The sequence below is a fragment of the Aminobacter aganoensis genome (genome assembly GCF_014206975.1).
Classification (GTDB): Bacteria; Pseudomonadota; Alphaproteobacteria; order Rhizobiales; family Rhizobiaceae; genus Aminobacter; species Aminobacter aganoensis.
The window spans coordinates 221709-277441 of record NZ_JACHOU010000004.1; the positions used below are offsets into that span (position 1 = coordinate 221709).

The window sequence follows — 55733 nt, forward strand, 5'->3', positions numbered from 1 at the left end:
TTTCCGTAAAAGTGTGTTTGCTGTAGCCTTGGTATCCGCAACGGCCCTGTCGCCGTTGTCTGCCTCCGCCGAAACGATCCTCGGAGCTTTGGCAAAGGCCTATCAGAACAACTCCCAGCTCAATTCGGCCCGCGCCGGCGTGCGCGTCACCGATGAAAACGTCGCGATCGCCAAGTCAGGCTGGCGGCCGACCATCAATGGTTCCGCCAGCATCGACTATTCGACGACGCGGCGGAATTCCTCGACCAGCCATCTCACGACCGGCTCGTTCGGGGTCGAGATTCGCCAGTCGCTGTTCGACGGCTTCCAGACCAAGAACAACGTCGCCGCCGCGGAAGCACGTGTGCGCGCCTCCAACGAGAGCCTGCGCAACACCGAGCAGAACATCCTGTTCAATGCCGCAAGCGCCTACATGGACGTGATCCGCGACCGCCAGGTGGCGGCGCTGACCGAGCGCAACCTGCAGTTCCTGAGCGAGCAGGTGCGGGCCGCGCGTTCGCGCTTCGACGTCGGCGAGGGCACTCGCACAGACGTCGCCCAGGCCGACGCATCGCGCTCGGCGGCACTCGCCCAGCTCAGCGCTGCCCGTGCCCAGGCGCTGTCGAGCGCTGCCATCTATCGTCAGATCGTCGGCGACGAGCCGAAGAACCTGAAGGCGGCATCGCCGCTCGCCAAGCTTCTGCCCAGGAGCCTGGACGGCGCGGCCTCCATCGCCGCCGATCAGCACCCGGCGATCCTTGCCACCGAACATCTTGTCGATGCCGCGGGCTTCTCGGTGAAGTCGGCGGAAGGCGCATTGCTGCCGCAACTGTCGGCCTCGGCCGGTGTTTCCCAGATTCATCGCGACAATGCACCGGCCAGCACGACGTCTCCCGATGGCTGGTCGACGTCGGCCAATATCGGCGCGACGCTGACCGTGCCGATCTACCAGGGTGGCCGGGCCTCGGCGACCGTGCGCCAGTCCAAGGAATCGCTTGGCCAGGCCCGCATCGAAGTCGATGTCAGCCGTGACCAGGTGCGTGCGGCGGTGACCTCCGCCTGGACGCAGTACACTGCGGCCCGCGAAGCCGTTGCAGCCAATCGCGAAGTGATCTCGGCTGCACAGCTCGCGCTCAGCGGCGTTGTCGAGGAACGCAACGTCGGCCAGCGCACCACGCTCGACGTGCTGAACGCCCAGAAGGATGTCATCGACGCCCAAATCAACCTGGCGACCGCCGAGCGCGATGTGGTGGTTGCGAGCTATGCCATCCTGTCGGCCGCGGGCAACCTGTCGGTCGAGCGTCTCGGGCTGAATGTCACCAAGTACCGGCCGGAAGAGCACTTCAACGCCGTCAAGGACAAGTGGATCGGACTGCGGACGCCGGACGGCCGCTGACCTCCAGCGCACCGGGTGCGGAAATTGAAACGGGCGTCTGCTTTAGCGAGCGGACGCCCTTTCTCGTTGGCGGCCACGGATTGCGCGGTAATCTGTTGAAATCGCCGGGGCTGTCCGATTGGGGATTCTCGAAGGGGAATCAGTCGGCTACGCTAAGGTCCTGATTCGAAGCCCGTTTCGACGGGCGGGTTTTGTAACCTGTCACAAAGGCGGCGGATGTGACGATGGCCCAGGCTAGCAGCGCTCAGCGCGAACCCTCGATGGAAGAGATACTCGCTTCCATTCGCAGGATCATCGAGGACAACGACACCGGACGACGTCCGGCAGTCGACTTTGAGCAGATGCGCCCGGAGCCGGAAGACGATCGCGGCGACCGCAACATCATCGAGGTCGAGGCGTTCAGGGCCGAGCTGCAGGCCAAGCCGGCGACGGTTCGCCCCGCTGAACCCGCGCAGGCCCCGACGGTGGCCGAAACCAAGGCACCCGAGCCCAGCGCCGTGACGTGGCCGTCGGCCGAGCAGAAGCCGGCCATCGCCGAAACGAATGTCGAAAATGCCCCTGCGTTGCCTCGGACCACGGCGAGCTGGGCACCAAAGTCCACCCTTGCGGTAGAGCAGATGGAGCGCCTGGCCGGCCCGGCGCGGGAGCCCGAGGTCGAGGCTCCGGCGGCGGCGACGGTCGAGCCTGTTGCCTCGCCGATCGAACAGGCAGCTGCCGAGGAGCCGTTTGCGGTGAAGCCCGCGATCATTTCCGAACAGGCCGGCCGCCAGGTGTCGGCCGCCTTCGGCGAGCTCAACGACGCCTACGCGGCGCGCAGCCGCAAGTCGTTCGACGACATTGCTGCCGAAATGATGCGGCCGATGCTGCAGGATTGGCTCGACAACAACCTGCCGACGCTGGTCGAGCGGCTGGTACGCGAAGAGATCGAGCGCGTGGCCCGCGGCGTTTAGCGATTTCGGCCTTGCCGACATGAAAGCGCCGCCTTCGGGCGGCGTTTTCGTTCCCGGTTGCGGCAGGCCGTGCTGTTGACTTGCCCGCACCCATCCGATTTACACCGGACCAGCAAAATCCGGACCAAACGGAACCAATTCCGATGCTTGAGAAGACCTACGACGCCAAGACCGTCGAACCCAAGATTGCCAAGGCCTGGGAAGACGCCGATGCCTTCAAGGCCGGCGCGGGGGCTGCCGAGGGCGCGGAGCCGTTCACCATCGTGATCCCGCCGCCCAACGTCACCGGCTCGCTGCATATGGGCCACGCGCTGAACAACACGCTGCAGGACATCCTCGTCCGCTTCGAGCGCATGCGCGGCAAGAACGTGCTCTGGCAGCCGGGCATGGACCATGCCGGCATCGCCACCCAGATGGTGGTCGAGCGCAAGCTGATGGAAAAGCAGATCCATCGCCGCGACCTGACCCGCGAGCAGTTCGTCGACAAGGTCTGGGAGTGGAAGGACGAATCCGGCGGCATGATCTTCAACCAGCTGAAGCGGCTGGGTGCCTCCTGCGACTGGTCGCGCGAGCGGTTCACCATGGACGAGGGCCTGTCGAAGGCGGTCATCGAGGTCTTCGTCACGCTGCACAAGCAGGGCCTGATCTACAAGGACAAGCGCCTTGTGAATTGGGACCCCAAATTGCTGACGGCGATCTCCGATCTCGAGGTCGAGCAGCATGAGGTCAACGGCAGCCTCTGGCACTTCCGCTATCCGGTCGAGGGCGAGGTCTACGATCCCGAAAACCCTGCGACCTATATAAGCGTCGCCACGACCCGGCCCGAGACGATGCTGGGCGACACCGCGGTTGCCGTGCACCCCGACGACAAGCGGTATGCGGCGCTCGTCGGCAGGAACGTCGTGCTGCCGATCGTCGGCCGCAAGATTCCCGTCGTCGCCGATGAATATTCCGACCCGGAAAAGGGGTCGGGCGCGGTCAAGATCACGCCGGCGCACGACTTCAACGACTTCGAGGTTGGCAAGCGCCACAATCTGCCGGCGATCAACATCCTCACCGTCGAGGCAAACATCAACATCGCCGACAACGAGGAATTCCTCGAAGGTGTCGAGCGCAGCGACATGCGCGACGGTGTCTGGGCGCAGCTTCACGGCCTCGACCGCTTCGCCGCGCGCAAACTGGTCGTCCAGATCATGGAAGAGGGCGGTTTCCTCGACAAGATCGAGCCGCATAAGCACATGGTGCCGCATGGCGATCGTGGCGGCGTGCCGATCGAGCCATATCTGACCGACCAGTGGTGGGTCAATGCCGCCGAAATGGCCAAGCCCGCCATCCGCAGCGTGCGCGAGGGCCGCACCAACTTCGTGCCCAAGAACTGGGAAAAGACCTATTTCGACTGGATGGAGAACATCCAGCCCTGGTGCGTGTCGCGCCAGCTGTGGTGGGGTCACCAGATCCCGGCCTGGTACGGTCCGGACGGCCACGTCTTCGTCGAACGCACCGAGGAAGAGGCCCTCGACGCGGCCATCCAGCATTATCTCGCCCTCGACGGGCCGTGGAAGGCCTGGGTCGAGGAGCAGCTCGAGAATTTCGAGCCCGGCAAGATCCTGACCCGCGACGAGGACGTGCTCGACACCTGGTTCTCGTCGGCGTTGTGGCCGTTTTCGACGCTCGGCTGGCCCGACAAGACGCCCGAACTCGACACCTACTACCAGACCGACGTTCTGGTGACCGGCTTCGACATCATCTTCTTCTGGGTCGCCCGGATGATGATGATGGGCCTGCATTTCATGGACGAAGAGCCGTTCCACACGGTCTATGTCCATGCGCTGGTCCGCGACAAGAGCGGCCAGAAGATGTCGAAGTCGAAGGGCAACGTCATCGATCCAATCGAACTGGTCGACGAATACGGCGCCGATGCCTTGCGCTTCACATTGGCGATCATGGCAGCCCAGGGCCGCGACGTGAAGCTCGACCCGGCGCGCATCGCCGGCTATCGCAACTTCGGCACCAAGCTCTGGAACGCCACGCGCTTTGCCGAGATGAACGGCGTGGCGCGCAACGACGAGTTCTGGCTCAACGATGCCAAGCTCACCGTCAACCGCTGGATCCTGACCGAACTCACCCGCGCCACGCGCGAGGTGACGGCTTCGATCACCAGCTACCGCTTCAACGAGGCGGCCGGTGCTGCCTACCGCTTCGTCTGGAACACCTTCTGCGACTGGTACCTGGAACTGCTGAAGCCGATCTTCATGGGCGAGGACGAGGCAGCCAAGGCCGAAAGCCAGGCCGTCGCGGCGTTCGTGCTCGACGAGATCTACAAGCTGCTGCATCCGATGATGCCGTTCATGACCGAGGAGTTGTGGGCGCATACCGCGGGCGAGGGCAAGGAGCGCTCGTCGCTGCTCTGCCATGCGGCCTGGCCGGCGCCCGACTTCGAGGATGCGGCGGCCGCAGCCGAGATCAACTGGCTGGTCGACCTGGTCAGCGGAATCCGCTCGGTGCGTTCGGAGATGAACGTGCCGCCGGCGGCAATCGCGCCCCTGGTCTTCGTCGGCGCCAATGACGAGACGCTGGAGCGCCTCAAGCGCCACCAGTCGGCGATCGCGCGCCTGGCCCGTGTCGGCGAGATCACGCACGAGGCGGCAGCGCCCAAGGGCGCCGCTCAGATCGTCGCCGGTGAGGCGACAGCATGCCTGCCGCTCGGCAGCCTGATCGACCTGACGGCCGAAGCCGCGCGCCTGCAGAAGGAGTTGGCTAAGACGACGGAGGAGATCGCCCGGCTGCACAAGAAGCTGTCGAACGAAAAATTCGTCGCTTCCGCGCCCGAGGAGATTGTCGCCGCCGAGCGCGAAAAGCTCGACGACTATCGCCAGACGCAGGAAAAACTCGACACCGCGCTGTCGCGGGTTCGCGACGCCGGCTGACGATTCGAGGTCGAAATCCTGCCGCGGAATGACGCTGCGGCAGGACCGTCTTTTGCTACCGGAATGGCCATGCCGCAGCGTAAATTGTGGTCAATGTAACCATTTCGCGCCTGATTGTTGCCATAATGTAACAAGGCGCTGATATACCCCCAAAAATGCCGATTTCCGGGCAAGCTTCTCCGGAATTTCCTGGAAATCTTTCCGTCGGCATAGCGAATCCACCAAAATTGACGTTTGCGTAAGAGGAAGGTTGGCGGCGACGGCCGAGCCTGGCTCCGGCGCTGCGGCGTTTGCAAAAAATCAATGTTGCGTGATCAGAATGAAATCGGTCAATTCTCATCGCGAGCATTCGGGAGAGGACACAAAATGAACATTTCGCGTCTTAAAGCGCTGCTGGGGGCAACTGCGCTGACGATCATTGCGGCAGGCGCAGCCCAGGCTGGCGGCTTCAGCCGTGGCACGGCCGATACGGATATTCTGTACGAGCAGGGCAATTTCAACCTGCGCACCAGCATGACGGTGGTTAGTCCGGACCGTAAGTTTACAGTGAATACCTCCCCGGATGGGACGGGTTATGATTACTCCGACACCTATGTTGTTCCTTCAGCAGCGGTGAAGTTCAAGATATTCGACGAGCTTTCATGCGCGGGCACTGTGAGTATGCCCTATGGCGGCGGTGTTACGTATGGCCCCGGAGGTAATGGAACGCTGTTCAAGCGTGACGAAGACTTCACCGTTATGGAATACGGGGCAACCTGTGCATTCCAGTATGAGCTTGGCAAGGGACGCATTTCGGTGCTGGGCGGCGCTTTCATTGAAAGCGTCGACTACAATCTCGTCGGTCAGAACGGGTTGGTAACGGTCGACTTGCAGGATCAGGATTTTGGTTGGCGTGCAGGAATTGCGTACGAAATTCCTGAAATCGCGCTTCGTGCCCAGTTGATGTATCGCTCTAGCACGAATGTCGCGGCTGAAGGTACCACAAATGGAGCTCCGGTTGCGCAGGGCTTTGCTGAACTCCCCCAGAGCGTTGAACTTAAGGTTCAGAGCGGCATAGCACCGGGTTGGCTTGCCTACGGCAGTATCAAGTGGACGGACTGGTCGGTCAACGAACGATTGGTCCTTGTTTTGAACAAGTTTGCTCCCCCCGGTGCGGCAACCAGAGTTGATACCTACAACTGGCAAGACGGGTGGACTGTCACCGGCGGCATTGGTCACTCATTTAGTGACTCTATAGCCGGTACCGTCTTTGCGACCTGGGATCGCGGAGTCAGCACTGGCTGGGATCTGCATACCGATACCTACACCATCGGCACCGGCATATCTCTCAAGGACAAGATTGGCGGCGAGTTGCGCGCAGGTGCTGGCGTGAGCTACCTCACGGCGGGCGAAGAGACGCAGTATGGTGGCGCCAACCGTGCTGTTGGCAATGACTGGGCATTTGCCTTGTCGGGTGGCTATTCGGTCAAATGGTGACCACCTCCTCCTAACCCCTTCAAAAGCCGGGCCCTGCGCCCGGCTTTTTTGTTGCCGGCGTCCGTTTGCGTTTCGGAAACCATGGCGCGGCAAGTCGGCAACAGTTGTGACGATTCAGCAACACTTTTGCCTCAAGCTTTCGGCTAAGAAACCAAGCGGGGCAATTGCCTATTTCCCGCCATAAACCCGGCGCACCCCGGATAGGTCTTCGGACCCGGGATGCCCGCGACGGGACATCGGACGATACGTGCAAGGGGCCGCAATGCTGCGGCAGGAACAGGAATGAACGCCAAGGCGATCTTCAGGGCCAAGCTGCCGAGCCGTCATACGACGGCAGCCTCGGCGCATGCGCCTGCCTGTTCTTTGCCCGTGAGGTTTCGCGCCGCGCGCGGAAGTAGTCTTGATGTCGTCGGCGCCCGGTCGATGCCTTTGCGCGACCGCGGTTGCTTGCCTGAAGTTGGCCGTACTTTGGTCGAAAACAGCGCGCATCTTGACGCCATAGATGTTCAGGACATGGCGCGTCCGGCCGAGCGGATCGGCATGGCGCAGCCTGGTGTCGAACTCGCGGAGAGGGCGAAAGAGTGGAAGCCGTGCCTGACCGGACATCGGTCGGGGACGATCTGGAATTGTGCCGGAACCGCCCCGTCAGGCGGCGACGGCACGGTCACCCACCGAGGTGGGCGGAAGAAACACACTGCTATGCGCATATCTGAGTTGGTAAGAGCATCAGCCTATTCGGCGCTTGTCGCGGCCTCCCTGCTGGGCGCCGCCGGCGAGGCGCGGGCGTTCGACGACAAGGTCTTCGACGACAAGACCGGCGTGAAGCCGGAGTCGAGCCCGTGGGCGGTGTTCCAGTTCGGTTTCTCCGCCTACAAGAGCGGCCACAAGGACCAGGCTGTCGAAGCCTATCGCTACGCTGCCGAAAACGGCCAGATCGGCGCCACCTGGAAGCTCGCCCGCATGTATGCCGAAGGCGATGGCGTGGCCCAGAACGACTACGAAGCCTTCAAGTTCTTCTCAGAGATCGCCGAGCAGGACGTCGAGCCCGGTTCGCCCGAGGAGAGTTATGTTTCCGACGCTCTGGTGGCGCTCGGCGGCTACATGAAGCATGGCATCCCTGGCAGCCCGGTCTCGGCCAATCCGGTCGCGGCGCAGGAATACTACATGCGCGCCGCCGCCAACTACCGCAACCCCAATGCCCAGTTCGAAATGGGCAAGATGTTCCTCAAGGGCGATGGCGGCGTGAAGGCCAGCGTCAGGCAGGCCGGCCGCTGGCTGCAGCTTGCCGCCGAAAAGGGCCATGCCGGCGCCCAGGCGACCCTTGGCAATTTGCTGTTCGAGAGCGGCAAGGTGGTTCGCGGCCTCGCCATGATGACCGCGGCCCTCGAACGCGCCCAGCCGGCTGACCAGCCCTGGATCCGGGGAATGCAGGAAGAGGCGTTCGCGCTCGCCGACGAATCCGACCGCCGCACCGCGATTTCGCTGGCCGAAGACATCCTGACCAAGGGCAACCAGTAGGCTTCGGCCGGGCAGCGAGCGCCGGGAAGGCCACGCGCTCGTCTTTTGGCGCTGAACTGCCTCCCGCCGCCAATACCCCGCCAGCTCTGGCGGCTTGCCTCAGGCGGCTGCGAGAGCGAGGTCTATCGCCACCGGCACGTGGTCTGACGGCTTTTCCCACGCCCGCACATGCTTTTCGATCGACGCCGAAGTGAAGCGGTTGGCTGCTTCCGGCGACAACAGCAGGTGGTCGATGCGGATGCCGTTGTTTTTCTGCCAGGCGCCGGCCTGGTAATCCCAGAATGTATAGACGTCGCGCTGGTCGGTGACCGAGCGTACCGCCTCGGTGAAGCCGAGGTTTTCGAGCCGCCGGAAGGCCTGTCTGGTCTCCGGCTGGAACAGCGCGTCGCCAAGCCACAGCTCGATGTTGCGGGCGTCGATCGCCTCGGGAATGACGTTGTAGTCGCCGGCAAGCACCAGCGCTTCTTCGAGCGCCAGCCGCTCGGCGGCCCAGCGTTCCAGCCTGGCCATCCATGACAGCTTGTAGGGGAATTTCTCGGTGCCGACCGGGTTGCCGTTGGGCAGGTAGAGCGAAACCACGCGCAAGACGCCGTTGTCGGTCGAGAACACGCCCTCGATGAAGCGTGCCTGCTCGTCGGAATCATCGCCGGGCAGGCCGCGATTGACCTCGTCGAACGGCAGTTTCGAAAGTATAGCGACGCCGTTGAAGCCTTTTTGGCCGTGCGTTTCGACGTTGTAGCCAAGCGCCTCGATCTCGAAACGGGGAAATCCTTCGTCGACAGTCTTTATTTCCTGAAGGCAAACAATGTCGGGCGCGCTTTCCTTGAGCCAGTGCATCAGGTTGTCGATGCGGGCTCTGACGCCGTTGATATTCCAGGTCACGATCTTCATGAATTTCACGCGATTATTTCAAATAATTCTTGATAGCCTGAAAGGCCGTTCCAGACGATCCTGCACCATCCCTAGGGAGAAGGGAACCGGTCCTCTTCGGCATTCTTCGGACCGGCTGGCAAAAGGGGAACAAATGCCATGTCCAATAGTACTCATCCTGTGGACGAGGTGCTACCGGCGCCTCGTCTGGCCGCGCTCGGCATCCAGCACGTGCTGGTCATGTATGCCGGCGCGATCGCCGTGCCGCTCATCATCGGACGCGCGCTCAAGCTCGACCCGGAACAGGTCGCTTTCCTGATCTCGGCCGATCTGTTCGTCTGCGGCGTCGTCACCATCATCCAGTCGTTCGGCGCCACCCAGTGGTTCGGCATCAAGCTGCCGGTCATGATGGGCGTCACCTTCGCCGCCGTCGGCCCGATGGTCGCCATGGCCAACGCCAACCAGGGGCCGGATGGCGCACGCATGATCTTTGGCGCGATCATCGGCGCCGGCATCGTGGCGCTGCTGATCGCGCCGCTTGTCAGCCGCATGCTGCGGTTCTTTCCGCCCGTCGTCACCGGCACCATCATCGTGGTCATCGGCGCCTCGCTGATGCGCATCGGCATCAACTGGATCTTCGGCAATCCGTTCGGTCCAACCGCGCCGAAGCTGGTTTCGCCCGAACACGCCGAATGGCTGAAGACGGTGACCGAGATGGCCGCCGCCACCGGCTCGACAATCCCGCCGCTGCCTGAAAAGCTGGGGCTTGCAGCGTCTGTGTCCAACCCAGCTTATGCGCCGCTGACCAATATCGGCATCTCGGCGGTGGTGCTGGTGTCGATCCTGGCGATCGCTAGGTTCGGCAAGGGCTTCGTGGCCAACATCGCCGTGCTGCTCGGCATCGTCATCGGCGGTGTGCTTACCGCCTCGCTCGGCATGATGCATTTCGACAAGGTGGCGTCCGCCGGCTGGTTCGAACTGGTCACGCCGCTGCGCTTCGGCATGCCGATCTTCGAGCCGATCCTGATCATCACGATGGTTCTGGTGATGATCGTGGTGATGATCGAATCGACCGGCATGTTCCTGGCGCTTGGCGACATGACCGGCAAGAAGGTGACCCAGCCGATGCTTTCGGCCGGCCTGCGCACCGACGGTCTCGGCACCATCATCGGCGGCCTGTTCAACACCTTCCCCTACACCAGCTTCTCGCAGAATGTCGGTCTCGTTGGCGTCACCGGCGTCAAGAGCCGCTTCGTCTGCGTAGCCGGCGGCGTGATCCTGATCATCCTCGGCCTGGTGCCCAAGATGGGCGCGCTGGTCGAGGCGCTGCCGACCTTCGTGCTCGGCGGTGCAGGGCTGGTGATGTTCGGCATGGTGGCGGCGACAGGTATCCGCATTCTCGCCAATGTCGACTTCAAGACCAACCGCAACAACCTGTTCGTGGTTGCGGTGTCGATCGGCTTCGGCATGATCCCGCTGGTGGCGCCCGACTTCAAGATGTGGATGCCGCACAACCTTCACCCGCTGATCGAATCGGGCATCCTGCTCGCCTCGGTTTCGGCGGTGGTGCTGAACGCCTTCTTCAACGGCACCAAGGAAAATGAAGCCGAGGTACGCGAGGCTGCCATGGCCTCGGAAGCCTGATGCTTCGGATGACGACAACAGGCGAGGGCCCCGCAAGGGGCCCTTTGCTTTTTGACAGGTTTCGGAATCTTATTTGCGCTCGACGAGGCCGATCGTGTTGCCGGCCGGATCCTTGAGGAACGCCATCCACTCGCTTTCGCCGGCCGGGCCGAACTCGCCCTCGGCGTCGCGATGGACCAGCGTCGGCGCCGTGGTGAAGGCGACGCCCTTGTCGGATGCGATCTCGTAGAAGGAATCGAGGTCGGCGATGTCGAGATAGACGGTCGCCTGCGGCACGCCACCGGTGAAGAACAGCCTGACGTTGCCGGCGATGATGAAGGCGATGCCGGGCGGGTCGTAGCGGGCGTGCACCGGCAGGCCGAGCACGTCGAGCCAGAAGCCCAGCGTGTCATCGATGTCGCGACCGGCGGAGAGCGCAACCTGGCGGAGCGCTCCGACCCGGCGCATGGCTAGATGGAGAAGCTGGTGCCGCAGCCGCAGCCGGCGACTGCGTTGGGGTTCTTGATCTGGAACGACTGGCCCATGAGGTCGTCGACGAAATCGACCACCGAACCGCCCATGTAGACCAGCGACAGGTCGTCCACGAGCAGCGTCGCGCCGTCACGTTCGATGGCGACGTCGTCGTCGTTGCGGCCATCGACCAGGTCGAACTTGTAGGAAAAACCGGAGCAGCCCCCGCCTTCGACCGAGATGCGCAAGGCAATCTTGCCCGGATCGCCGGCGACGATCTTTGCAATCCGCCTGGCAGCGGCTTCGGTCATGTCGACCTTCATGGCAGTCTTGGCATCAGCGCCCATCGGCGTCACCTTGCTTTCGGTTTCTTATGATAGGTATGAAGCCACCTGGGGCAAGTCAACAGGTGGGGAGTATGGCAGGCGAGCGGCAACTTGGCGATATCGGCTTCGGCTACCGGCCGCGCGCGGCCTATGCCTGCGATCCCGCGGCTTCGCGCGGCCGTCTGTTCGACGAGGTCGAGAGCCCGACGCGCACGCCGTTCCAGCGCGACCGCGACCGCATCATCCACTCGACCGCCTTTCGCCGCCTGAAGCACAAGACCCAGGTGTTCGTTGCCCATGAGGGCGATCACTTCCGCACCCGGCTGACGCACACCATCGAAGTGGCGCAGATCGCCCGCGCGCTTGCCCGCGCCTTGCGCTGCGACGAGGATCTCGCCGAGGCGATCGCCCTTGTCCACGATTTCGGCCATACGCCCTTCGGGCATACCGGCGAGGACGCGCTGAACGAGAAGATGGCGGCCTGGGGCGGCTTCGACCACAACGCCCAGTCGCTGCGCGTGGTGACAAGGCTGGAGAGCCGTTATGCCGAATTCGACGGGCTCAACCTGACCTGGGAAGCGCTCGAAGGGCTGGTCAAGCACAATGGTCCGCTGACCGACACCTCAGGTAAGGGCCTGAATGGGCCCGTGCCGCAGGCGATCCGCGACTATTCCGAATTGCACGACCTCGAGCTTGACCGCTTTGCCAGCCTGGAAGCGCAATGCGCGGCCATCGCCGACGACATCGCCTACAACACCCATGACATTGACGACGGGCTCAGGGCCGGCCTGCTGACGCTCGACATGCTCGATGGCGTGGGCCTGCCTGCCTCGATCCTGCGCGGCGTGCGCGAGCGCTATCCGGCCCTCGATGCCGTGCGCACCGGCCACGAGTTGATGCGGCGCCAGATCACCATCTTCGTCGAGGACGTCATTGCGACCGCAACCGCCCGGATAGCGCGCCTGGCGCCTGGAAGTGCCGACGAGGTCAGGTCGGCCGGCGAAGCGATGGTGACCTTTTCCGACGAGATGGCGGCGTCCGAGAAGGAGCTCAAGGCCTTTCTCTACCGCAACATGTACCGGCATTCGGAGGTGATGCGGGTGCGGGCCAATGCCGACCGCATCGTGCGCGAGCTGTTCGATGTCTATTATGCCGATCCCCGTGCCATGCCAGAGGGGTGGCGCGAGGGGCTGGACCGGGCCGAGGACCGCATCAAGGCGCGTGCCGTCGCCGATTTCCTGGCCGGCATGACCGACACCTACGCCATCAAGGAACACCGGCGCTTGTTTGACCATACGCCCGATTTGGTTTAGGCCGGGAAAATCAACATTCAGTGGAATGTCACGTCAAAAGTGGCGTCGAAGCGTCCTACGAAAGCCTAGAAATGAACATTTTCGCCGATTTCAGCGAGCGGATCACCAAAGCCGTCGAAGCCCTTGAATTGACTCCGAAAGACGGCGGTGTGCTTGACCTGACGCGCATTGCAGTCGAGCCGCCGCGCGACGCCACCCATGGTGACCTGGCAACCAATGCGGCGATGGTGCTGGCCAAGCCGACCGGGCAGAACCCGCGCGCGCTGGCCGAACGCCTGGTCGCGGAACTCGCCAAGGACGCCGATGTGGTCAAGGCCGAGGTCGCCGGCCCGGGTTTCGTCAACCTCAAGCTCAAGGACGCGTTCTGGCAGAAGCATCTGTCCGATCTCCTGTCGCGTGGCGCCGACTATGGCCGCTCGGGCTTTGGCAAGAAGAAGCGCGTCAACGTCGAATACGTTTCGGCCAACCCGACCGGGCCGATGCATGTCGGCCACTGCCGCGGAGCGGTTGTCGGCGATGCGCTCGCCAACATCCTCGGCTTCGCCGGTTATGACGTCACCAAGGAATATTACATCAACGACGCCGGTGTGCAGATCGACGTGCTCGGCCGCTCGGTGATGCTGCGCTATCGCGAAGCGCTCGGCGACGCCATAGGCGAGATCCCGGCAGGTCTCTATCCCGGCGATTATCTCGTACCGGTCGGTCAGGCGCTGGCCAAGGAGTTTGGCCGCGACCTGCTGCAGAAGCCCGAGGACGAAGCGCTTGGCATCATCAAGGACCGCACCATCGATGCGATGATGGAGATGATCCGCGAAGACCTGGCGCTGCTCAACGTCCGCCACGAGGTCTTTTTCTCCGAGCGCACGCTCCATGCCGACAACGCCAGGGCGATCCGCTCGGCGATCAGCGACCTGACGCTGAAGGGTCACATCTACAAGGGCAAGCTGCCCCCGCCCAAGGGCGAGAAGCCGGACGACTGGGAAGACCGCGAGCAGACGCTGTTCCGCTCGACCGAGGTCGGCGACGACATGGACCGCCCGCTGGTTAAGTCGGACGGCGCTTTCACCTATTTTGCCGCCGACGTCGCCTATCTCAAGGACAAGGTTGATCGCGGCTTCGAGGAGCTGGTCTTCGTGCTCGGCGCCGACCATGGCGGCTACGTCAAGCGCATGGAAGCGCTGGCGCGCGCGGTCACCGACGGCGCCGTGAAGCTCGACGTGCTGCTGTGCCAACTGGTCAAGCTGTTCCGCGACGGCGAGCCGGTGCGCATGTCCAAGCGGGCAGGGGAGTTCATCACCCTGCGCGAGGTGGTCGAGGAAGTCGGCCGCGACGCGATCCGCTTCATGATGCTCTACCGCAAGAGCGATGCGCCCCTGGACTTCGATTTCGCCAAGGTCACCGAGCAGTCCAAGGACAACCCGGTCTTCTACGTGCAGTACGCCTCGGCCCGTACCCATTCGGTGTTCCGGCAGGCCAGGGAGCAGCTGGGCGAGGTCGGATTCGAGCGTTCGAAGCTCAGTGCAGCTGTCGAGCGGCTGACCGACGAAGGCGAAATCGCGCTTGTCAAGAAGCTCGCCGAGTATCCGCGCCTGATCGAGTCCGCTGCTCAGTCGATGGAGCCGCACAGGCTGGCTTTCTACCTTTACGATCTCGCCAGCAGCTTCCACGGACACTGGAATCGCGGCACGGACAACCCCGACTTACGGTTTGTTAAGGTTAACGATCCAGAATTGACCCATGCCAGACTCGGGCTGGTGCAGGCTGTTTCGGACGTCTTGACGTCGGGCCTGGCGTTGATCGGAGCGGATGCGCCCACCGAAATGCGCTAGGTTAACAGAGGCTTTCTGTCACCTTTTGCCCACATTGCGCTGGTAAGGGCCAACCTTACGCGACGTTCATGGCGTCCGAAAAAAGTGCGAGAGTTCGGGAAAAAGAATGGCAGACAGACCCCAGCTGAAGATCGCCGATAAGAACGATTTCGCCGATGAAGATCCGTTCGCCGAGCTGACGAGGATCATGGGCTTCGATCCGCGCCAGCCTGTGGTGCGCCAGGATGTTGGCGTGCCCGCGGCCCGGGTCGAGCCGGCGATGGACGACGATTTCGGCATCGACCTGGAAAAGGAGCTGCTCGGCGAGCTGGCCGGCGACGACCTGTTGGCCGCACCGGAGCGTGATGCGCCCGCCGGCTATGTCCAGGCTGATGCGCCGACGGCCTATGCGCCAGCCGAGGCTCGTTTCGAAGAGACTGGTTATGGTCGCGCGCAAGAGCCGGAATTTGCTTCCGATCCCTCGTTCGATGATGCCGTCGCCGCATCCTTCGAGCAGGAGTTTTCGCTGGAGGACGAACTGCTCAGGCCTGAAGAGCAGGCTTATGCGGTCGAGCCAGCCTTTTCGGCGGAGCCGGCTTATGCCGTGGAACCGACCTTCGCCGTCGAGCCTGCCTATGCGGCTGCGCCCGAAGCCGTGGCCGACGCGGCGTTCGACGATGCCGTCGCTGCTTCCTTCGACGAACACTTCACGCTCGAAGACGAACTGCTGCCGGTCGAGGAGACCGCTGCGCAGGTCGAGGGGCCCGTGGCCTATCAGGCGCCCCTCGAAACCGATCTCGATGCTGACTTCGATGTCGCGCTTGCCGATGTCGACATGGATTTTGCAGCCCATGACGGTGCGGATTACGCTGTCGAAAGCGATGGCGGCGATCAGCTGACGCTCGGCGAATATCAGCCGGCCGAGGCTGAAATTGCCTTCACCCATGAGGACTTGGCCGAAGAGCCGCAGGTGCAGGCAGCTCCTGCCGCCCAGGCCCAGGCCCAGGATTACGACGAGTTCGAGCGCCGCCTGCAGGATGCCCTGCGCGACGAGGAGCCTGCTTACGAGCCTGCCGCTGCCCACGCGCCGGCCTTCGAGCCCGAGGTCGCCACGGCAGCCGCGCCTGCGGCCGCTGTCGCGGCTGACACCAGCCTCGAGGACGAGCTCAACGCGCTGCTCGGCACCATGAGCAATCAGGCCAAGGCGCTTTCCGAGCCTGCACCGCTGCGCGTCGAGGCGCCGGAGCCAACGTTCACCAACTCGTTCTGGGCGCCTGAGCAGCCCGCCGAAACCGAGCCGCAGGCGGTTGAAGACGCCGACTATGCGGCGTCCTACGCCGATGAGACGCATCAGGTCGAGGATTTCGCGGCCGCCGACGAAGCGACGGTTGTCGCTTCCGATGCAGGCTACACCGAGCCCAGCTACGACCAGCAGGCCGACGTCGATGTCAATTTCGACGACGACGCCTTCGACATGGCTTTCGAGCGCAGTGCGGAAGCGGCCGTGACTGAAACTGTCGCGCCCGCCGCAATCGCGCCTGCAGCCGTGGCCGCCGCTGACCGGCCGCTGGCAGCATCGCGCTATGAACAGGCCCGCAGTTGGGGCCTGGGGACGCCCGTCGCCCCGCGCGCAACGGCGCCTGTCGCCGAGACGCAGCCGAGCTACCGGCCCGAGACCTATGCTGCGCCTGCACCAACCTACGTGCCGCAGGCAGAGCCCGAAGCTTACGTGCCGCAGCCCGAGCCGGAATCCTATGTGAACCAGCCCGAGCCCGAAACCTACGGGCAGCAGGCCGAGCCCGCCGTCGATGTAGCCGACGATCTCGAAGCTGAACTGTTCGCCGCCGTTTCGTCCTTTGACGATGCACCCGACGTCGAGACGGTGGACGTGCCGGAGAAGGCCGTCGCCCTGGCCGACGATCTCGACATTCCCGAGTTGTCCTTCGAGGACGATACGCCCCCGGCACCGGCCTTCGACGATCTCGATAGCGAATTCTCGAACCTCATGAACGAGATGAACGCCCCCGAGGCAAGCAAGCCGTCAGCTTCGTCGAGCTATGAACCCAATCCCTATGCCAGCGGCTTTGACCGAAAGACGCTGCGTGACGGCGATGCATCGCAGCCGATCGAGTTTGCCGCAGCCGCAGCAGCGGCGGGCGCGGCCGGCATGTACGCCGGTCGCCAGTCACAGGCTCAGGCAGACGATCGCCTGATCGGCTTTGACCTTGGTGGCATGCAGCAGGGCCGCGGTTCGGCGCCGCGTGAGCAGGCACCGGTCGACGACTTCGACTACGATCCGGATTTCGACGAAGCCATGGAAGCGCTGCCCGGTTCGTCGGCTGCGGCACGCCCGGCCCGTCGCGGCCTCATGATCGCCGCTATCGTCGGCGCGGTCGCCGTTGTCGGCGGCATCGGCGCCTGGGGGCTCTCCTTCGGTGGCGGCGATGACGCCGGTGCGCCTGTCATCGTCAAGGCTGACGAGACCCCTATCAAGGTCAAGCCGGAAAATCCGGGTGGCATGACCGTGCCGAACCAGGACAACAAAGTCTATGACCGTGTCGCAGGCGGTGCCGCCAACGGCGCGCCGGCGCAGGAAAAGCTCGTCACCAACACCGAAGAGCCCATCGATGTGGTGGCTCAGGACGCCGAGGCACGCGCCAACGACACGCTGCCGCTGGATGCGGATGAGACCGCCGATGCGCCGCTGCCGAAGGCCGAGGATCGCGTCGCGCAGGCCGCTCAGGCAGACCAACCCGACGCCAGCACCGAGACGGCCGCAGTTGCCCCGCGCAAGGTCCGCACCATGGTCGTGCGGCCCGATGGCACGCTGGTGCCGCGCGAAGATCCGGCACCTGCCGCGGTGGCTGCCGCCGAGCCTAACGATCCGGCGCCGCAGCGCGTCGCCAGCGAGGCTACCGGCACCGTGCCTGCGCAACCCGCCCTTGCGCCGGTTGCCAACACCCCGGCGCCTGCCCAGTCGGCAAATACGCCCGCTTCGGCTCCGATCGCTCCGCAGCGCCCTTCCGAACAGCCAGTCGACGTGGTCGGCGAGGTCAAGCCGGACCAGGTTGCGGCCCTCGCGCCATCGGCCCCGACCGCAGCAGCTTCGGGTGCCTGGGCGATGCAGATCGCCTCGCAGCCGAGCGAAGCCGCCGCCAAGTCGACCTATGCCGATCTGGCCCGCCGCTATGGCAGCGTGCTCAACGGTCGCGAGGTCAGCATCGTCAAGGCCGAGATCGCCGGCAAGGGCACCTTCTGGCGCGTCCGCGTGCCGGCCGGCACCCGCAACGACGCGGTCAGCCTGTGCGAGAGCTACAAGGCAGCCGGCGGCAACTGCTTCGTCTCGAAGTAGGTTCGCAGCCAACAAATCGGCAAACGGCGCGGCACCTGCTGCGCCGTTTTTCGTTTCCGGTCCGCCCGCGCGGATTGCAGCCGATTCTCTCTCACCCAAAAAGGCGCTAAGCTTCCCGTCATGACCGAATCAAAGTCCATCATCCTCGGCTGCGCAGGCCTGTCGCTCATCGCTGAAGAGATTGCCTTCTACCGTCGCGAGCGGCCGTGGGGCTTCATCCTCTTTGCCCGAAACGTCAAGGAGCCGGAGCAGATCCGCGACCTCGTCGCCCAGATGCGTGACAGCGTCGGACGGCCGGATGCACCCGTTTTCATCGATCAGGAAGGTGGGCGCGTGCAGCGCCTGCGCCCGCCGCTGGCGCCGAACTACCCCGCCGGCGGTGCGCTGGGCGCGCTCTATCGCAATGACCGCGAGGCGGGCCTGCGGGCGACATGGCTGCTCGCGCGCCTGCATGCCTTCGATCTCGCCCGCTACGGCATCACCGCCGACTGCCTGCCGGTGCTGGATGTTCCGGTCGAGGGGGCGAGCGACGTCATCGGGGCGCGTGCCTATGGCAAGGATCCGGAGAGCGTTGCCGCACTCGGCCTCGCTGCGGCTGAAGGGCTGCTGGCAGGCGGCGTCCTGCCGGTCATGAAGCACATTCCCGGCCATGGCCGGGCCGTTTCGGACACCCATTTCGAATTGCCGACGGTCCATGAAACGCTCGATGAGTTGCGCGCCCACGACTTCGCGCCGTTCAAGGCGCTGAACCATCTGCCGATCGCCATGACCGCGCATGTCATCTTCAGCGCGGTCGATCCCACGGCCCCGGCGACGACGTCTCGCAAGGTCATCGAGGAAATCGTGCGCGGCGAGATCGGGTTCGACGGCCTTCTGGTCAGCGACGACACCTCGATGAAGGCACTTTCTGGGGATTTCCCGTCAAAGTCGGCGGCAATCCTTGCGGCGGGCGTCGATCTTGTCCTTCACTGCAACGGGGTGATGGAGGAGATGGAGGGCATCGCCTCGCGGGCCACGGCACTTTCCGGCAAGTCGCTCGAGCGCGCCGAAAAGGCCCTTGCCATGGTCAAGGCGGGCGATGGCCATGATGAAGCATCGCTTCGGGCGGAATTCGGACAATATTTCGAGGCAGTTGCATAGCCTCTCAACGAGAAGGCAGGGATTTGGCGGAAGCATTGGAAAGCAAGGCGCAGAAGCCGGCACCGATGGACCGCCTGTGGGCGGAGAACGCCGACCAGCGCACGACCGACGATCCGTCGCTGGTTGTCGACGTTGCCGGCTTCGAAGGCCCGCTCGACCTCCTGCTGCATCTGGCGCGCAGCCAGCGCGTCGACCTGTCCCGCATTTCGATCCTGGCGCTGGTCGAGCAGTACCTCACCTTCGTTTCGCAGGCGCGGGCGCTGCGGCTGGAACTCGCAGCCGACTATCTGGTCATGGCGGCCTGGCTCGCCTTCCTGAAGTCCAAGCTGCTGATCCCCAAGCTACCGGGCGACGAGGGCGAAAGCGGCGAAGAACTGGCAGCAGTGTTGCAGTTCCGGCTCAAGCGGCTCGAAGCCATGCGCGATGCCGCCTCGCGGCTGGTCAACCGCAACCGGCTCGGTCGCGACGTCTTCCAGCGCGGCGCGCCCGAACTGGTCATCGTCGACAAGCGCAACGAATATTCGGCCTCGCTCTACGATCTGTTGAGTGCCTATGCCGGCCAGCGGCAGCGCCAGGCCATCACCAGCGTGCAGATTGCCAAGCGCGGTGTCTGGTCGCTCAAGCAGGCACGCGACATCCTGACCCGCATGGTCGGGGAGTTGAAGGACTGGACCGCGCTCGACCATTTTCTCATCCGCTACATGACCAGCCCAGAAGAGCGCGCAACCGCGATTGCCAGTTCTTTCGCCGCGAGCCTGGAAATGGTTCGGGAGGGTAGCGTCGAAATCCGTCAACACGAACCGTTCGCGCCGATCTATCTGCGTGAGCGCCAATCCGCCCCACGGCAGACCGAAGGTGCTGCATGAGCGAAGGATCGAACGTCGTTCCGTTTTCCGTCGATGACGAGGATGGCGATGCCGTCGAGATCAATCCGGCGGCGCGGCTGCATCTGGCGGAGGCCGTGCGCATGGCCGAAGCGATCGTCTTCGCCAGCGCCGAGCCGGTGAGCGAACGGCAGCTCGTTTCGCGCCTGCCCGAAGGTGTCGACGTGCCAGCGGCTATGGCCGAACTGCAGCGCATCTACGAGCGCCGCGGCGTCAACCTGGTCAAGGTCGCGGATTCATGGGCCTTTCGCACGGCGGGCGATCTGGCTTTCCTGATGAGCCGTGACACGGTGCAGCAGAAGAAGCTGTCGCGCGCCGCACTGGAAGTGCTTTCGGTGATCGCCTACCACCAGCCGGTGACCCGTGCCGAGATCGAGGACATCCGCGGCGTCGAAACCTCCAAGGGCACGCTCGATACGCTGATGGAAACCGAGTGGGTGCGCATGCGCGGCCGCCGCAAGACGCCGGGGCGGCCGGTCACCTACGGCACCACCGACAAGTTCCTCGATCATTTCGGCCTGGAGGAAATCCGCGACCTGCCCGGCATGGAAGAGCTGAAGGGAGCAGGGCTGCTGTCGTCGCGCATGCCGCCCGGCTTCTCGGTGCCGTTGCCGCCGTCCGACCCGGACCTGCTGTCCGACGACGAGGATCCGTTGACGGACATCGATCTCGAGGAGCTTGGCCTGTTGACACCCCGCGTCACAGATGATTGACCGGCGCCGGTGTGGAACCGGCCCCGGGAGGTCCATTCTGTGACGACCAGCCAAGCCCAGGCGGCATCCCGCGTCACTGCGGGCGTGACCTTCGCCGCGCGCCTGTCCTTCGAAAACATCCGCCATTCCTTTGGCAATGGCTCGGAGACGCTGCGTGACGTCAGCCTTGCCGCCGAGCCGGGTGAGGTTCTGTGCCTGCTCGGCCCCTCCGGCTCGGGCAAGACGACGCTGCTCAGGATCGCCGCCGGCATCGAGGCGCAGACATCCGGCCAGGTCATGCTCAACGGCAAGGAAATCGCCGGTCCTTCGGTCTTCCTGCCGCCGGAACAGCGCTCAATCGGCCTGGTTTTCCAGGATTTCGCCCTGTTTCCGCACCTGACCATCCTCGACAATGTGCGGTTCGGCCTGACTGCCCTGTCGCGCGAGGAGGGCAGGCGCGAGGCTTTGATCGCGCTCAACCGCGTCGGTCTCGAGCATTATGCCGACAATTATCCGCACGCGCTGTCCGGCGGCGAGCAGCAGCGCGTCGCCCTTGCCCGTGCCCTCGCGCCGCGTCCGGCGGTGCTGCTGATGGACGAGCCGTTTTCGGGTCTCGATTCGCGGCTCAAGGATTCGGTGCGCGCCGAAACGCTGGCAATCCTGCGCGAAAGCCGCGCCACCGCGATCGTCGTCACCCACGACGCCGAGGAGGCGATGCGCATGGGCGACCGTATCGCGCTGCTGAAGGATGGCAAGCTGGTGCAGACGGGCAGGGCGGATGATTTGTACCTCAGGCCGGCAAACCTGTTCGCCGCCGGTTTCTTCTCCGAGCTGAACGTCTTTTCGGCCAGGGTTGTCGACGGTTACGCCGACACACCTGTCGGCGAGGTTGAAACATCGGTCGCCGACGGTACCCAGGTATCGGTGGCCGTGCGCCTGACCGGCATCGACGTCAGCGAAGACACCGGCGAAACCCAGGCGCGCGTCATCTCGCGGCGTTATCTCGGCGTCGTCGAATTGCTGGAACTTGCGGTGCCGGGAGCGGAAACGCCGGTCAGGGCGCGTGTGCGATGCGGCGCTTTGTCCGCAAAAGCTCGGGATATATGGCTGTCGCTTCGGAAAGCGGATGTTCTAGTGTTTGAATCTGGAAGCGAAAGAGCCTAGATCAATCGCAGGGAAACTGTTCAAGAGAGAGTTCAATGGGTTCGTTTTCAATCTGGCACTGGCTGATCGTTCTGGTCGTCGTGCTGCTGCTGTTCGGCCGTGGCAAGATCCCCGAACTGATGGGCGACATGGCCAAGGGCATCAAGAGCTTCAAGAAGGGCATGTCGGACGATGAAGCCGAAGATGCCAAGACGGTCGAGCATCGCAACGACGAGGCTGTAAACTCGACCAAGGAAAAGGCCAGCAAGAGCTGACCATAGTCTCTTGCTAGCCGGATCGCACCGACATGTTTGAAATCGGCTGGACCGAAATGCTGGTGATCGCGGTCGTCATGATCGTGGTCGTCGGCCCCAAGGATTTGCCCAAGATGCTCCGCACCATTGGGCGGATGACGGCCAAGGCCCGTTCCATGGCGGGCGATTTTCAGCGCCAGTTCAACGAGGCGCTGAAAGAAGCCGAACTCGATGACGTCAAGAAGTCGCTCGACGATCTCAAGGGCCTCAATCCGGCCAATGAGATCAGGAAGCAGCTCAATCCGTTCGAAAAGGCGGCGGCCGACGTGCGCGCCGGGCTCGATACCGCGATGAAGCCGTCGCAGCCGGCGGCGCCGGCCGACCCGGCGTCGAGCGCCGTGCATCCGGCGGAGCCGCTGAAGAACGGCGCAACCGTCATGCCGGGCGTCGCGGCTCCCGAGGCAACGCCGGTCGTCCCGGCCGCCGAGGTCAAGGCGACGCCCGTGCCCGCTGTCGAAGTGGCTGCCAAGGCTGGCAAGGCGGAAACAAAGCCGAAGGCGGCCGCCAAGCCCAAGGTCGTGGTGCAGGCCAAGGCCAAGGCTGGTCCCGCCAAGCCGGTTGCCGCCAAGGTCGCGCCGGCAAAGGCGGCTGCGCCCAAGAAGACGGTCGCCAAGACGACGACAAAAGCAGGAAAAGCCTCGTGAGCGCCGAAGACGACGAGATCGACAAGTCCTCGGCTCCGCTGATGGAACATCTGATTGAGCTGCGCACCCGCCTGATGTGGTCCATCGGCGGCTTCTTCGTCGCTTTCCTGGTCTGCTTCTTCTTTGCCAAGCAGCTGTTCAACCTGCTGGTGATCCCGTTCAAATGGGCAACCAGCTGGGCCGGTCTCGACCCGGAAAAGGTCGAGCTCATCTACACTGCGCCGCAGGAATTTTTCTTCACCCAGATCAAGCTCGCCATGTTCGGCGGCCTTGTGATCGCGTTTCCGATCATCGCTTCGCAGATCTACAAGTTCGTCGCCCCCGGCCTCTACAAGAACGAGCGCGCAGCGTTCCTGCCGTTCCTGGTCGCGTCGCCGATCCTGTTCCTGATGGGGGCGTCGCTGGTCTACTTCTTCTTCACGCCGATGGTGATGTGGTTTTTCCTCGCCATGCAGCAGTCCGGAGGCGAAGGCGAGGTGCAGATTTCGCTGCTGCCCAAGGTCTCGGAATATCTCAGCCTCATCATGACGCTGATCTTCTCCTTTGGCCTGGTGTTCCAACTGCCTGTCGTGACGACGCTTATGGCGCGCGTCGGCATGGTCAGTTCCCAGGGATTGGCCGACAAGCGCAAATGGGCGATCGTCATCGCCTTCGTGGTTGCCGCCATACTGACGCCACCCGATCCGGTCAGCCAGATCGGCCTTGCCCTTCCCACGATCCTTCTTTACGAGATTTCCATCTGGACCGCCCGGATGATCGAAAAGAAGCGCGAGCAAGAGCGCGTGGCGAGCGAAACTGAGAAAGCGGGCGACAACCCCGCCGAGCAGACGCAAGCAGCACCGACCTCGCTCGAAGGCACAGGCAGCGGCACGAACGCCGGCTGACAGCCCGATCCGCCGTCGCGGTCGTTTCGACAACCGCCGCGACCGGAAACTTTTTAAATGCTTGATATCAAATGGATTCGCGAGAACCCTGAAGCTCTAGTCGAAGCGCTGACCAAGCGCGGGCAGCCGGCTTCGGTGGCGAGCTCGACGGTTGATGACCTGATCGCCAAGGACGAGGCGCGGCGCGCCCATGTTTCGAAGCTGCAGGAGGCGCAGGAGCGCCGCAATGCCGCGTCGAAGGAAATCGGCAACGCCATGCGCAATGGTGATTCCGCCCTGGCTGAGAAGCTGAAAGCCGAAGTCGCCGACATCAAGGGCTTCATCCAGGACGGCGAGGGCCTCGAGCGCGAGCTCGACAAGGCGCTCGACGGTGCTCTCGCGGTCATCCCCAATATTCCGCTCGCTGACGTGCCCGTCGGCAAGGACGAGAACGACAACGTCGAATTGCGCAAGGTCGGCAAGGTCATGCCGCGCCCGAACTGGGTGAGGGAGCATTTCGAGATCGGAGAGGCGCTCGGCCTGATGGATTTCGAGCGTGCCGCGAAGCTTTCGGGTGCGCGTTTCACCGTGCTGAAGGGCCAGCTTGCCCGCCTCGAACGCGCGCTCGGCCAATTCATGCTCGACCTGCACACGACCGAGCATGGCTACACCGAGGTGCAGCCGCCGCTTCTGGTGCGCGACGAGGTGCTGTTCGGCACCAACCAGCTGCCGAAGTTCGAGGAAGACCTGTTCTTCGTGCCGCATGGCGACAGCCGCCTCGGGCTGATCCCGACAGCGGAGGTGCCGCTGACCAACCTCGTGCGCGAGGAAATCCTGGCCGGCGATCAATTGCCGATGCGTTTGACGGCGCTGACGCCGTGCTTCCGCTCGGAGGCAGGCTCGGCTGGCCGTGACACCCGCGGCATGCTGCGCCAGCATCAGTTCTACAAGGTTGAACTGGTTTCGATCGTCGACGCCGAAAGCGCGCTTGCCGAGCACGACCGCATGACCGATTGCGCCGAGAACGTACTCAAGTTGCTCGGCCTGCCGTTCCGTACCGTCGTGCTGTGCACCGGCGACATGGGCTTTGGCGCGCGCAAGACCCATGACATCGAGGTCTGGCTGCCGGGCCAGAACACCTACCGCGAGATTTCGTCCTGCTCGGTCTGCGGTGATTTCCAGGCGCGCCGCATGGATGCGCGCTATCGCCCGAAGGAAGAGAAGGGCACGCGCTTTTTGCACACCCTCAATGGCTCGGGCGTAGCCGTCGGCCGTGCCCTGATCGCCGTCATCGAGAACTACCAGAACGAAGACGGCAGCGTAACGATTCCTGAAGTGCTGCTGCCTTACATGGGTGGCCTGACCAAGATCGAAGCGAAGTGACATGCGCATTCTGCTGACAAACGACGACGGCATCCATGCCGAGGGCCTGGCTGTCCTGGAACGGATCGCCAACCAGCTGTCGGATGATGTTTGGGTGGTGGCGCCCGAGACCGACCAGTCTGGCTACGCCCACTCGCTGTCGATCTCGGAGCCGCTTCGCCTGCGCAAGATCAGCGACAAGCACTATGCGGTGAACGGCACGCCGACCGACTGCGTCATCATGGGTGCGCGCAAGATCTTGCCCGAGCCGCCGGACCTGATCCTGTCGGGCATCAATTCGGGCCTCAACGTTGCCGACGACGTGACCTATTCGGGCACGGTCGCCGGTGCCATGGAAGGCGCGCTGATCGGCATTCGCTCGATCGCGCTGAGCCAGGCCTATGTCTACGAGAACGAAGAGCGCATCGTGCCTTACGAAACGGCGGAAGCGCTCGCGCCGGCCCTGCTGAAGAAGCTGATCGCCACCGAACTGCCGATCGGCGTTCTTCTCAACGTCAATTTCCCGAACTGCCCGCCCGAAGAGGTGACCGGCCCCGTCGTTGCCAGCCAGGGCAAGCTCTCCTACGGCATCTGGGTTGAGGAGCGGCGTGACGGTCGCAGCCTGCCATACTACTGGCTGCGCTTCGGCCGCGACGAGCCGGAGGTCAAGCCGGGCACCGACCTTCATGCCGTGCGCAACAAGCAGATCTCGGTGACGCCGCTCAAGCTCGACATGACGGCGCATGAACTGCGCGATCAACTGGCCAAGGCAATTGCATGAACATGATGCCGGACGACCGTGAGGGCTTCGCCGCCTTTCTTCTTCGCCTGCGTGGGCGCGGCATCGTTCCGAAAAATCTGATTGCTGCCATCGAGGCAACGCCAAGGCGGGATTTCATCGCCGGGCAGTTCCATTCCCTGGCCTGGTCGAATCGCATGCTGCCGATCGAATGCGGCGAAGCGATCGAAGGCGCCGACCTTCAGGCAGCGGTGATCGCGGCCCTCAACATCGAGCCGGGCAACCGCGTGCTCGAGGTGGGCACCGGTACAGGCTACACGGCTGCCGTGATGGCACGGCTGGCCGGCCGCGTCATCACCGTCGATCGTTTCAAGACGCTTGCCGAACAAGCGCGCCAACGCTTCGAACTGCTCGGCATCAACAATGCGCTGGTGCGCCAGGCAGACGGCTCGAACGGGCTGCAGGGCGAGGGGCCGTTCGACCGCATTGTCGTATGGGCCGCCTTCGACAGCCATCCGCGCATGTTCGTCGACCAGTTGTCTAGCGGTGGCACGATGATCGCGCCGATCGGCCCGGAAGAGGGCGAACAGGTGCTGTGCAAGCTGACCAAGATCGGAAGCCGATTCGAGCGTGAGGACCTGGGCGTCGTTCGGCTGCAGCCCCTGGCACGCGGCGTCGCTGCCGTCATCTAGGCCTGAAGGTCAGGCCGTGCCGGCCTGACCTGAGCCCGGCACGTTTGGGCCAATCCCCGCAAAACCTCCCTGCGCCTGTCAGAATGGCACCCGCCCAGCCCAGAGCTGGGCTGCTGTCGCCATGTGGTTGGCGAAGCTTTTGATTTATTTGATCCCCTTAACTGACCGGTAACATTAACGCGCTTTAATCAAGCCTAGTTGGTATCGGGTAAAGCGCGGGTCAGTGCGATGCGTTTCAGTATTTTGAAGGCGAATAAACGCTCTATGGTGCGCGGCGGCGCCGTTCTGCTGGTTGCCGGCATGGCGGCGGGCTGCAGTTCCGGAGTGTCTCGATTCGGCGGCGGTGGCGTCGACGACATCTTTACGGCATCGACGCCCAACCAGCGCTCGATCATCAGCCAGCAACAGCAGCCGCAGCCCTATCCAGGCGAGACGCAGGCAGCACCGCTCGCGGCCAGCAATTCAGGCTCCGTGAGCCGCGGCAGCCTGCAGCCGGTGTCTTCGCAGTCCTTGCCGGCTCCCGCGCCAGCTCCGGTCAACGCAGCCCAGGCACCCGCCCTGGCGCCGGCCGTCGATCGCACGACGACGGCAACCGTTGCCCAGGCTCCCGCTCAGCCCACGCAGGACAACGTGCTCAAGCTGCCTGGCAAGAAGCCGCTTCCGGCAAACCAGCAGCCGCTGTCCACGGACAAGGTTGCCGTGCTGCCGCAGCAGCCCAAGGCTAAGGCAGGCGGTGCGCTTGCCCAGATCGACTCCTCGGCCGACAAGAATGCCAAGCCTGCCGGCGCAGGCGGCAGCTACAAGGTTGCCGAAGGCGATACGCTCAACCGCATCGCCAACAAGCTTGGCGTTACCACGGCAGCGCTCAAGCAGGCCAACGGCTTGCAGGATGGCCGCATCCGCATCGGCCAGTCGCTGAAGGTGCCCGGTGCCGCCGGCGCGACCGTTGCCAAGGCAGTACCTGCCGCCGTCGATCCGGTGGTGACCAGCACTTCTGCTCCGGCAAAGCCCGCTGTCGCGGCGGCAAAGCCGGCCGCCGAGGCGCCGACGGTTGCCGCCTACACGCCGCCGAAGAAGGACAAGCTGGTGCAGCAGGCCGAAGAATCGGCCGAGGCAGCGCCCAACGCCACCGGCATCGACCGCATGCGCTGGCCAGTGCGTGGCCGGGTCGTTGCCAGCTACGGCAAGGGCGGCGGCAAATCGAATGACGGCATCGACATCTCGGTGCCGGAAGGCACTCCGGTCAAGGCGGCCGAAAACGGCGTCGTCATCTATGCCGGCGACGGCCTCAAGGAATTCGGCAACACCGTACTGGTGCGCCACGAGAACGGACTCGTGACCGTCTATGGCCATGCCAGCGAACTGAAGGTGCAGCGCGGCCAGAAGGTGAAGCGCGGCGATGAGATCGCGCTGTCTGGCATGAGCGGTTCGACCGATGCGCCGAAGCTCCACTTCGAAGTGCGCAAGAACTCGACGCCTGTCGATCCGAGCGGCTTCCTCGAATAGCGGGTGCCCTGACCTCCAATTTGCCCGCCAGCTTCGCCCGTCCCGACCAGGGGCGGGCGTTTTCGTTGGCAGGCGGGATCAGTCCTTCAGCGGCTTGCCCAGCCGACCGGCGAGATCCTGGATGAACTGCCAGGCGACGCGGCCCGAGCGGCTGCCGCGGGTCGTTGCCCATTCGAGCGCCTCGGCGCGTAGGGTCTCGGGGTCGCCTTCGAAGCCATGGTAGCGGGCATAACCGTTGACCATGTCGAGATACTCGTCCTGCGAGCATTTGTGGAATCCGAGCCACAGGCCGAAGCGATCCGACAGCGACACCTTTTCCTCGACGGCTTCGGACGGATTGATCGCCGTCGAGCGCTCGTTGTCGATCATGTCGCGCGGCAGGAGATGCCTGCGATTCGACGTTGCATAGAAGATGACATTGCCCGGCCGGCCCTCGACGCCGCCTTCGAGCGCTGCCTTGAGCGACTTGTAGGAGGTGTCGTCATGGTCGAACGACAGGTCGTCGCAGAACAGGATGAAACGATAGGGGGCTGCCTTGAGCAGGTTCATCAGCTTCGGCAGCGTGTCGATGTCCTCGCGGTGGATTTCGATCAGCTTGAGCGGGGCGAGGCTCTTGCCCGAGGCGTTGATGCTGGCGTGCGCCGCCTTGACCAGCGATGACTTGCCCATGCCGCGCGCGCCCCACAGCAGCACGTTGTTGGCGGGCAGGCCGGTGGCGAAGCGCTCGGTGTTGTCGACAAGGATGTCGCGCACACGGTCGACGCCCTTGATCAGGCCGATGTCAACGCGGTTGACGCGATTGACCGGTTCGAGATAGCCGGGATCGGCAGCCCAGACGAAACAATCGGCGGTGTCGATGTCCGTTTCCGGAGCGGCGGGCGGCGCCAACATCGCCACCGCGGCAATCAGACGGTCGAGTTTGTCGTTGAGTGTTTCGATCGCCTTTTCCATGACCAATCCTGTCCATCTCTACATTTCAGCAATGCGCGACGCTGTAACACGCTCAAATTGCGCGGAAAAGCGCCGCGGCTTGGGCCAAGCGCAGTTGCATTGGTCGCTTTAGCGACTATATTCCGCGCACATTTGCGGGGTCCCGGTGTGCGGTATCCCGATACTTTCTCAGGAGACATTCATGTTCGTCACGCCGGCATACGCACAGGCCACCGGGGGAACGCCCGACGTTCTCGTTAGCATTCTGCCGTTTGTGCTGATCTTCGTGATCATGTATTTTCTTATCATCCGCCCGCAGCGCACCCAGCTCAAGAAGCGTGGCGAGATGCTGTCCGCGATCCGCCGCGGCGACACGGTTGTCACGGGTGGCGGTTTCGTCGGCAAGGTGACCAAGGTCATCGACGACAATGAACTCGAGGTCGATCTGGGCAACGGCCTCAAGGTGACGGCGCTGCGTGCGACCATCTCCGACGTTCGGGTCAAGGGCGAGCCGATCGCCAACCAGAACGCCAAGAAATAACCGTATTCGAGGCGGAACGCACCGCTTTCACGCCTTAACGGACGAGGCCATATGCTCTATTTTTCGCGCTGGAAGACGATCTCGATCTGGGCCGTCGTGCTCCTCGGGGTAATCTTCACCATCCCGAACATGCTGACCCAGTCTCAGCTCGATTCCCTTCCGGGATGGTTTCCCAAGCGCGCGCTGACGCTTGGCCTCGACCTTCAGGGCGGTTCGCACATGCTGCTCGCCATCGACAGGCAGGACCTGATCGATGAGCGGCTGCAGACGACCCGCGACGATATCCGCACCATGCTGCGCGATGCCAAGATCGGCTATACCGGCCTGACCGGCACGGGCAAGACGGTCCAGGTGCGCATCACCGACACCAACGAGCTTGAAGCGGCCAAGACCGCGCTTGCCACCCTGGTTGCGCCGGTATCGTCGAGCATGTTCGGCGCCGGCTCGGTGACCGAACTTGCGCTCGAAGAGCCGGAACCCGGCCTGTTGCGCTATACTCTGACTGATGCCGGCATCGAATATCGCGTCTCCAACGCCGTCACGCAGTCGATCGAGGTCGTTGGCCGCCGCGTCAACGAACTCGGCACCACCGAGCCGATCATCCAGCGTGCCGGCGCAGACCGCATCCTTGTCCAGGTGCCGGGCCTGCAGGACCCGACCCGCCTCAAGGAAATCCTCGGCAAGACCGCCAAGCTCACCTTCCAGATGGTCGACCAGTCGATGTCGCCGCAGGAGGCCCTGCAGGGCCGTCCGCCGGCAGGTTCGACGGTGATGTATTCGCAGGACGACCCGCCCACTCCCTACCTGATCGAGAACCGTGTCATCGTCTCCGGCGAAAACCTCGTCGATGCACAGGCGACGTTCGATCAGCGCACCAGCGAGGCTGTCGTCTCGTTCCGCTTCGACGGCAAGGGCGCCTCGCGCTTCGGCCAGGCAACCCAGCAGGGTGTCGGCCGCCTGTTCGCCATCATCCTCGACAACCAGGTGATCTCGGCCCCGCGGATCAACGAGCCGATCCTCGGCGGATCGGGCCAGATTTCCGGCAGTTTCACGGCTGAAAGCGCCAACGATCTTGCCGTGCTGCTGCGTGCCGGTGCGCTGCCCGCCGACCTGACGATTGTCGAAGAGCGTACCGTCGGCCCGAGCCTTGGTGCCGACTCGATCTCGGCCGGCAAGTTTGCCTCGGTCATCGCTGGTACACTCGTCGTTGGCTTCATGCTGGTGGCCTATGGCACGCTCGGCATCATCGCCAACATCGCACTTGCCGCCAACGTGGCGCTGATCATCGCAATCCTGTCCATCCTCGGCGCAACGCTGACGATGCCCGGTATTGCCGGTATCGTCCTGACCGTCGGCATGGCGGTGGACTCCAACGTCATCATCTACGAACGCGTGCGTGAAGAACGACAATTGGGTCGATCTCTGGTGCAATCGCTCGATTCAGGCTTTGCGCGAGCGCTGGCGACGATCGTCGACGCCAACTTCACCACCTTCATCGCCGCGCTGATCCTGTTCTATCTCGGCTCGGGTCCGGTGCGCGGCTTCGCCGTCACGCTGGCGATCGGCATCGTGACGACGGTCTTCACCGCCTTCACCCTGACCCGCTGGCTGGTCTCGATCTGGCTGCGCCGGGTAAAGCCCAAGGAACTGCCGAAGGGCCTCGTGCGCTTCGTTCCGGACAACACCAAATATTCGTTCATGTCCTTGCGCCGCTATGCCTTCACGCTTTCGGCGCTGGCATCGCTGGCAGCGATGACCCTGTTCTTCACCATGGAGATGAACTACGGCATCGACTTCCGAGGTGGCACCAGCATCGAGGTGCAGTCCAAGAGCGGCACGGCCAGTTCGTCCGAGGTTCGCGCGAGGCTGAGCGAACTCAACATCGGTGACGTCCAGGTCCAGGAATTCGGCTCCGAAAGTACCTTGCTGATCCGCGTCGAGGGCCAGAAGGCCGGCGACAATGCCGAACAGAGCGTGGTCGAGAAGGTGCGCGGCGAACTTGCCAGCGACTACGAGTTCCGCCGCGTGGAATCGGTCGGGCCGACGGTGTCGAGCGAACTCGCCTGGTCGGGTACGATCGGCGTGGTGACCGCGATGCTGGCAATGCTGATCTACATCTGGTTCCGCTTCGAATGGCAGTTCGGCATGGGCGCCATCCTGGCCACCATCCACGACGTGACCATGATGATCGGACTCTATGTGGTGACCGGCATCGAGTTCAACCTGACCAGTATCGCAGCGATCCTGACAATTGTCGGTTATTCGATCAACGACACTGTCGTGGTTTACGACCGCGTGCGCGAAAACCTGCGAAAATACAAGAAGATGCCGATCGAGCAATTGCTCGACCTGTCGATGAACCAGACGCTTTCGCGTACGGTGCTCACCGGCGTGACCACGCTGCTGGCCCTGATTTCGCTCTACCTGTTCGGTGGCGAGGTCATCCGCTCGTTCACGCTGGCGATGATCTTCGGCATCGTCGTCGGTACCTACTCGTCGATCTTCGTCGCTGGTCCGCTGCTCATCCTGTTCAAGCTGCGGCCCGACAGTGTCGAGGCGGACGACAAGGACAAGCCGGCGGTGCCGGCGGGCGCCCAGCCGACCAAGTCGTAACGGGCCATGGCTGGACTGATCATCCGCGAGGCGCATTTTCCCGGGCGAGCACCCGTCGACGCTTATGGCGACGGCGGGTTCCGCTTTGCGGACATGTCCCATCGCGGATCGATCCTGTGCCTGCCGTCCGGCATCTACGGCTGGCAGCCGGCTGATCCGCTGGCGCTGACGCCGGCGGACTTCGACAAGCTCCTGGCGGAAGCCGCCGACGTGGAAATCTTGCTCGTTGGCATGGGCAAGGAATTGCGCCGCTTGCCCGAGGCCCTCAGGGCGGCCCTCAAGGCAGCGAAGATCTCCGCCGATCCGATGTCGACGGGTGCTGCGGTGCGTACCTACAACGTGCTGCTCGCCGAAGACCGCGCCGTGGCTGCTGCCTTCATCGCTGTCGACTGACGTGGCTAGGGCGAACTACGCGACGGGGTCTCTGTTGGACGCGGTGCGCGTTGCCGACCGCGACCGGTATCTCTCCGTACTCTACGCACCCGAGCAAAAGCGACAGGCGCTGCTGGCGCTTTACGCCTTCAACGCCGAGATTGCGGCCATCCGCGACCGCGTCAGCGAGCCGATGCCGGGCGAGATCAGGCTGCAATGGTGGCGCGACGTCATCGCCTCGGGCAGCGGCGAGGCGGGTGCGGGCCATCCTGTTGCCGGCGCCCTGATGGCGGCGATCGCAACCCATCGGCTGCCGATTTCCGCCTTCGACAACTATCTCGAAGCCCGCATCTTCGACCTCTATGACGATCCGATGCCATCGCGCACCGATCTGGAGGGCTATTGCGGCGAGACGGCCTCGGCGATGATCCAACTCGCCGCTCTGGTTCTCGATGCCGACGAGGCGCCCAAACATGCCGAACTGGCCGGCCACGCCGGTTGCGCGCAGGCGATCACCGGGCTGTTGCGGCTGTTGCCGGTCCACAGCGCCCGCGGCCAATGTTATGTGCCGCGCGACATCCTGGCGGCTGCCGGCACGACGTCGGAAGAGTTCGTCGCCGGCGGCAAGGCGCCGTCGTCGAGGCATGCCGTCCAGGCGATGACCGCGCTCGCGCGTGAACATCTCCGCGCCTTCGAACGCGGCGCCAAATCCTTGCCGGCCAGCTTGCGCCCGGCCTTCCTGCCGCTGTCGCTGACAGGCGCCTATCTCGACCGGCTGGAACGCGGCAAGGACGGCATGTCTTCGCTGCGCAAGCATCTGCTGATGCTGAAAGCGGCGTCGCGCGGCTGGTAGCAGGGAACTCAGGCGGCTCCGTCGTGGTCTTCGCGTCGGGTGAAGAACAGGAAGCGGTCGAGACCACGGGAGTTCACGTAGGAACGCACGTCACGGTGCAGCCGTCGGGCAACGCTTGCCGAAGCGGTGTTGTCCGTGGCGACGATCGAGCCGATCTCCATTTCGTCCCGGGCGGCGAAACCATAGGCCATCGCGGCGCGGGCGGCTTCGAGCGCGATGCCGAGGCCGCGCCAGGCGGGAGCGACATGGTAGCCGATCTCGAGGATGCGAACGCCGCCCGCGTCCTGCCAGGTCGGGCCGCAATCGCCGACCAGTGCGCCGCTCGCCTTGTCGACGATCGCCCACAGCCCGAAACCATCCTGGCGGTAGCGATCCCGGTTTCTGCCAATCCATTCGATGGCGGCGTCATCGGATGTCATCTCGGGGTAGAACCGGCGCGCATAGTCGTCGGCAAAGACGGCCAGGATGGCCGCCCGATCGCCAGGCACCATCTCCCTCAAGATCAGGCGCTTGGTCTCAGGGGGAACCATTTTCTTGCCCCGTATTATTCCGCCGCTTGCGCTGCTTCGGCAAGGCCGAGCCAGACGCGGCAGTCGACCAGCGCGCGGGCCGTCATCGCCTTCTTCTTGGCAACGGTCTTTTCCTTGCCGCGCAGGCGCTTGCCTTCGACCTTGGGTGCTTCCATCACTGGGAACAGCCCGAAATTGACGTTCATCGGCTGGAACGAGCGCTTGCCCGGTTCGTCGTCCGAGACGATATGGCCGCCGGTGATGTGGTTGAGCAGCGCGCCGAAGGCCGTGGTGGCAGGCGGCGCCGACATTGGCTGGCCGAGGCGTTCGGCAGCGGCGAAGCGCCCGGCAAGCAGGCCGATGGCGGCGCTTTCGACATAACCCTCGCAGCCGGTGATCTGGCCGGCAAAACGCAACCCCGCTCGCGACTTGAGCTGCAGCGTTGGATCGAGCAGCGTCGGCGAATTGAGGTAGGTGTTGCGATGCAGGCCGCCGAGGCGGGCGAATTCGGCGTTTTCCAGCCCCGGGATCATCCGCAGCACGTTGACCTGCTCGCCATGCTTCAGCTTGGTCTGGAAGCCGACCATGTTGTAGAGCGTGCCCAGTGCGTTGTCCTGCCGCAACTGGACGACGGCATAGGCCTTGACCGTCGGGTTGTGGGCGTTGGTCAGCCCCATCGGCTTCATCGGCCCGTGGCGCAAGGTCTCCCGGCCACGCTCGGCCATGATCTCGATCGGCAGGCAGCCGTCGAAATAGGGCGTGCCTTCCCATTCCTTGAACTCGGTTTTCTGGCCGTCGAGCAGTGCCTGGACGAAGGCCTCGTACTGTTCCTTGTCCATCGGGCAGTTGATGTAGTCCTTGCCGGTTCCACCGGGGCCGACCTTGTCGTAGCGCGACTGGAACCAGCAGACATTCATGTCGATGCTGTCGAAATGGATGATCGGCGCGATGGCGTCGAAGAAGGCGAGTGCGTCGGCGCCGGTGCTTGCGGCGATTGCATCGGCGAGCGACGGGGCGGTCAGCGGGCCGGTGGCGATGATCGCCTGATCCCAGTCGGCGGGCGGCAGGCCGGTGACCTCCTCGCGCGCGATGGTGATCAGCGGATGGGCTTCGAGCCGGGCGGTGACGGCGTTGGAAAAGCCGTCGCGGTCGACGGCCAGCGCGCCGCCGGCGGGAACCTGGTTGGCGTCGCCCGCGCTCATGATCAGCGAGCCGGCAAGCCGCATCTCCGCATGCAGCAGTCCGACCGCGTTGGTCTCGGCGTCGTCCGAACGGAAGGAATTGGAACAGACCAGTTCGGCCAGGCCTTCGGTCTTGTGCGCGTCGGTGCCGCGAACGGGGCGCATTTCATGCAGGATCACCGGCACGCCGGCCGAGGCCGCCTGCCATGCTGCTTCCGATCCGGCGAGGCCGCCGCCGATGATGTGGATGGGTTTTGTGCTCATGGTGGCGGGAATAGTCCCTTGGCCCGCCGAATGCAACGATTGCACCGGCTGATACGGGGTTGCGGCTGCCACGGGACAACTTCTAAGATGCCGCATGATGCGGCTTTCAATCTCTCATCTGTTCCTGGCGGGCCTGGTATCGATCTCGACCGTCGGCGCCGACCCCAGGCCGAGCCATGCAGCGCCGGGCACGAAGCGCATCGACATCTGCCATGGCTATGGCTGCGCCTTTCGTTCGCGCCTCGACCTCGGGCCGGGCGACGCGAAGCGGTTCGCCTCCATTCTGGCCGCGGGCCGGTCCTCGCCGAAAGCCGAGCGTGCGGCGATCGCACAGGCCGTTGCGTATTTCGAGAAGCGGGCGCAGCAGGTGACCGGGGTACGTGACGCACCCCAGTCGAAATTCGGCGCTTCGAAGATCAAGGGCCAGATGGATTGCGTCGACGAATCGACCAACACCGACGCGCTGCTGCGCTATCTCGGCGGGCGTGGCCTGCTCAGGCACCACAAGGTCGAAGCGAAGACCTCGCGCGGCTTCCTGCTCGATGGCCGGTACCCGCACTGGACAGCCGTTGTCCGCGCACCCGACGGCGTGAAGTGGGTGGTTGATTCCTGGTATGCCCCGATGGGCGGCGCGCCAGACATCATCCCGCTCAGCGACTGGAAGCAGCGCGGCGTGCTCGAAAGCGGCGCGCTGAACTAGAGCAGGCCTCGACACGGGCTGGAGCGGGATGCTTTGACAGGCCCAAAAACAACAACACCCGCCGGGGGAGGAGATCCGGCGGGTGTCGTTTTTGGTGGTCAGCCTTCTGGGAGGAGGAAGCTGACCTATTCGCCTTTGCCGGGGAGGAGGTCGGCGCGGGCAGAATTCTTTTCGCCAGTTCAAAGAGGGCGAAGCTCTCGGGTAACAACACCTGCCGGGGGAGGAGGATCCGGCAGGTGTCGTTTTTGGTGGTCAGCCTTCTGGGAGGAGGAAGCTGACCTATTCGCCTTTGCCGGGGAGGAGGTCGGCGCAGGCAGAATTCTTTTCGCCAGTTCAAAGAGGGCGAAACTCTCTGGGGTAACGACACCCGCCCGGGGAGGAGGTCGGGCGGGTGTGTTAGGGTGGTCAGCTTATCGGGAGGAAGAAGCTGACCGGATCCGTCATGGCCGGGGAGGAGGTCGGCGTTGACGGAAAGCTTGAATTAGATTGCGCGGCGGGCGATCGACTGGATCTCGCCACGATTGATGCCGAGATCGGCAAGCTGGCGGTTCGACAGACGGCCAAGCTCGTTCACCGTCTCGCGATAAGCGCGCCAGTTACGGTAAGTGCGGAGCAAGTTCATTTTAGTTCTCTTTTCGGTTCGGACAGGTGGGTCCAGTGGACCCGGTTTCGGTTAGATGGCTTTACGCGCGACGAAGTGGATGTCGCTGCGGGTGATGCCGAGGTCGGTCAGTTCACGGTTCGACAGGCGGCTCAACTCGGAGACAGTGTCACGGTAGCGGCGCCAGTTGCGGTAGTTGCGGATCAGGTTCATCTTCGTTTTCCGTTCGTCTTCATTTCTCTTCTGTGTACGGGGCGTAGATAGGATGGCCTTGCTCAAAATTGAAGCGCTATGCTCGCATGGCAGCAATGCGTTTTGTGCATTGCAGCATTAATGGACATTAAGGCTTCGGTCATGATTGTGACCGAATCGGAAATTCGCCATGAGGACAACGGCTTGGCCGTGACAGGCAGCCGTCAGGGGGACGCGATTTATGGCGAGCTACGCCACCAAGGTGAAGAGCGACATCGGCCGCTGGGTCGAAATCGGGCTGCTGGACCGGGCAACCGCGGACGCGCTTGTTCGTGACGTCGAGGACAATGAGCGCAGGGGCCTGAATTTCGGTTCGATCCTCGCGATCATGGCGGCGCTGCTGTTTGCTGCTGCCATTCTCATTCTCGTCGCCGCCAATTGGGAAGCCATCCCGCGCATTGCCCGCGTCGGCGCGCTGTTTGCCGTCATCTTCATCGGCTATGTCGGCGGCGCCTTGCTCAAGCAGCGTGGCCAAGGTGGTTTCGGCGAAGCGCTGTGGCTGGTCGCGGCCGCGGCTTTCGGCGGTTCGATCGCGCTGATCGGGCAGATGTATCACTTCGCCGGCGATGAAAGCGCGGCCGTCGTCACCTGGTGCATCGGCACCGCGATTGCCGCCGCGGCGCTGCGCTCCAACGCCCTGACCGTGGCCGCCGTTGGCATCGCCGATGCGTGGCTGGTGCTGAAGGGGTTCGATATCTTCCGCCGCACGGAGTTTCCGCATCTCTTCATTGTGTTCCTGGCGGTGTTCTGGGCGCTGTCGTTCTGGACGCAGAGCCGCGCTGCCCGGCATCTGATCGCCCTGTCTGTCATTCTATATGCAGTGCTGCTCGGCTTTAATCACGAGTCGCTGGAGGTTGGAGTGGTGCTTGCACTGGTCTCGGCGGTGCTTCTCGCCGTTGCTGCCCTGGCCCCGGATGCCGTGGAACGCATCGTCCAACTCGGCGGACGGCTGCCTTTGCATGCATTGATCGGCTTTATTTCCGGCATCGGCATGGTGCAGGTCGACCAGGTCGAGAACGGCGGCTTTGTCATTGCGGCCGCGGTTGCACTGGCGGTCATCGCAGCGGTCATCGTCTTCCTTGGCCGCGAGAGCCGCGGCTTGCGCTGGATTGCCTATCTCGGCTTCGCCTTCGAACTGGCCATCGTCTATCTCGTCACTGTCGGTTCGATGCTGGGCACGGCCGGCTTCTTCTTCGCAGCCGCAATAATCCTGGCAGGGCTCGCTTATGCGATCATCCGCATCGAACGGCGGATGAGGCCCGAGCCGGTCCGAGGAGCAGCATGATGTCCCGCTACAAGCTCGTCATTGCCGCAATTGTGCTGGCGCTCGCGCAAATCGGTTTTCTCGGCTGGATGATCGCAGGCCGCGCGGCGATCCTGCGCGACGGCAAGGAAGTGCTGCTCAAGGTCGAGCCCGTCGACCCGCGCGACCTGTTGCGCGGCGATTACGTCCGGCTCGGCTACGACATCTCGCGCATAGAGGTGGAGAAGATCGCCAACCTGCCCCAGGGCGAGCAGGCGTCGGTCGAAGGACCGATCGTCGTTCGCCTGAAGAAGGATACGGACGGTTATTGGCGCGCAACCTCCGCCTCGCTCGGCACCGACTCGACGGTTGCGGCTGCCGACGAAGTCGACATCCGTGGCGAAGTGACTGATGGCTGGAGCCTGACCCCGGGCTCGACTGTCCGTGTCGATTACGGCATCGAACGCTTTTATGTGCCGGAAGGCGAGGGCCTGGCGATCGAGGAGGAGATGCGCAAGCGCAACTCCGGCTCTGAACCCGAATTGCGCAGCTTCGGCATCAAGGTCGCCGTTGCCAGCGACGGCACCGGCCAGATCAAGGCATTGATGGACGGCGACACCATGCTGTTCGAGGAGCCGCTGTACTGAGCCGTCAGATGCGTGGCCGGGCGGTTGGTGGCAGGGCGGGCTGGGAGACTGTGGTGCGGATGATAGGAGTCGAACCTACACGCCTCTCGGCACTGGAACCTAAATCCAGGGCGTCTACCAGTTCCGCCACATCCGCATGCGAACGCCAATCCCATGCTGCCATCATTCTGTCAATCTCGGAGCGGAAATGACCTCGGCCGGGAGAAACCGCGAAGATAGTTGAAAATTCGGCCCGCCTGTGACAAAAGGCCTGTCGAGTAAGATGGGACGCAAGTATCCGTCTCTGCAGGATGCGATAAGAAGTCGGAAAAACAACAGCTTATCGTAATCTTCGGACGACGGCGGAACAAACGGACCGCATATGGCGGACCTGGATGCCGATTTGCGAACTTGAAGCCATCCCCGGCAAACGAATTCCGGCAGGCTGAACGGCAGGACGCCGTCTGAGCCGCGCCATACGTAAAACAAAGGTTTGATGATGCAGGTCACCGAAACGCTCAACTCCGGCCTCAAGCGCGAGATCAAGGTCTCGGTTCCTGCCGGCGACATGGAAGCCCGCCTCGAGAAGCGGCTTTCGGCCGCCAAGGACAAGGTCCGCATCAACGGCTTCCGTCCGGGCAAGGTGCCGATGCAGCACATCCGCAAGATGTACGGCAAGTCCTTCATGGCCGAAGTCGTCAACGAGATCCTGACCGACTCGACCCGCACGATCATCGCCGAGCGCGGTGAAAAGGCTGCGATGCAGCCCGACGTCGTGATGACCGAGGACGAGAAGGAAGCCGAGAAGATCCTGGCCGGCGGTGTCGATTTCGAATTCTCGCTGAGCTACGAAGTCATCCCGGCGATCGAGATCAAGGATTTCACTGACATCAAGGTGTCGCGCCCGGTCTACGACGTTCCGGAAAGCGAGATCGACGAGCAGGTCAACCGCGTTGCCGAGTCGGCGCGTTCCTATGAGCCGAAGACCGGCAAGGCCGCCGAAGGCGACCGCGTCACCATCGACTATGTCGGCAAGATCGACGGCGTTGCCTTCGACGGCGGCACGGGCGGCGACCAGCCGCTGGTGCTCGGTTCCAAGGAATTCATCCCCGGCTTCGAAGACCAGCTGATCGGCGCCAAGGCCGGCGACGAGAAGCTCGTCACCGTGACCTTCCCGGAAAACTACCAGGCCGCTCATCTCGCCGGCAAGGAAGCGACCTTCGACGTCACCGTCAAGGAGATCGCTGCCCCCGGCAAGCTCGAGGTCAATGACGAGACCGCCAAGAACCTCGGCCTGGAATCGCTCGAGAAGCTGCGCGACATCGTTCGCGGCCAGATCGAGAACCAGTTCGGCGCCATGACGCGCCAGAAGGTCAAGCGCCAGCTGCTCGACCAGCTCGACGGCGCCTACCAGTTCGAGGCACCCTCGAAGCTCGTCGAAGCCGAATTCGGCAATATCTGGAGCCAGGTGACCCGCGACCTCGAGATCGCCGGCCGCACCTTCGCCGACGAAGAGACGACTGAAGAAGAGGCCCGCGCCGAGTACCAGCGCCTGGCCGAGCGCCGGGTGCGCCTTGGTCTGGTTCTCGCCGAGATCGGCGAAAAGGCCGGCGTGACGGTCAACGACGAAGAGCTGCAGCGCGGCCTGTTCGACACCGTTCGCCGCTACCCGGCCAGCCAGCAGCAGGAAGTGTTCGACTTCTACCGCAACAACCCGTCGGCGCTGGTCAACCTGCGGGCGCCGCTGTTCGAGGAAAAGGTCGTCGATCACCTGCTGTCGCAGGTCTCCGTCACCGACAAGAAGGTGAGCAAGGAAGAACTGCTCGCCGACGACGAGGACGAGGGTTCGGAAAAGCCGGCGAAGAAGGCTGCGGCCAAGAAGGCTGACAAGGCCGAGGGCGAAGAGCCCAAGAAGAAGGCCGCTCCGAAGAAGAAGGCCAAGGAAGCCGACGCCGAGTAAGGCGACGCTCCTCAGAAGAAGCGAAAGGGCCGCTGGAGAAATCCGGCGGCCTTTTTTGTTTCATGCCGTCGCGGGCGCTGCGGCCGCAATCATGAGCTAGATCAGCAACAGCCCCTTCATGCTGGCAAGGCCGTTCTTGCCGATGATGATGTGGTCATGCACCGCGATGCCCAGTGGCTTGGCCGTATCGATGATGGTCCTGGTCATGTCGATGTCGGCGCGCGATGGCGTCGGGTCGCCGGATGGATGATTGTGGACGAGGATGATCGCGGTTGCCGACAGCTCCAGCGCGCGCTTGATGACTTCGCGCGGATAGACGGGCGTGTGGTCGACGGTGCCGGTCTGCTGCACCTCGTCGGCGATCAGGACGTTTTTCTTGTCGAGGAACAGGATGCGGAACTGCTCGCGCGCTTCGAAGGCCATCGACGCCCTGCAATAGTCGAGCACCTGGTTCCACGACGACAGCACTTCGCGGCGGCTGATCTCGCCGCGGGCCAGGCGCCTTGCCGCAGCCGCGACGATCTTGAGGTCGAGCGCGACCGATGGCCCGATGCCTTTGACCTCCTGCAGCAGGTGGGCTGGAGCGCCTAAAACTTCGGCAAGCGTGCCGAAGCGGGCGAGCAGGGCCTTGGCCACCGGCTTGGTATCCGAGCGCGGGATAAGCCTGAACAGAAGCAGTTCGAGCAGTTCGTAGTCGGCAAGCGTTTCTCCGCCCGCGGTCGAAAACCGCTCGCGCAGCCTGTCGCGATGGCCGAGATAGTGGGGCTTTTCCTGTGTGGCGGCGCGCTTGATCGTCGGCAACGGCCGCTCGCCGAAGAAACCGCGCTCGTCGTGCTCGTCGCTCGCCATGCCGCCCCCGCCGGAATGAAGCCGGCGAAAGCGATATTATGCGGGCAGGCCCGGCCGGTCGAGCCCCTTGGGCGACAGCGTGAAGATCTCGCAGCCGTCGGCCGTCACGCCGATGGTGTGCTCGTATTGTGCAGACAGGGAGCGGTCGCGGGTGACCGCCGTCCAGCCGTCGTTCAGCACCTTCACGTGCGGCCGGCCGAGATTGATCATCGGCTCGATGGTGAAGATCATGCCTTGCCGCATCTCGACGCCTTCGTTGACGTTGCCATAGTGCAGGATGTTTGGCGCATCATGGAAGAGGGCACCCACGCCATGGCCGCAGAAGTCGCGCACGACGGAGCAGCGCTCGGCCTCGGCATATGTCTGGATGGCGGCGCCGATGGCACCGGTGCGCGCGCCCGGCCGCACCGCGGCAATGCCGCGCATCAGGCACTCATGCGTGACTTCGAGCAGGCGCTCGGCAGCGCGCTTGACGGTGCCCACCGGGTACATGCGGCTCGAGTCGCCGTGCCAGCCATCGAGGATGTAGGTCACGTCGATGTTGACGATGTCGCCATCCTTGAGTGGCTTGTTGTCGGGAATGCCGTGGCAGACGACATGGTTGATCGAGGTGCAGCTTGACTTGGTGTAGCCGCGATAGTTGAGCGTGGCGGGCATTGCGCCGTGGTCCATGCCGAACTCGAAGACGAAGCGGTCGATTGCATCGGTGGTGACGCCGGGCGCCACGCGGTCGACCAGTTCGTCGAGGCATCGGGCAGTGAGCGCACAGGCCTTGCGCATGCCTTCGAAGGCGTCCGCGCCGTAGAGGCGGATCTGGCCTGTGTTCCTGAGGGGCGCCGTGGCGGCGTCGAGATAGCTGACCATTGACCTCTGCCGGACTATGTCTGGGGCTGCCCGCAGCGGGGGTGCGAGCCATTGCCGCAGATTTGGCACCGGATGCGTTTGGTTTCAACCCGCAAAGCCCAAACCGCTGCGATATGCGTCGTTTCGGCAGCGAAAATTGCCTTGTCAGCCCGGTATGGCCGTCTTTCCCGGCCGCGCCAGTTGCTGCCTGGGCCGTGGCGCGCCTGGATCGGCTGGCCGCAAATTCTCGCCGTGGACCCAGCCCTTGCGCCCGGAGGCAGAGACGAGCGTCCATTTGCCGTCGCGGGCAAAGACGCGGACGCTTTCGCCCTGCTTCAGGCTGGAGGTGACGGGCGCCGACATGTTGGGGCGCCGGCGCAGATAGACCGTCGTGCTGGTGTAAAGTACGTTGAGCTGGGGTGCTGCCTCTGCCTTTGGTTTGGCCGCTACGGATTTCGCGGTCGCCGCGGAGGCGGTCCTGGGGCGTGGCATGGGCGTCGGTGCCCGCGAGATGGAGCCGGTCTTGATGTCGGCGGGTGGCCGCAGGGCGGAGTCGGATTGCGGCGTCGGCAGCCGCGTACTGGGCTTGGTGCCAGATCGTTCGACTTTCGATGCCTGGGCGCTGGCCAGCTTTTGCTGACTCGTCTTGGGCGGGTTTTTCGCTTCGCGCCGTGGGACCTCTGCTTTTGGCCGCACGACGTTGGCATCGGACTGGGGACCGACATTCGCTTTGGGCCGGACGGCAGCGGCTTCCCTAGGAGGTGTGGAAGGGTTTTTGGGGCGGCTCGCTGCCCTTGCCGGACGGTCGTCGACCCGCGCCTTGCTGGGCATGTCCTGGGTCATCGCCCAGCCGCCCGCTGCAAGCGCTCCAAGCACCAGCCATCTCAGTTTCGGAAGCGCGAATCCACCCATGCGCCGAGTCTGGACCCGAGAGCTTAAAACCGCGTTGACGCGCCTGTTGCGCCAGATGCGTAGGGCAGGCGGGTCAGGCCTTTTTCAGGAACTCGGTCTTCAGCACCAGTCCCTTCACCTGCTTGGTATTGCATTCGACCTCGCCGGAGTTCCCATTGAGGCGGATGTTCTTGACCAGCGTGCCGCGCTTGATGGTCTCCGAGGTTCCCTTGACCTTCAGATCCTTGATCAGGGTCACGGAGTCGCCGTCGTTGAGCTGCGAGCCGTTGCTGTCTTTCACGATGACGTCGTCGGACATGATTCTTCCTTCCGCTGCCGGGTAATGTTGCAGTCGGATTAGGGCCTTGGGCGAGGCGCGTAAAGTGCCTGGGGAGCCACCTCGCCGTTCGAGACCGGGTCACGCCGCCCCGACGATTTCGAGCTGTTCTTCCAGGAGCCGTAGGGTCGTCTGGTACTGGTTGACCAGCTGCTCTTTCGCCAATTCGACATTGCCGTCGATGGTCGCCTCCATGATCAGGCGATGTTCTTCGTTGGAATCCCGGCGCGGGGTCGTCGCGATGATCATCGAGATGTACCTGTAGCGCTCGGCATGATCCATCATCTCGTTGCAGTAGTTGATCAGCAGCGAGGAGCCGCAGGCCGCAATCAGCGCGTTGTGGAAGGCGCGATGCTTGATTTCCCATTCCGAATTGTCGCCGCCTTCTTCGGGCAGCCGGACCTTGGTGCGCGACAGGCGATGATAGGTGAGGATGACATTGTCTTCCCACGCCTGCGTCCGGTTGGCGATGGATTCCTCAAGCGCCTTCGCTTCAAGCCAGCAGCGCGTCTTGACCAGTTCGCGCAGGCTGTCGAGCGACAGCTGCGGCACCGAGAAACCGCGTTGCTCGTGGCGATCGACGAGGCGTTCTGACGACAGCCGGTTGAGCGCCTCGCGAACCGGATTGGTGCCGGCGGAATAGCGTGCCGCGACCTGGTCGATCTGCAGCTTCTGGCCGGGTTTGAGCTCACCCTTGAGGATGTCCCGGCGCAGGTGCTGGTAGACGAAGGTCGCCGTCGTCACCTTTTCGGCACGGCTTCCTTCGCCAGCTTTCGACTCGGCTAGAGCCTGATCGACCAGTGTCATGCGTTGCCCAATCTATCGCCAAGCCTCACGTGCCGATGCCGCCGCTCACGCTCGATTTGTGCCAGAAAACCAGCTTCTTCTCCAGCCACACCACCGACCAAAACAGGGTCAGTCCCAGGAGGCTGAGGAAAATGATCAGCGAAAACACCCTTGGCGTGTTGAGCTGGGACGAGGCGACGCGGATGAGTTCGCCAAAGCCCTTGCCGCCGCCGAGAAACTCGCCGGTGATGGCGCCGGCCATGACGCCGACGGCCGCGATCTTCAGCCCGGTGAATATCTGCGGCAGGCCCAGCGGCAGTTTCATCTTGAACAGCGTCTGGAAGCGGCTGGCACCCATGGTCTTGAACAGCATGCGCGCGTTTTCGTCGGCCACATAGAGCCCGGCTGCCGTTCCGACCACGATCGGGAACGTTGCGATGAATGCGGCAAGCGCCACTTTCGAGGCAATGCCGAAGCCGAGCCAGGCAAGAAACAGCGGCGCGAAGGCAACCTTGGGCATGGTGTCGATGGCGACGAGGTAGGGCAGCACCGCACGCTCGCCGAACGTCGTCTCGCCGACAAGAATACCGAGCAGGAAGCCGATCGTGATGGCAATGGCGAAACCGAAGATCACCTCCTTGATGGTAATCCACAGCGCCGTCAGCATGTAGCCGCCGGTGAACAGGTTCTTGCCGACGAAGGCGATGTCGGCACCGGTTTCCCATGGGCCTGGAAGGATGATCGGAGAGACGACCCCGATCGCATAGATCAACTGCCACAGGGCGACGAAGCCGACCAGCAGTCCGCCCATGGCGATCGAACGGGGAATCCGGTCCATGAAGGAGACATGCTCGCTCCAGATTGTTTCCGGGCGCTGATCCGTGTTGTCGATTACGGTCATTACAGGAATGCTCCCTTGTCGAGCCGAGCGCGAATGCGGCGCACATACTCGCCAAATTTCGGATCGGTCATCATGTCGAGCGTTCTTGGCCGCGGCAGGTCGATGTTGATGGCCTCGACGAAGTTGCCGGGCCGTGGCGACATGACATAGACGGTGTCGGACAGGATCACCGCTTCTGGAATGGAGTGGGTGACCAGGAACGCGGTGGCGTTGCGTTCCATGCAGATGCGCTGCAACTCCATGTTCATGAAGTCGCGCGACAGTTCGTCGAGCGCGCTGAACGGCTCGTCGAGCAGCAGCACTGCAGGCTTGGTGATCAGCATCCGGCAGATCGCCGCGCGCTGTGCCATGCCGCCGGACAGTTCGTTGGGCCGCACGGAATCGAAGCCCTTCAGCCCGACCAGATCGAGCAGGGCCCGCGCCTCGTCGTGCATGGCCCGCGCTGCCTTCTTGCCGTCGCGGATCTCGATCGGCAGGACGATGTTTTCGAGCGTCGTGCGCCACGGAAACAATGTCGCCTGCTGGAACATCATGCCGATGTCCCGGCGCGTGCCGGTGACCGGCGTGCCCTCGAGATAGACGCTACCCTCGGTTGGCGGCAACACGCCGGCCATGATCTTGAGCAGCGTGGACTTGCCGCAGCCGGAGGGGCCGATGACCGAGGAAAAGCTCCCCTCGGTCAAGGTCAGGTCGACCCGGTCGAGCGCGTGGATCGAGCGCCGCGCATAGCTTTTGGCGACGCCCCTGAGCTCGTATACGGGCCGGCCTGCCAGGCCGGCCCCATCGAATGCGGATCGCTGAAGTGCGTTCATTCGTTCCAGGCTTTCACGAACTCGTTCGTGTAGGCTGCGTTCAGGTCGTCCAGGGGCTTGGACAGGGCGCCCGTCGCCACCTGGCTTTCATGCCACATCTTCCAGTGCTCCGGCGGCTGGTAGCCGTAGCCGGTGGAGACGTCGAGCGGCGTGACGCGATCCTGGATGGCGGTCAGAAGGGCTGCCGCAAACTTCGGATCCTCGGCTTCCTGCGGATTGCCGACTGCGGCATGGGCGAGCACGGCGTCCTTGTTGGCGGGATCCAGGCCGAACTTGGTTGCCTTGACCAGCGCCTTGCCGAAGCCTTCGATGACCTTTGGATTGCCGTCGAGATAGCTGCGCGTCACGGCCCAGCCATTGCCGAAGAAGGAGAGGAATTCCTCAGGCGTTATCTCGCGCAACGGGATGCCGCGTGCGCCGATGATCGCCGCGTCGCTGACGGCCGCCGCATAGGATTCGACCTCGTTGTTCAGGAACGCCGCAGCCGCAGTGCCGCCGTCGCCGACGGCGAGGAACTTGTAGTCATTGCCTTCTGCCAGGCCGGACTTGGAAAGGATGGCGCGGCTGAAGCCGACTTCGGCGCCATCGGCCGTGCCGACGCCGACCGTCGTGCCCTTGAGGTCGGTGGGCGTCTTGATCGCAGAGTCCTCTTTGACGACGAGACCGAAGATGGACTTCGGGAACTGGTTGTAGATGAAGACGACATCTTCGCCGCGGGCGCGCGCGCCGAGCAGCGGGCCGGGGCCCGGGTTGCCGATCTGCGCCTGTCCGGCCGCCATCGACTGAAGCACCGAAGCCGAGCCGTTCACCGCCTCCACGGTGACGTCGAGGCCCTGCTCCTTGAAGTAGCCCTCTCCGATGGCGACGTGCAGCGGAAAATTATTGATGGCCGAGGGATTGGGCACGACGATCGTGACCTTAGTCTCCTGGGCATACGCGCTTCCGGTTGCGCCGGCGATCGAGGCGAAAACCAAAGTCAGCGCCACCCTGGCGCTGCGGTGTAGTTCCGGACCCATTTTCATAAGCTGTTCCTCCCGTGGCGGCTGCGCAGATTTGTTCCGTCAACAACGCCTTCAAACAATCTACATTTTTCGCAATAGCTGTCAAAAACATATTGCTATGATGCGCTGACGCGCGCGAAAGCCGCGAGGTGGGCGAGCTTTTGTTTGACGCGCGAGAGGCGCTCCCGGGTCCGTTATGTAGAAAAATGTCTCATTTTGAGGGGATTGCCGCCGGATTCCACCAGATACGCGGAATGTGTCCGCAATGGCATCGTCTGGCGCTGGCCCGAATTTTGAATGCATGAAAATTCAGATGGAAAAAAATCATACATTTTTTGCTGCGTGAGATACGTTTGTGTGCTCTATGTCAGATCGTTCAAACAGGGAGGAGCCAACATGGCCAATGGGTACGTAGTCGAGGCGCCGCAGCAGGTATCGCTGCCGGTCGTGGGCAAGGCGGAGCGGTTTCCGGTTCGTCGCATCTATTGCGTCGGGCGCAACTACGTTGCCCACGTGCGCGAGATGGGCGGCAACGAGGATCGCGATCCGCCGATTTTCTTCCAGAAACCGACTGACGCGATCGTCCAGGATGGAGCGACGATCCACTACGCCACCATGACCAAGGACTTCCATCATGAGATGGAACTGGCGGTCGTGTTGAAGTCGGGCGGCTACAACATCGCCGAGTCCGACGCACTCGATCATGTCTACGGCTATTGCGTCAGTCTGGACATGACGCGGCGCGACATCCAGGGCAGCGGCAGGCCGTGGGAGATCGCCAAGTCGTTCGACCAGTCGTGCCCCTGCGGCCCGATCACGCCGGTCGAAAAGGTCGGTCACGTGTCGTCGGGCAACATCAAGCTCACCGTCAATGGCGAGGCAAGGCAGGATTCCGACATCAGCCTGCTGATCTGGAAGGTTCCGGAAATCATCGCCAACCTGTCGACCTATTTCGAACTGCACGCCGGCGACGTTATCCTGACCGGCACGCCCCATGGCGTCGGCCCGGTCGGCCCCGGCGACGAACTGGTCGGCACCATTGCCGGGCTCGAGCCGCTGACGATCCGCATCGGCACGGTTGCGGCTTAGAAAACCTGACGAGGGGCGCGAACATGGATGCTGATTTCGAACGGCCCGTTCCAGCCCTCCTGGAAGAACTCGCCACATTTTCGTCGGCGACGATCCACGAGGCGAACGGGCAGCGCGGTGCGGTGTCCGGCGCTCTGAAACCGCTCGATCCGGCAATGCGCGTCTGTGGCTCCGCCCTGACCGTGCATTGCCCGGCCGGCGACAACCTGATGATCCACGCTGCCATCGCCGTGGCGCGTCCCGGCGATGTGCTGGTCGTGGATCACCAGGGTGCGCTCGACGATGGTCCTTTCGGCGACCTGCTTGCAGAGGCATGCTTCGCCAGGGGCATCCGTGGCCTGGTCATCGACGGCTGCGTCCGCGATGCCACGACCATCAGGCAGATGAATTTCCCGGTATTTGCGCGAGGCCTGTGCATCAAGGGCACGACCAAAAATCGCCTGGGCAGCATCGGCCGGCCGATCAGCCTTGCCGGAGAGCAAGTGGGGCCGGGAGACGCCATCCTGGGCGACGAGGATGGCGTCGTTGTCGTGCGCCGGGCGGACATCGCCGGCGCGATTTCTGCTGCCCGCGACCGCGAGGCCAAGGAAGCGACACTGCGCGATGCGATCCGGAACGGCGCCTGCACGCTCGATCTTCTCGATCTCAGGAAGCGGTTACAGGCGGCCAAACCCTAACCGGCGGCGCGGCTTCAAGCAGGTTCCGTAGCGCGGTGCGCAACAAGCGCGGCGACGCGGCTGATCGCGTCATCACCACCAGATCCCTGACTTCTCTGCGTCGCACGACAACGGTTGCCGTTGGCACTTTGAAGCTGCGGGCTCGTGCCGGCTCAATTTGAGAAGGTACGAGAGCCGCCTCGCGCGGCAAGGCGGCTCTCATCGGTACAGTCTAGACGGCGACGACCGGGCAACGCAGGCGCCCGATGCCATCGACGCCTGCTTCGACGACATCGCCTGGCCACAGCCATTCCTTGGGCGTGCGACCCGCGCCAACGCCTTCCGGGGTGCCGGTGGCGATGATGTCGCCGGGCTCGAGCGCGATGCCCTGGCTGATGTCCGAGATCAGGTAGGGCACCTTGAACAGCATGTGCTGCGTGTTCGACTTCTGCTTGGTCACGCCGTTGACGGTGAGCCAAAGGTCGAGGGCGTGTGGGTTGGCGATCTCGTCGGCGGTGACGATGCACGGGCCGAACGGGGCGTAGGTATCCTGGCCCTTGGAGACGATCCATTGGCCGGCGCGGCGGCAGTCGCGGGCCGACACGTCGATCATGACGCTGTAGCCGAAGACGTGCCCAAGCGCGTCTTCTTCCGACACGCGCTTGGCGCGCTGGCCGATGACCACGGCGAGTTCGACTTCCCAGTCGAGTTGCTGGGTGAGCTTGGCGTTGTGCTCGATGGCGTCGCCGGGGCCGCAGACCGTGGTCGGCGGCTTGGAGAAGATGACCGGCTCGTTCGGCAGATTTGCCGCGTTTTCGAGCATGTGGGCCGACTCGGTGATGTGCTCGACATAGTTCAGGCCGATGCCGAAGATGTTCTTGCGCGGCCGCGGGATCGGTGCCAGCAGCTTGACGTTGGCAGCGTAGAAGACCGTGCCGACCGGCCAGTCATCGGTCGAATCCTCGATGATCTTGCGCGCCGTATCGAGCGCCGCCGGCCCGAGATCGATGAATTCCAGCATGTCGCTTGGCAGTTCCAGGTCGTAATAGGCCGCGAGCGCCTGCAGGTCGACGACCAGGTCGTTGACCAGCGCGCCGAGACGCGCCGCCGCAGTGACGCTGCTGCGATAGGTAACCAAACGCATGTTTTCACCTCTGTCTGATGGTGACGAGGCGACCGCCGATGCTGGCGCCTCCGTCCCGATTTCGTTCGTCCGCAACTTAGATGGCCATCAGCCGGCGTCAACAGATTTTATAAAATATTGTACATTGCATAAAATATTTGAGCCGGTAGATTGTGACCGGGTCGCCATTTGCATCGCCATTCGAGACAGAGCCCAGTGCCCGAGCCAGAGTTCGCCGAATCCGAAGGGTCGCTTGCCGACCGCGCCTACCGGCTGATCCGCGACGACATTCTCAATGGCGTTTTCCCGGCCGGCGAGCCGCTGCGTCTTGCTGTGCTACGCGACCGTTATGGCCTCAGCTTTTCTCCCTTGCGCGAGGCGCTGACGCGCCTGAGCAGCGACCGGCTCGCCGAACTGGCTTCACTGCGTGGATTTCGCGTCGCGGGCGTGTCGCTGGACGAGATGTGGGATGTGATCGGCATCCGCATCCTGGTCGAATCGGAGGCATTGCGGCGGGCCGTCAGCCTGGGCACCGACGACTGGGAGGCGCGGGTGGTCGCCTCCTTTCATGCCTTTGGCAAGGCCGTTGCCAGGCACGAATTGCAGGCGCCGCAAGCCGAGGGCACCTTCGACCAGGCCCTGGAGGATCGGCATCAGGGATTCCACCACGCGCTGATCTCGGCATGTGGCTCGCCGGCACTGCTCGACATCGCAGCGCAGCTCTACACCAGGACGGAGCGGTATCGCCGGCCGGTGCTGTCGGACGAGTTGCGCGCACGCCCGCGCAACCTGCTGGAAGAGCACTCGGCGCTCATGAAGGCTGCCTTGCAGCGGGACGGCGAGGGCGCGGTCCGGCTCCTTGCCGAACACTATCGCCGCACGGGAGAGCTTATCGAGGCCGGGCTGAAGAACGCCTCGACCGGCGCCGGCGCGGGCAAGACAACCAGGCGCCGCGCCGTGAAATAGAACACTGCTGCGCTGGTGGCTCGGCCACCGGTCCGGTCATGGCTTGGGTGTTGCGCTCTCCGCGGCGTCGCACGAGGGCTGGCCTTTGAAGTCCCGCGCCAGACACCCGTACGTGTCGAAGGTCTGGCCTGTTTGCCTTGCGGCTTTTGCCATGCCGCATGAGGACAGGGCCAGGCAGGCAAGGAGGACGATCGTGGCTTTCATGGCAGGCACCAGTTCGCGCATTTCACTTGCAGATATCGCTCCGGCGTATTCGTGGGAGCTCCATAGTGGAGCTTGAGACTGTATGCGCAAGCGCCTTTAGAGCCTAGCGGCTGTTGAAGCAGTCACCCGAAATGTTCATCCCGCTAACTCCACGAAGGCAAAAGTCGGATGTGAGCGTCGCAAGATGGAGCGGTGAGGCAACGCTCCTGGAGCACTTCACGCATCCTTAACCATGCCCTGAAGACGCGGTGGATGGGGCTTAATCGCGCCAAATGGGGCGGCTACCGACGGCAGTGAAACAGCCGACTCAGGATTGCCCCATGGATGACGAACGGAAAATCACCTCCGACCGGTGGGGACCAGTAAAGTGCTTGGCAAATGTCGCGCTGCTCTTTGCGCCCATTGCCATCAGCCTGGGTGTGTTGGTGGCGCTGTCCGCCAACGGTGACCGGGACCTGGATCCCGTTGTCACCAGCACGATCCAGCAGAGGTACTGACGCGCTCGCTTCGACGTCGATCATGGGCGCATCGCTGGCACTCGACGCAACAGCGTCGAGTGCTTCCGGATTGCTTTCGGTGTCTGTGGAATGACCAGGCCTGTCACTACGGGCGCCGTAGTGGCAGCAGAGCCGACTAGCCTAGGCTGCGCTTGCGGAGCGCATGGGCCTTGCTGCGGAAGTTGGCCCTGATTTCCGCCTCGTCGATGCCGGCGACGAGGCGGTTCTCCATCAGCAGGCGCCCGGCGACGATGGTATGCAGCACGTCATCGGCACGGCTCGAATAGACCAGTGCCGCTGCGGTGTCATAGACCGGCTGCGTGTGCGCCTTGTCGAGGTCGACGACGATGACATCGGCGGCCATGCCGGGGGCAAGCTTGCCGGTCTCGGGCCGGTTCATCGCCTTGGCGCCCTCGGAGGTTGCCATTTCCAGGATTTCGGTCGTCTTCAGGAATTCCGGGTCGGCTGTCTTGTCCTTGTGGATGAGGCCGGCGAACTTCATTTCCTGGAACATGTCGAGGGTGTTGTGGCTGGCTGGCCCGTCTGTGGCCAGGCCGACCGTGACGCCGTGCTCGCGCACGCATTTGAGCGGCAGCGTACCGGAAGTCACCTTGGCGTTGCAGCACGGGCAATGGGCGATCTTCGTCTTGGTCGCCGCCAGTATCTTCACATCATCTTCGTCGAGCTGCGTGCAGTGGGCGGCGGTCACATCGGACTTCAGGAACTCGAGCGAATGAAGCCACCGTACCGCCGATGTGCCGTAGGTTTCGGCGACATAGACCGTCTCCTGGGGCGCTTCGGCGAGGTGAATGTGGATCGGCACATTGTGCGCGTCGGCGACCTCGCGCGACAGGCGGAACATTTCCGGCCCGCAGGAATATGTGGCATGCGGCGACAGTCCGACATGCAGCAATCCGTTTTGCGATTTGTGGTGCTTGGCGACGAGATCGCCGAAGCTGTGCAGCGTCTTCCACGACCAGTCGGTGATCGATGCATAGACGCCGCGGTCGGCAAAGCCGTAGCCAAGGGTGGAGCGAAGTGGGATTTTCTTGAGCGCCTCGATCTGCGGCTCCACCGCATAGGCATCGAAATGCTCGTTAAAGGAAGTGACGCCCGACTTCACCATTTCGACGAGACCGTTCAGGCTCGCCCAGTACAGCGTCTCGGGATCGAAATTGCGTTTGAGCTGCCACATGGTGGAGAGCCATTCGAACAGCCTGACGTCCTCCAGGAGACCGCGCAGGAGCAGGTTCGAGGCAATATGCGTGTGGCTGTCGCAGAATCCCGGCATGACCACGCAGTTGGAGGCGTCGATGACCTTTGCAGCGCCGCTGACGTCGATGGTTTCCTGCGGGCCGACGGCCAGGATCTTGCCGCCGGCGATGGTGATCGCTCCGCGCTCGATCGGCACAGTGCCGCCCATGGGCATCACGGTGCCGTTGATGATGGCGATATCGATGGTCATGCGTATCCTCCTACGCGATCCGTTACGGGATCCGGTTTTCAGAATTTCAGATGTTCAGCGCACATCGCGGAAATAGGGTAGGCCGAGCGCTGCAGGCGCCGCCGGCAACTGCCTCATGCGACGCAGGACGATGACGGGAACGATGATGAAGCACAGTGTCCCGAGATAGGGCAGCATGCCGAGAAGGGCAGGGGCGACCGGCCAGTTGCGTGCCTGCCCGACATAGCCAAGTGCCGTGATCAACCCGAACAGCAGCGCCGCCATCACCACATTCATCGGCCTGTAGCGGGCAAAGATGACCAGCGCGACGGCGATCCAGCCGCGTCCGGCGACAATCCCGTCCGACCATGATGGGACAAAGGCAAGTGTGAGATACGCGCCGGCCCCCGCCGCCAGCGCCGCACCCAGGGACACGTACCAGAAGCGCATCGCCAGGACCGGTATGCCGGCCGCGTCGGCAGCACCCGGGTTCTCTCCGACCGCGCGCATGTTGAGGCCGTGGCGTGTCTTGAACATCAGGTAGTGTATGGCGACCGGCAGGATGATGAAGGTCAGGTAGACGAGGATGTTCTGGGAGAAGAAGGCCGGTCCAAGAATGGGAATGTCGCTCAGATAGGGCACGATCACCGGCTGGAAGGTCGCCTTGGCCGGCATTCCGGAAAACGCCCTGCCGACGGTGGCGGCAAGTCCCGTCCCCATCAGCGTCAGGGCGAGGCCGCACAGGACCTGGTTGGCGCGGAAGAGCACCGTCGCCATGGCAAACACCATGCCGAAGCAAAGCCCGACCAAGAGTGCTGCGGCAAAGCCGACCGACGGGTTCGGCACGCTGATGGTGACGGCGATTGCCGTCACCGCGCCGAGTGCCATCAGGCCCTCGACGCCCAGATTGACCACCCCGACGCGCTGGCAGATGACCTCGCCCAGTGCTGCCAGTGCCAGGACGCCTCCGGCAAGCACGGCGGTCGTCAGCAACCCGGTTATGATATCCATGGCGGCATCCTATGCGGTGGCTCGATCGGCGCGGACGAGGCGATAATGCGCAAACTCGTCGCCGATGGCGGTGAACAGCAACACCAGGCCGGTCAGCGCCACGATCGCGCTGGTGGTAAGTCCCTGCGTTTGCAGGATGATGCCGGCGTTGAGGATGAAGGCCATCAGTGCCGCGGCGGCAAAGACGCCAAGACACGAGGTGCGTGCCAGCACCGCAACGATGATGCCGAGATAGCCGAAATTGTTGGAGATGCCGCCCTGCAGCCGGTGCACCGTGCCGGCCACTTCCAGCATTCCGGCAACGCCCGCGACTGCGCCCGACAACAGCATCACCGCGATGATGCGCCGCCGCACGGGGATGCCGGCATAGAGCGCATTTTCGGGATTGGCGCCGCTGATCCGCACCTCGTAACCCCAGCGGGTGAAGGACAGCACCGCCGCCGCCAGAACCGTCAGCACCACCGCAATGGCAAAGCCCCAGTGAACCATGCCCCAGAGTTCGGGCATCTCGTAGCGAATGCGCGGCGTGGAGCCGAGCGTTCCAGCACCCCGGTCGCGCCATGGTCCGGTGGCGAAATAGTAGACGAGCAGGGTCGCCACGAAATTCAGCAGCAGCGTGGTAATGAGTTCGTTGACGCCGACAAAGGCACGGGCAAGCGTCGGGATGGTGATCCATGCCATGCCGCCGGCGACGCCCGCCAGGAACATCGCCGGCAGCATCAGCCAGGCCGGGCCTTCGACAAAAAGGCCGATCGCGGCGGCTGCCAGCGCACCTGCATAGAACTGGCCTTCGGCACCGATGTTCCACAACCCGATGCGCCGGGTGATCATGACCGCAAGCCCGGTCAGGATGAGCGGTGTCGCCAGAAGGCCGAGATCCTCCAGCCCGAAGCTCGAGCCGAATGTCGACTTCATGACCTGGTTGCCGAGGGCGAACGGGTTGAGCCCGGAGACGGCGACAACGAGGCCGCCGACGACGAGGGCAAGCAGGATCGCCACGGCGCGGACCGCAAGAGCAACGGAAGGCTTCGGCGAAGGAAAGCGCTGCAGACGCCAGGACATCACGACCTCGCGCCGCTGGTTGCGGGCGCAGCCGCCGTCTGCCCGCCCATCAGGAGACCTATGGTCTCCATATCGGCGCTTTCGGCATCAAAAACTGACATGATCCGGCCTTCGTAGAGAACCGCGATGCGGTCCGAGAGACTGAGCAATTCTTCGAGGTCTTCCGAAATCAGGACGACGGCCACGCCCTGGTTTCGAAGTTCGACGAAATAGCGAAGCATGGTGTTGATGGCGCCGATATCCAGGCCACGGCTTGGGTAGGCAGCGACCAGGACTTTCCGCGCGATGCGGATTTCGCGCCGGGCGACGAGGCGCTGCTGGTTGCCACCCGAGAGGTTCCGCACCGGCATGCCGAAATCGGGAATCGCCACCTCGGCGTCCGCGGCGATGGTCCGCGCCAGCCGGTTGGCGGCCCGCGGGTCGAAGAACGGACCGCGCGAGACCGCATCGGTCTTGTATTCCCGGATCACCACATTGTCGTCGATCGAGAGCGAAGGTGCCAAGCCGCTACGCAAGCGGTCCTCCGGGATGTGGCCGATGCCGAATGCTGCGAAGGCTGCCGCGTCCTGGTGGCTTACCGCCTTTCCACCGACCAGGATTTCGCCGGAAACAAGCGGCCGGATGCCGG

53 protein-coding genes and 1 tRNA gene (2 of these 54 cut by a window edge) are annotated in these 55733 nt (G+C 63.6%); 32 read left to right on the forward strand and 22 right to left on the reverse strand.

The annotated features are described in order from the left end of the window. The 5 genes from GGR00_RS11930 to GGR00_RS11950 all read left to right on the forward strand — a co-directional run. Window positions 1–1375 carry the 3' portion of a TolC family outer membrane protein gene (locus GGR00_RS11930; RefSeq protein WP_184699534.1) on the forward strand. The gene continues 8 nt to the left of window position 1, outside the view, so the window shows 1375 of its 1383 coding nt (coding positions 9–1383); its start codon lies off the left edge, out of view; it ends in the stop codon at window positions 1373–1375. Window positions 1376–1599: 224 nt separating this feature from the next. Further along, window positions 1600–2325 (forward strand): PopZ family protein, encoded by a 726-nt coding sequence (locus GGR00_RS11935; protein WP_184699535.1) that lies wholly within the window; start codon window positions 1600–1602, stop codon window positions 2323–2325. 143 nt (window positions 2326–2468) lie between these two features. Next, window positions 2469–5252 carry a valine--tRNA ligase gene (locus tag GGR00_RS11940; protein WP_184699536.1) on the forward strand — a complete coding sequence of 928 codons (2784 nt, stop codon included), beginning with the start codon at window positions 2469–2471 and terminating at the stop codon, window positions 5250–5252. 366 nt (window positions 5253–5618) lie between these two features. Next, a complete protein-coding gene (locus GGR00_RS11945) occupies window positions 5619–6728 on the forward strand; it encodes an outer membrane protein transport protein (RefSeq protein WP_184699537.1) in 1110 nt (369 codons plus the stop codon). A 699-nt stretch (window positions 6729–7427) separates the two neighbouring features. Further along, window positions 7428–8246 carry a tetratricopeptide repeat protein gene (locus GGR00_RS11950; RefSeq protein WP_055970771.1) on the forward strand — a complete coding sequence of 273 codons (819 nt, stop codon included), beginning with the start codon at window positions 7428–7430 and terminating at the stop codon, window positions 8244–8246. Between the two features lie 99 nt (window positions 8247–8345). On the opposite strand, the gene xth is transcribed toward GGR00_RS11950, so the two are convergent. Continuing rightward, entirely contained in the window at window positions 8346–9137 is a 792-nt protein-coding gene (xth, locus tag GGR00_RS11955) for an exodeoxyribonuclease III (protein ID WP_055970772.1), read from the reverse strand. A 138-nt stretch (window positions 9138–9275) separates the two neighbouring features. Here xth and GGR00_RS11960 point away from each other — a divergent pair, with 138 nt between their 5' ends. Continuing rightward, window positions 9276–10760 (forward strand): nucleobase:cation symporter-2 family protein, encoded by a 1485-nt coding sequence (locus GGR00_RS11960; protein WP_055970775.1) that lies wholly within the window; start codon window positions 9276–9278, stop codon window positions 10758–10760. Window positions 10761–10829: 69 nt separating this feature from the next. Here the strand turns inward: GGR00_RS11960 and GGR00_RS11965 are convergent, their stop codons facing one another. Further along, window positions 10830–11207, reverse strand: a complete 378-nt coding sequence (locus tag GGR00_RS11965) for a VOC family protein (RefSeq protein ID WP_055970777.1) — start codon at window positions 11205–11207, stop codon at window positions 10830–10832. Window positions 11208–11209: 2 nt separating this feature from the next. Then, a complete protein-coding gene (erpA, locus tag GGR00_RS11970) occupies window positions 11210–11557 on the reverse strand; it encodes an iron-sulfur cluster insertion protein ErpA (RefSeq protein WP_055970779.1) in 348 nt (115 codons plus the stop codon). A 71-nt stretch (window positions 11558–11628) separates the two neighbouring features. Here erpA and GGR00_RS11975 point away from each other — a divergent pair, with 71 nt between their 5' ends. From GGR00_RS11975 to GGR00_RS12040, 14 genes are all read left to right on the forward strand, one after another. Next, complete coding sequence (locus GGR00_RS11975; RefSeq protein ID WP_055970782.1) at window positions 11629–12849, forward strand: deoxyguanosinetriphosphate triphosphohydrolase; 1221 nt, start codon at window positions 11629–11631, stop codon at window positions 12847–12849. Window positions 12850–12920: 71 nt separating this feature from the next. Continuing rightward, window positions 12921–14678: an arginine--tRNA ligase gene (argS, locus tag GGR00_RS11980; protein WP_055970784.1), complete on the forward strand. Its 1758-nt coding sequence runs from the start codon at window positions 12921–12923 to the stop codon at window positions 14676–14678. A gap of 106 nt (window positions 14679–14784) precedes the next feature. Next, complete coding sequence (locus GGR00_RS11985) at window positions 14785–18009, forward strand: SPOR domain-containing protein (RefSeq protein ID WP_184699538.1); 3225 nt, start codon at window positions 14785–14787, stop codon at window positions 18007–18009. Window positions 18010–18129: 120 nt separating this feature from the next. Next, window positions 18130–19149, forward strand: coding sequence for a beta-N-acetylhexosaminidase (gene nagZ, locus GGR00_RS11990; protein ID WP_055970787.1), 1020 nt, complete (start codon window positions 18130–18132; stop codon window positions 19147–19149). Between the two features lie 65 nt (window positions 19150–19214). Beyond that, a complete protein-coding gene (locus tag GGR00_RS11995; protein ID WP_055970963.1) occupies window positions 19215–20015 on the forward strand; it encodes a segregation and condensation protein A in 801 nt (266 codons plus the stop codon). Next, window positions 20012–20746: an SMC-Scp complex subunit ScpB gene (gene scpB / locus GGR00_RS12000; protein WP_055970789.1), complete on the forward strand. Its 735-nt coding sequence runs from the start codon at window positions 20012–20014 to the stop codon at window positions 20744–20746. The genes GGR00_RS11995 and scpB overlap by 4 nt, the downstream gene beginning before the upstream one ends. 39 nt (window positions 20747–20785) lie before the next feature. After that, window positions 20786–21889 carry an ABC transporter ATP-binding protein gene (locus tag GGR00_RS12005; RefSeq protein WP_055970792.1) on the forward strand — a complete coding sequence of 368 codons (1104 nt, stop codon included), beginning with the start codon at window positions 20786–20788 and terminating at the stop codon, window positions 21887–21889. A 35-nt stretch (window positions 21890–21924) separates the two neighbouring features. Then, on the forward strand, window positions 21925–22143 hold the full coding sequence (locus GGR00_RS12010) for a twin-arginine translocase TatA/TatE family subunit (RefSeq protein WP_055970794.1): 219 nt from the start codon (window positions 21925–21927) through the stop codon (window positions 22141–22143). A 32-nt stretch (window positions 22144–22175) separates the two neighbouring features. Further along, window positions 22176–22826 carry a Sec-independent protein translocase protein TatB gene (tatB, locus tag GGR00_RS12015; protein ID WP_184699539.1) on the forward strand — a complete coding sequence of 217 codons (651 nt, stop codon included), beginning with the start codon at window positions 22176–22178 and terminating at the stop codon, window positions 22824–22826. 41 nt (window positions 22827–22867) lie between these two features. Further along, complete coding sequence (gene tatC, locus GGR00_RS12020) at window positions 22868–23710, forward strand: twin-arginine translocase subunit TatC (RefSeq protein WP_055970965.1); 843 nt, start codon at window positions 22868–22870, stop codon at window positions 23708–23710. Window positions 23711–23767: 57 nt separating this feature from the next. After that, window positions 23768–25072, forward strand: a complete 1305-nt coding sequence (gene serS / locus GGR00_RS12025; RefSeq protein WP_055970798.1) for a serine--tRNA ligase — start codon at window positions 23768–23770, stop codon at window positions 25070–25072. Between the two features lies 1 nt (window position 25073). After that, complete coding sequence (surE, locus tag GGR00_RS12030) at window positions 25074–25832, forward strand: 5'/3'-nucleotidase SurE (protein ID WP_184699540.1); 759 nt, start codon at window positions 25074–25076, stop codon at window positions 25830–25832. Next, complete coding sequence (locus tag GGR00_RS12035) at window positions 25829–26482, forward strand: protein-L-isoaspartate(D-aspartate) O-methyltransferase (RefSeq protein WP_055970802.1); 654 nt, start codon at window positions 25829–25831, stop codon at window positions 26480–26482. The genes surE and GGR00_RS12035 overlap by 4 nt, the downstream gene beginning before the upstream one ends. 228 nt (window positions 26483–26710) lie before the next feature. Further along, a complete protein-coding gene (locus tag GGR00_RS12040) occupies window positions 26711–27988 on the forward strand; it encodes a peptidoglycan DD-metalloendopeptidase family protein (protein WP_184699541.1) in 1278 nt (425 codons plus the stop codon). 78 nt (window positions 27989–28066) lie between these two features. On the opposite strand, the gene GGR00_RS12045 is transcribed toward GGR00_RS12040, so the two are convergent. Next, window positions 28067–28939 (reverse strand): ATP-binding protein, encoded by an 873-nt coding sequence (locus GGR00_RS12045; RefSeq protein ID WP_055970805.1) that lies wholly within the window; start codon window positions 28937–28939, stop codon window positions 28067–28069. Between the two features lie 181 nt (window positions 28940–29120). Here GGR00_RS12045 and yajC point away from each other — a divergent pair, with 181 nt between their 5' ends. From yajC to GGR00_RS12065, 4 genes are read left to right on the forward strand one after another with little or no spacing between them, the layout of a single operon-like run. Then, the gene (yajC, locus tag GGR00_RS12050; RefSeq protein WP_055970807.1) at window positions 29121–29459 is read left to right on the forward strand and encodes a preprotein translocase subunit YajC; all 339 of its coding nucleotides are present in this window, start codon (window positions 29121–29123) and stop codon (window positions 29457–29459) included. A 51-nt stretch (window positions 29460–29510) separates the two neighbouring features. Next, window positions 29511–32072: a protein translocase subunit SecDF gene (gene secDF, locus GGR00_RS12055; RefSeq protein WP_184699542.1), complete on the forward strand. Its 2562-nt coding sequence runs from the start codon at window positions 29511–29513 to the stop codon at window positions 32070–32072. Window positions 32073–32078: 6 nt separating this feature from the next. Further along, window positions 32079–32465 carry an Mth938-like domain-containing protein gene (locus tag GGR00_RS12060; protein WP_055970811.1) on the forward strand — a complete coding sequence of 129 codons (387 nt, stop codon included), beginning with the start codon at window positions 32079–32081 and terminating at the stop codon, window positions 32463–32465. Between the two features lie 34 nt (window positions 32466–32499). Then, window positions 32500–33297, forward strand: coding sequence for a phytoene/squalene synthase family protein (locus GGR00_RS12065; RefSeq protein ID WP_184699543.1), 798 nt, complete (start codon window positions 32500–32502; stop codon window positions 33295–33297). 8 nt (window positions 33298–33305) lie between these two features. Here the strand turns inward: GGR00_RS12065 and GGR00_RS12070 are convergent, their stop codons facing one another. Beyond that, the gene (locus tag GGR00_RS12070) at window positions 33306–33827 is read right to left on the reverse strand and encodes a GNAT family N-acetyltransferase (protein ID WP_184699544.1); all 522 of its coding nucleotides are present in this window, start codon (window positions 33825–33827) and stop codon (window positions 33306–33308) included. A 14-nt stretch (window positions 33828–33841) separates the two neighbouring features. Then, a complete protein-coding gene (trmFO, locus tag GGR00_RS12075) occupies window positions 33842–35251 on the reverse strand; it encodes a methylenetetrahydrofolate--tRNA-(uracil(54)-C(5))-methyltransferase (FADH(2)-oxidizing) TrmFO (protein WP_184699545.1) in 1410 nt (469 codons plus the stop codon). A 94-nt stretch (window positions 35252–35345) separates the two neighbouring features. Here trmFO and GGR00_RS12080 point away from each other — a divergent pair, with 94 nt between their 5' ends. Further along, window positions 35346–35951 carry a hypothetical protein gene (locus GGR00_RS12080; protein WP_184699546.1) on the forward strand — a complete coding sequence of 202 codons (606 nt, stop codon included), beginning with the start codon at window positions 35346–35348 and terminating at the stop codon, window positions 35949–35951. A gap of 481 nt (window positions 35952–36432) precedes the next feature. Here the strand turns inward: GGR00_RS12080 and GGR00_RS12085 are convergent, their stop codons facing one another. Together GGR00_RS12085 and GGR00_RS12090 are read right to left on the reverse strand one after the other, a co-directional pair. Then, window positions 36433–36573, reverse strand: coding sequence for a DUF1127 domain-containing protein (locus GGR00_RS12085; RefSeq protein WP_018427695.1), 141 nt, complete (start codon window positions 36571–36573; stop codon window positions 36433–36435). 51 nt (window positions 36574–36624) lie between these two features. Continuing rightward, window positions 36625–36765, reverse strand: a complete 141-nt coding sequence (locus tag GGR00_RS12090; protein WP_082496386.1) for a DUF1127 domain-containing protein — start codon at window positions 36763–36765, stop codon at window positions 36625–36627. 220 nt (window positions 36766–36985) lie between these two features. On the opposite strand from GGR00_RS12090, the gene GGR00_RS12095 reads away from it, so the two are divergent. Continuing rightward, window positions 36986–38089, forward strand: a complete 1104-nt coding sequence (locus tag GGR00_RS12095) for a DUF2157 domain-containing protein (protein ID WP_184699547.1) — start codon at window positions 36986–36988, stop codon at window positions 38087–38089. Further along, window positions 38086–38694 carry a GDYXXLXY domain-containing protein gene (locus GGR00_RS12100; protein ID WP_055970823.1) on the forward strand — a complete coding sequence of 203 codons (609 nt, stop codon included), beginning with the start codon at window positions 38086–38088 and terminating at the stop codon, window positions 38692–38694. Before GGR00_RS12095 ends, GGR00_RS12100 begins: the two co-directional genes overlap by 4 nt. Before the next feature lie 51 nt (window positions 38695–38745). Here GGR00_RS12100 and GGR00_RS12105 read toward each other — a convergent pair. Beyond that, window positions 38746–38830, reverse strand: a tRNA-Leu gene (locus GGR00_RS12105). Between the two features lie 342 nt (window positions 38831–39172). Between GGR00_RS12105 and tig the strand changes: the two genes are divergently transcribed. Then, a complete protein-coding gene (gene tig, locus GGR00_RS12110) occupies window positions 39173–40633 on the forward strand; it encodes a trigger factor (RefSeq protein WP_184699581.1) in 1461 nt (486 codons plus the stop codon). Between the two features lie 96 nt (window positions 40634–40729). Here tig and radC read toward each other — a convergent pair whose 3' ends face one another. From radC to GGR00_RS12150, 8 genes are all read right to left on the reverse strand, one after another. Then, complete coding sequence (gene radC / locus GGR00_RS12115; protein ID WP_184699548.1) at window positions 40730–41482, reverse strand: RadC family protein; 753 nt, start codon at window positions 41480–41482, stop codon at window positions 40730–40732. 36 nt (window positions 41483–41518) lie between these two features. Continuing rightward, window positions 41519–42346, reverse strand: coding sequence for a type I methionyl aminopeptidase (gene map / locus GGR00_RS12120; protein WP_055970827.1), 828 nt, complete (start codon window positions 42344–42346; stop codon window positions 41519–41521). Window positions 42347–42490: 144 nt separating this feature from the next. After that, entirely contained in the window at window positions 42491–43237 is a 747-nt protein-coding gene (locus GGR00_RS12125) for an SH3 domain-containing protein (RefSeq protein WP_184699549.1), read from the reverse strand. Between the two features lie 73 nt (window positions 43238–43310). Then, entirely contained in the window at window positions 43311–43535 is a 225-nt protein-coding gene (locus GGR00_RS12130; protein ID WP_184699550.1) for an alkylphosphonate utilization protein, read from the reverse strand. Between the two features lie 99 nt (window positions 43536–43634). Beyond that, complete coding sequence (locus tag GGR00_RS12135; RefSeq protein ID WP_055970833.1) at window positions 43635–44360, reverse strand: GntR family transcriptional regulator; 726 nt, start codon at window positions 44358–44360, stop codon at window positions 43635–43637. A gap of 25 nt (window positions 44361–44385) precedes the next feature. Further along, a complete protein-coding gene (locus tag GGR00_RS12140; RefSeq protein WP_184699551.1) occupies window positions 44386–45240 on the reverse strand; it encodes an ABC transporter permease in 855 nt (284 codons plus the stop codon). Further along, entirely contained in the window at window positions 45240–46052 is an 813-nt protein-coding gene (locus tag GGR00_RS12145) for an ABC transporter ATP-binding protein (RefSeq protein WP_055970837.1), read from the reverse strand. The genes GGR00_RS12140 and GGR00_RS12145 overlap by 1 nt, the downstream gene beginning before the upstream one ends. After that, entirely contained in the window at window positions 46049–47074 is a 1026-nt protein-coding gene (locus tag GGR00_RS12150) for an ABC transporter substrate-binding protein (RefSeq protein WP_082496387.1), read from the reverse strand. Before GGR00_RS12150 ends, GGR00_RS12145 begins: the two co-directional genes overlap by 4 nt. Before the next feature lie 375 nt (window positions 47075–47449). Between GGR00_RS12150 and GGR00_RS12155 the strand changes: the two genes are divergently transcribed. Both GGR00_RS12155 and GGR00_RS12160 read left to right on the forward strand, forming a co-directional pair. Then, window positions 47450–48142 (forward strand): fumarylacetoacetate hydrolase family protein, encoded by a 693-nt coding sequence (locus GGR00_RS12155; RefSeq protein WP_184699552.1) that lies wholly within the window; start codon window positions 47450–47452, stop codon window positions 48140–48142. A gap of 23 nt (window positions 48143–48165) precedes the next feature. Beyond that, on the forward strand, window positions 48166–48819 hold the full coding sequence (locus GGR00_RS12160; protein ID WP_055970843.1) for a 4-carboxy-4-hydroxy-2-oxoadipate aldolase/oxaloacetate decarboxylase: 654 nt from the start codon (window positions 48166–48168) through the stop codon (window positions 48817–48819). 211 nt (window positions 48820–49030) lie between these two features. On the opposite strand, the gene GGR00_RS12165 is transcribed toward GGR00_RS12160, so the two are convergent. Beyond that, on the reverse strand, window positions 49031–49942 hold the full coding sequence (locus GGR00_RS12165; RefSeq protein ID WP_055970844.1) for a fumarylacetoacetate hydrolase family protein: 912 nt from the start codon (window positions 49940–49942) through the stop codon (window positions 49031–49033). Window positions 49943–50110: 168 nt separating this feature from the next. On the opposite strand from GGR00_RS12165, the gene GGR00_RS12170 reads away from it, so the two are divergent. Together GGR00_RS12170 and GGR00_RS12175 are read left to right on the forward strand one after the other, a co-directional pair. Then, window positions 50111–50887 (forward strand): GntR family transcriptional regulator, encoded by a 777-nt coding sequence (locus tag GGR00_RS12170; RefSeq protein WP_210314997.1) that lies wholly within the window; start codon window positions 50111–50113, stop codon window positions 50885–50887. A 524-nt stretch (window positions 50888–51411) separates the two neighbouring features. Next, complete coding sequence (locus GGR00_RS12175) at window positions 51412–51588, forward strand: hypothetical protein (RefSeq protein ID WP_184699553.1); 177 nt, start codon at window positions 51412–51414, stop codon at window positions 51586–51588. 136 nt (window positions 51589–51724) lie between these two features. Here GGR00_RS12175 and GGR00_RS12180 read toward each other — a convergent pair whose 3' ends face one another. The 4 genes in view from GGR00_RS12180 to GGR00_RS12195 are tightly spaced (at most 54 nt apart) and all read right to left on the reverse strand, a layout consistent with a single transcriptional unit that may run on beyond the window. Further along, window positions 51725–53053: an amidohydrolase family protein gene (locus GGR00_RS12180; RefSeq protein WP_246441347.1), complete on the reverse strand. Its 1329-nt coding sequence runs from the start codon at window positions 53051–53053 to the stop codon at window positions 51725–51727. Between the two features lie 54 nt (window positions 53054–53107). Beyond that, the gene (locus tag GGR00_RS12185) at window positions 53108–54043 is read right to left on the reverse strand and encodes an ABC transporter permease (RefSeq protein WP_184699554.1); all 936 of its coding nucleotides are present in this window, start codon (window positions 54041–54043) and stop codon (window positions 53108–53110) included. A gap of 9 nt (window positions 54044–54052) precedes the next feature. Beyond that, window positions 54053–55105, reverse strand: coding sequence for an ABC transporter permease (locus GGR00_RS12190; RefSeq protein ID WP_055970848.1), 1053 nt, complete (start codon window positions 55103–55105; stop codon window positions 54053–54055). Next, a protein-coding gene (locus GGR00_RS12195; protein ID WP_246441349.1) for an ABC transporter ATP-binding protein crosses the window boundary here: on the reverse strand, window positions 55105–55733 show its 3' portion. 961 nt of this gene lie beyond the right edge of the window; the window shows 629 of its 1590 coding nt (coding positions 962–1590); the start codon falls outside the window, past its right edge; its stop codon occupies window positions 55105–55107. Before GGR00_RS12195 ends, GGR00_RS12190 begins: the two co-directional genes overlap by 1 nt.

What these genes read in the sequence shown, in the direction of transcription:
- GGR00_RS12070 (WP_184699544.1), bottom strand. Translation starts at nt 33,827, where the DNA reads ATGGTTCCCCCTGAGACCAAGCGCCTGATCTTGAGGGAGATGGTGCCT.
- GGR00_RS12010 (WP_055970794.1), top strand. Translation starts at nt 21,925, where the DNA reads ATGGGTTCGTTTTCAATCTGGCACTGGCTGATCGTTCTGGTCGTCGTG.
- GGR00_RS12130 (WP_184699550.1), bottom strand. Translation starts at nt 43,535, where the DNA reads ATGTCCGACGACGTCATCGTGAAAGACAGCAACGGCTCGCAGCTCAAC.
- tatC (WP_055970965.1), top strand. Translation starts at nt 22,868, where the DNA reads ATGGAACATCTGATTGAGCTGCGCACCCGCCTGATGTGGTCCATCGGC.
- GGR00_RS12190 (WP_055970848.1), bottom strand. Translation starts at nt 55,105, where the DNA reads ATGTCCTGGCGTCTGCAGCGCTTTCCTTCGCCGAAGCCTTCCGTTGCT.
- erpA (WP_055970779.1), bottom strand. Translation starts at nt 11,557, where the DNA reads ATGGGCGCTGATGCCAAGACTGCCATGAAGGTCGACATGACCGAAGCC.
- GGR00_RS11995 (WP_055970963.1), top strand. Translation starts at nt 19,215, where the DNA reads ATGGACCGCCTGTGGGCGGAGAACGCCGACCAGCGCACGACCGACGAT.
- scpB (WP_055970789.1), top strand. Translation starts at nt 20,012, where the DNA reads ATGAGCGAAGGATCGAACGTCGTTCCGTTTTCCGTCGATGACGAGGAT.
- GGR00_RS12135 (WP_055970833.1), bottom strand. Translation starts at nt 44,360, where the DNA reads ATGACACTGGTCGATCAGGCTCTAGCCGAGTCGAAAGCTGGCGAAGGA.
- GGR00_RS12095 (WP_184699547.1), top strand. Translation starts at nt 36,986, where the DNA reads ATGGCGAGCTACGCCACCAAGGTGAAGAGCGACATCGGCCGCTGGGTC.
- GGR00_RS11965 (WP_055970777.1), bottom strand. Translation starts at nt 11,207, where the DNA reads ATGCGCCGGGTCGGAGCGCTCCGCCAGGTTGCGCTCTCCGCCGGTCGC.
- secDF (WP_184699542.1), top strand. Translation starts at nt 29,511, where the DNA reads ATGCTCTATTTTTCGCGCTGGAAGACGATCTCGATCTGGGCCGTCGTG.
- argS (WP_055970784.1), top strand. Translation starts at nt 12,921, where the DNA reads ATGAACATTTTCGCCGATTTCAGCGAGCGGATCACCAAAGCCGTCGAA.
- GGR00_RS12175 (WP_184699553.1), top strand. Translation starts at nt 51,412, where the DNA reads ATGGATGACGAACGGAAAATCACCTCCGACCGGTGGGGACCAGTAAAG.
- GGR00_RS12180 (WP_246441347.1), bottom strand. Translation starts at nt 53,053, where the DNA reads ATGACCATCGATATCGCCATCATCAACGGCACCGTGATGCCCATGGGC.
- tig (WP_184699581.1), top strand. Translation starts at nt 39,173, where the DNA reads ATGCAGGTCACCGAAACGCTCAACTCCGGCCTCAAGCGCGAGATCAAG.
- GGR00_RS12045 (WP_055970805.1), bottom strand. Translation starts at nt 28,939, where the DNA reads ATGGAAAAGGCGATCGAAACACTCAACGACAAACTCGACCGTCTGATT.
- GGR00_RS12125 (WP_184699549.1), bottom strand. Translation starts at nt 43,237, where the DNA reads ATGGGTGGATTCGCGCTTCCGAAACTGAGATGGCTGGTGCTTGGAGCG.
- GGR00_RS11935 (WP_184699535.1), top strand. Translation starts at nt 1,600, where the DNA reads ATGGCCCAGGCTAGCAGCGCTCAGCGCGAACCCTCGATGGAAGAGATA.
- GGR00_RS12035 (WP_055970802.1), top strand. Translation starts at nt 25,829, where the DNA reads ATGAACATGATGCCGGACGACCGTGAGGGCTTCGCCGCCTTTCTTCTT.
- GGR00_RS11950 (WP_055970771.1), top strand. Translation starts at nt 7,428, where the DNA reads ATGCGCATATCTGAGTTGGTAAGAGCATCAGCCTATTCGGCGCTTGTC.
- tatB (WP_184699539.1), top strand. Translation starts at nt 22,176, where the DNA reads ATGTTTGAAATCGGCTGGACCGAAATGCTGGTGATCGCGGTCGTCATG.
- GGR00_RS11975 (WP_055970782.1), top strand. Translation starts at nt 11,629, where the DNA reads ATGGCAGGCGAGCGGCAACTTGGCGATATCGGCTTCGGCTACCGGCCG.
- GGR00_RS12040 (WP_184699541.1), top strand. Translation starts at nt 26,711, where the DNA reads ATGCGTTTCAGTATTTTGAAGGCGAATAAACGCTCTATGGTGCGCGGC.
- GGR00_RS12145 (WP_055970837.1), bottom strand. Translation starts at nt 46,052, where the DNA reads ATGAACGCACTTCAGCGATCCGCATTCGATGGGGCCGGCCTGGCAGGC.
- GGR00_RS12165 (WP_055970844.1), bottom strand. Translation starts at nt 49,942, where the DNA reads ATGCGTTTGGTTACCTATCGCAGCAGCGTCACTGCGGCGGCGCGTCTC.
- GGR00_RS11960 (WP_055970775.1), top strand. Translation starts at nt 9,276, where the DNA reads ATGTCCAATAGTACTCATCCTGTGGACGAGGTGCTACCGGCGCCTCGT.
- GGR00_RS11985 (WP_184699538.1), top strand. Translation starts at nt 14,785, where the DNA reads ATGGCAGACAGACCCCAGCTGAAGATCGCCGATAAGAACGATTTCGCC.
- GGR00_RS12185 (WP_184699554.1), bottom strand. Translation starts at nt 54,043, where the DNA reads ATGGATATCATAACCGGGTTGCTGACGACCGCCGTGCTTGCCGGAGGC.
- nagZ (WP_055970787.1), top strand. Translation starts at nt 18,130, where the DNA reads ATGACCGAATCAAAGTCCATCATCCTCGGCTGCGCAGGCCTGTCGCTC.
- GGR00_RS11945 (WP_184699537.1), top strand. Translation starts at nt 5,619, where the DNA reads ATGAACATTTCGCGTCTTAAAGCGCTGCTGGGGGCAACTGCGCTGACG.
- surE (WP_184699540.1), top strand. Translation starts at nt 25,074, where the DNA reads ATGCGCATTCTGCTGACAAACGACGACGGCATCCATGCCGAGGGCCTG.
- GGR00_RS12080 (WP_184699546.1), top strand. Translation starts at nt 35,346, where the DNA reads ATGATGCGGCTTTCAATCTCTCATCTGTTCCTGGCGGGCCTGGTATCG.
- GGR00_RS12155 (WP_184699552.1), top strand. Translation starts at nt 47,450, where the DNA reads ATGGCCAATGGGTACGTAGTCGAGGCGCCGCAGCAGGTATCGCTGCCG.
- GGR00_RS12150 (WP_082496387.1), bottom strand. Translation starts at nt 47,074, where the DNA reads ATGAAAATGGGTCCGGAACTACACCGCAGCGCCAGGGTGGCGCTGACT.
- GGR00_RS12090 (WP_082496386.1), bottom strand. Translation starts at nt 36,765, where the DNA reads ATGAACCTGATCCGCAACTACCGCAACTGGCGCCGCTACCGTGACACT.
- map (WP_055970827.1), bottom strand. Translation starts at nt 42,346, where the DNA reads ATGGTCAGCTATCTCGACGCCGCCACGGCGCCCCTCAGGAACACAGGC.
- GGR00_RS12085 (WP_018427695.1), bottom strand. Translation starts at nt 36,573, where the DNA reads ATGAACTTGCTCCGCACTTACCGTAACTGGCGCGCTTATCGCGAGACG.
- yajC (WP_055970807.1), top strand. Translation starts at nt 29,121, where the DNA reads ATGTTCGTCACGCCGGCATACGCACAGGCCACCGGGGGAACGCCCGAC.
- GGR00_RS11940 (WP_184699536.1), top strand. Translation starts at nt 2,469, where the DNA reads ATGCTTGAGAAGACCTACGACGCCAAGACCGTCGAACCCAAGATTGCC.
- serS (WP_055970798.1), top strand. Translation starts at nt 23,768, where the DNA reads ATGCTTGATATCAAATGGATTCGCGAGAACCCTGAAGCTCTAGTCGAA.
- radC (WP_184699548.1), bottom strand. Translation starts at nt 41,482, where the DNA reads ATGGCGAGCGACGAGCACGACGAGCGCGGTTTCTTCGGCGAGCGGCCG.
- GGR00_RS12160 (WP_055970843.1), top strand. Translation starts at nt 48,166, where the DNA reads ATGGATGCTGATTTCGAACGGCCCGTTCCAGCCCTCCTGGAAGAACTC.
- xth (WP_055970772.1), bottom strand. Translation starts at nt 9,137, where the DNA reads ATGAAGATCGTGACCTGGAATATCAACGGCGTCAGAGCCCGCATCGAC.
- trmFO (WP_184699545.1), bottom strand. Translation starts at nt 35,251, where the DNA reads ATGAGCACAAAACCCATCCACATCATCGGCGGCGGCCTCGCCGGATCG.
- GGR00_RS12060 (WP_055970811.1), top strand. Translation starts at nt 32,079, where the DNA reads ATGGCTGGACTGATCATCCGCGAGGCGCATTTTCCCGGGCGAGCACCC.
- GGR00_RS12100 (WP_055970823.1), top strand. Translation starts at nt 38,086, where the DNA reads ATGATGTCCCGCTACAAGCTCGTCATTGCCGCAATTGTGCTGGCGCTC.
- GGR00_RS12140 (WP_184699551.1), bottom strand. Translation starts at nt 45,240, where the DNA reads ATGACCGTAATCGACAACACGGATCAGCGCCCGGAAACAATCTGGAGC.